The organism is Priestia sp. FW507-14D1A (assembly GCF_058781295.1).
The window spans coordinates 115,344-173,014 of sequence record NZ_JBYSWQ010000004.1 but is presented as its reverse complement, the minus strand read 5'-3'; the positions used below and the strand labels follow the sequence as shown (position 1 = coordinate 173,014).

Annotated in this window: 58 protein-coding genes (2 of these 58 cut by a window edge); 7 read left to right on the top strand and 51 right to left on the bottom strand. The window is 38.5% G+C overall.

The genetic code is table 11. The features are described from left to right. On the top strand, positions 1–901 hold the 3' portion of the coding sequence (floT, locus tag AC3WJG_RS16510) for a flotillin lipid rafts scaffold protein FloT (protein WP_013085445.1). It extends 629 nt beyond the left edge of the window; 901 of the gene's 1,530 nt are visible here — the last part of the coding sequence; its start codon lies beyond the left edge, outside the window; the stop codon is at positions 899–901. Between the two features lie 36 nt (positions 902–937). Here the strand turns inward: floT and AC3WJG_RS16505 are convergent, their stop codons facing one another. The 3 genes from AC3WJG_RS16505 to galU all read right to left on the bottom strand — a co-directional run bounded on the left by AC3WJG_RS16505 (position 938) and on the right by galU (position 4,125). Then, on the bottom strand, positions 938–1,645 hold the full coding sequence (locus AC3WJG_RS16505; protein ID WP_013059779.1) for a WecB/TagA/CpsF family glycosyltransferase: 708 nt from the start codon (positions 1,643–1,645) through the stop codon (positions 938–940). A 66-nt stretch (positions 1,646–1,711) separates the two neighbouring features. Then, positions 1,712–2,995 carry a nucleotide sugar dehydrogenase gene (locus AC3WJG_RS16500; RefSeq protein ID WP_102813948.1) on the bottom strand — a complete coding sequence of 428 codons (1,284 nt, stop codon included), beginning with the start codon at positions 2,993–2,995 and terminating at the stop codon, positions 1,712–1,714. A 245-nt stretch (positions 2,996–3,240) separates the two neighbouring features. Beyond that, the gene (gene galU / locus AC3WJG_RS16495; protein WP_050690865.1) at positions 3,241–4,125 is read right to left on the bottom strand and encodes a UTP--glucose-1-phosphate uridylyltransferase GalU; all 885 of its coding nucleotides are present in this window, start codon (positions 4,123–4,125) and stop codon (positions 3,241–3,243) included. A 241-nt stretch (positions 4,126–4,366) separates the two neighbouring features. Here galU and AC3WJG_RS16490 point away from each other — a divergent pair, with 241 nt between their 5' ends. From AC3WJG_RS16490 to AC3WJG_RS16480, 3 genes are all read left to right on the top strand, one after another. After that, positions 4,367–5,929, top strand: coding sequence for a replication initiation protein (locus tag AC3WJG_RS16490; protein WP_337134445.1), 1,563 nt, complete (start codon positions 4,367–4,369; stop codon positions 5,927–5,929). After that, a complete protein-coding gene (locus AC3WJG_RS16485) occupies positions 5,922–8,552 on the top strand; it encodes a DEAD/DEAH box helicase (protein ID WP_060745866.1) in 2,631 nt (876 codons plus the stop codon). The genes AC3WJG_RS16490 and AC3WJG_RS16485 overlap by 8 nt, the downstream gene beginning before the upstream one ends. A gap of 297 nt (positions 8,553–8,849) precedes the next feature. Continuing rightward, entirely contained in the window at positions 8,850–9,896 is a 1,047-nt protein-coding gene (locus AC3WJG_RS16480; RefSeq protein WP_028409690.1) for a C40 family peptidase, read from the top strand. 523 nt (positions 9,897–10,419) lie between these two features. Here the strand turns inward: AC3WJG_RS16480 and ssb are convergent. Continuing rightward, entirely contained in the window at positions 10,420–10,782 is a 363-nt protein-coding gene (ssb, locus tag AC3WJG_RS16475; protein WP_014457774.1) for a single-stranded DNA-binding protein, read from the bottom strand. A 96-nt stretch (positions 10,783–10,878) separates the two neighbouring features. Here ssb and AC3WJG_RS16470 point away from each other — a divergent pair, with 96 nt between their 5' ends. Together AC3WJG_RS16470 and AC3WJG_RS16465 are read left to right on the top strand one after the other, a co-directional pair. Further along, entirely contained in the window at positions 10,879–11,316 is a 438-nt protein-coding gene (locus AC3WJG_RS16470) for a YwpF-like family protein (protein WP_014457773.1), read from the top strand. Between the two features lie 524 nt (positions 11,317–11,840). Then, positions 11,841–12,263, top strand: coding sequence for a helix-turn-helix domain-containing protein (locus AC3WJG_RS16465; protein ID WP_028409692.1), 423 nt, complete (start codon positions 11,841–11,843; stop codon positions 12,261–12,263). Between the two features lie 28 nt (positions 12,264–12,291). Here AC3WJG_RS16465 and fabZ read toward each other — a convergent pair whose 3' ends face one another. The 41 genes from fabZ to AC3WJG_RS16260 form a co-directional block, all read right to left on the bottom strand. Next, positions 12,292–12,726 (bottom strand): 3-hydroxyacyl-ACP dehydratase FabZ, encoded by a 435-nt coding sequence (fabZ, locus tag AC3WJG_RS16460; RefSeq protein WP_013059788.1) that lies wholly within the window; start codon positions 12,724–12,726, stop codon positions 12,292–12,294. 83 nt (positions 12,727–12,809) lie between these two features. After that, the gene (locus tag AC3WJG_RS16455) at positions 12,810–13,631 is read right to left on the bottom strand and encodes a flagellar hook-basal body protein (RefSeq protein ID WP_028409693.1); all 822 of its coding nucleotides are present in this window, start codon (positions 13,629–13,631) and stop codon (positions 12,810–12,812) included. A 23-nt stretch (positions 13,632–13,654) separates the two neighbouring features. Continuing rightward, the gene (locus AC3WJG_RS16450; RefSeq protein ID WP_028409694.1) at positions 13,655–14,479 is read right to left on the bottom strand and encodes a flagellar hook-basal body protein; all 825 of its coding nucleotides are present in this window, start codon (positions 14,477–14,479) and stop codon (positions 13,655–13,657) included. A gap of 114 nt (positions 14,480–14,593) precedes the next feature. After that, the gene (locus tag AC3WJG_RS16445) at positions 14,594–15,595 is read right to left on the bottom strand and encodes a rod shape-determining protein (RefSeq protein WP_013059791.1); all 1,002 of its coding nucleotides are present in this window, start codon (positions 15,593–15,595) and stop codon (positions 14,594–14,596) included. 186 nt (positions 15,596–15,781) lie between these two features. After that, positions 15,782–16,045, bottom strand: a complete 264-nt coding sequence (gene spoIIID / locus AC3WJG_RS16440; RefSeq protein ID WP_013059792.1) for a sporulation transcriptional regulator SpoIIID — start codon at positions 16,043–16,045, stop codon at positions 15,782–15,784. A 275-nt stretch (positions 16,046–16,320) separates the two neighbouring features. Continuing rightward, positions 16,321–17,151, bottom strand: coding sequence for a stage II sporulation protein SpoIIQ (gene spoIIQ / locus AC3WJG_RS16435; protein WP_028409695.1), 831 nt, complete (start codon positions 17,149–17,151; stop codon positions 16,321–16,323). A gap of 162 nt (positions 17,152–17,313) precedes the next feature. After that, a complete protein-coding gene (gene spoIID / locus AC3WJG_RS16430; protein WP_028409696.1) occupies positions 17,314–18,336 on the bottom strand; it encodes a stage II sporulation protein D in 1,023 nt (340 codons plus the stop codon). Between the two features lie 162 nt (positions 18,337–18,498). Then, on the bottom strand, positions 18,499–19,803 hold the full coding sequence (gene murA / locus AC3WJG_RS16425; protein ID WP_013059795.1) for a UDP-N-acetylglucosamine 1-carboxyvinyltransferase: 1,305 nt from the start codon (positions 19,801–19,803) through the stop codon (positions 18,499–18,501). Between the two features lie 31 nt (positions 19,804–19,834). Beyond that, positions 19,835–20,575 (bottom strand): YwmB family TATA-box binding protein, encoded by a 741-nt coding sequence (locus tag AC3WJG_RS16420; RefSeq protein WP_028409697.1) that lies wholly within the window; start codon positions 20,573–20,575, stop codon positions 19,835–19,837. A gap of 160 nt (positions 20,576–20,735) precedes the next feature. Continuing rightward, a complete protein-coding gene (locus AC3WJG_RS16415) occupies positions 20,736–20,972 on the bottom strand; it encodes a DUF1146 family protein (protein WP_013059797.1) in 237 nt (78 codons plus the stop codon). A 274-nt stretch (positions 20,973–21,246) separates the two neighbouring features. Further along, complete coding sequence (locus tag AC3WJG_RS16410; RefSeq protein ID WP_013059798.1) at positions 21,247–21,651, bottom strand: F0F1 ATP synthase subunit epsilon; 405 nt, start codon at positions 21,649–21,651, stop codon at positions 21,247–21,249. Between the two features lie 26 nt (positions 21,652–21,677). Next, positions 21,678–23,099 (bottom strand): F0F1 ATP synthase subunit beta, encoded by a 1,422-nt coding sequence (gene atpD, locus AC3WJG_RS16405; RefSeq protein ID WP_013059799.1) that lies wholly within the window; start codon positions 23,097–23,099, stop codon positions 21,678–21,680. Positions 23,100–23,135: 36 nt separating this feature from the next. Further along, positions 23,136–23,993 (bottom strand): F0F1 ATP synthase subunit gamma, encoded by an 858-nt coding sequence (locus AC3WJG_RS16400; protein ID WP_013059800.1) that lies wholly within the window; start codon positions 23,991–23,993, stop codon positions 23,136–23,138. Between the two features lie 105 nt (positions 23,994–24,098). Further along, the gene (gene atpA, locus AC3WJG_RS16395) at positions 24,099–25,607 is read right to left on the bottom strand and encodes a F0F1 ATP synthase subunit alpha (RefSeq protein WP_013085461.1); all 1,509 of its coding nucleotides are present in this window, start codon (positions 25,605–25,607) and stop codon (positions 24,099–24,101) included. Between the two features lie 15 nt (positions 25,608–25,622). Beyond that, positions 25,623–26,168, bottom strand: coding sequence for a F0F1 ATP synthase subunit delta (locus tag AC3WJG_RS16390; RefSeq protein ID WP_013085462.1), 546 nt, complete (start codon positions 26,166–26,168; stop codon positions 25,623–25,625). Continuing rightward, positions 26,165–26,683 carry a F0F1 ATP synthase subunit B gene (locus tag AC3WJG_RS16385; RefSeq protein ID WP_013085463.1) on the bottom strand — a complete coding sequence of 173 codons (519 nt, stop codon included), beginning with the start codon at positions 26,681–26,683 and terminating at the stop codon, positions 26,165–26,167. The genes AC3WJG_RS16390 and AC3WJG_RS16385 overlap by 4 nt, the downstream gene beginning before the upstream one ends. Positions 26,684–26,785: 102 nt before the next feature. Continuing rightward, positions 26,786–26,998, bottom strand: a complete 213-nt coding sequence (gene atpE, locus AC3WJG_RS16380; RefSeq protein ID WP_013059804.1) for a F0F1 ATP synthase subunit C — start codon at positions 26,996–26,998, stop codon at positions 26,786–26,788. Between the two features lie 90 nt (positions 26,999–27,088). Next, positions 27,089–27,799, bottom strand: a complete 711-nt coding sequence (gene atpB / locus AC3WJG_RS16375; protein ID WP_013059805.1) for a F0F1 ATP synthase subunit A — start codon at positions 27,797–27,799, stop codon at positions 27,089–27,091. Between the two features lie 18 nt (positions 27,800–27,817). Continuing rightward, the gene (locus AC3WJG_RS16370; protein ID WP_013059806.1) at positions 27,818–28,189 is read right to left on the bottom strand and encodes an ATP synthase subunit I; all 372 of its coding nucleotides are present in this window, start codon (positions 28,187–28,189) and stop codon (positions 27,818–27,820) included. A 6-nt stretch (positions 28,190–28,195) separates the two neighbouring features. Next, on the bottom strand, positions 28,196–28,417 hold the full coding sequence (locus AC3WJG_RS16365) for an AtpZ/AtpI family protein (RefSeq protein WP_013085464.1): 222 nt from the start codon (positions 28,415–28,417) through the stop codon (positions 28,196–28,198). Positions 28,418–28,714: 297 nt separating this feature from the next. After that, complete coding sequence (locus AC3WJG_RS16360) at positions 28,715–30,907, bottom strand: S8 family serine peptidase (protein ID WP_136790291.1); 2,193 nt, start codon at positions 30,905–30,907, stop codon at positions 28,715–28,717. A gap of 67 nt (positions 30,908–30,974) precedes the next feature. Further along, positions 30,975–32,126, bottom strand: coding sequence for a non-hydrolyzing UDP-N-acetylglucosamine 2-epimerase (gene wecB, locus AC3WJG_RS16355; protein ID WP_016765923.1), 1,152 nt, complete (start codon positions 32,124–32,126; stop codon positions 30,975–30,977). A gap of 22 nt (positions 32,127–32,148) precedes the next feature. After that, a complete protein-coding gene (gene upp, locus AC3WJG_RS16350) occupies positions 32,149–32,778 on the bottom strand; it encodes a uracil phosphoribosyltransferase (RefSeq protein ID WP_013059810.1) in 630 nt (209 codons plus the stop codon). Between the two features lie 213 nt (positions 32,779–32,991). After that, positions 32,992–34,236 carry a serine hydroxymethyltransferase gene (glyA, locus tag AC3WJG_RS16345; RefSeq protein WP_013059811.1) on the bottom strand — a complete coding sequence of 415 codons (1,245 nt, stop codon included), beginning with the start codon at positions 34,234–34,236 and terminating at the stop codon, positions 32,992–32,994. Positions 34,237–34,353: 117 nt separating this feature from the next. Further along, complete coding sequence (locus AC3WJG_RS16340; RefSeq protein ID WP_028409699.1) at positions 34,354–34,905, bottom strand: TIGR01440 family protein; 552 nt, start codon at positions 34,903–34,905, stop codon at positions 34,354–34,356. Between the two features lie 35 nt (positions 34,906–34,940). After that, positions 34,941–35,402, bottom strand: coding sequence for a ribose 5-phosphate isomerase B (gene rpiB / locus AC3WJG_RS16335; protein ID WP_013085468.1), 462 nt, complete (start codon positions 35,400–35,402; stop codon positions 34,941–34,943). 80 nt (positions 35,403–35,482) lie between these two features. Then, positions 35,483–35,911, bottom strand: coding sequence for a low molecular weight protein arginine phosphatase (locus AC3WJG_RS16330; protein ID WP_028409700.1), 429 nt, complete (start codon positions 35,909–35,911; stop codon positions 35,483–35,485). A 50-nt stretch (positions 35,912–35,961) separates the two neighbouring features. Further along, positions 35,962–36,117: a hypothetical protein gene (locus AC3WJG_RS16325; protein WP_155660731.1), complete on the bottom strand. Its 156-nt coding sequence runs from the start codon at positions 36,115–36,117 to the stop codon at positions 35,962–35,964. Positions 36,118–36,139: 22 nt separating this feature from the next. Continuing rightward, entirely contained in the window at positions 36,140–36,700 is a 561-nt protein-coding gene (locus AC3WJG_RS16320) for a manganese efflux pump MntP (RefSeq protein WP_013059815.1), read from the bottom strand. A 67-nt stretch (positions 36,701–36,767) separates the two neighbouring features. Then, positions 36,768–37,808, bottom strand: a complete 1,041-nt coding sequence (locus tag AC3WJG_RS16315) for an L-threonylcarbamoyladenylate synthase (protein WP_028409701.1) — start codon at positions 37,806–37,808, stop codon at positions 36,768–36,770. 192 nt (positions 37,809–38,000) lie between these two features. Next, complete coding sequence (locus AC3WJG_RS16310; protein WP_013059817.1) at positions 38,001–38,447, bottom strand: GNAT family N-acetyltransferase; 447 nt, start codon at positions 38,445–38,447, stop codon at positions 38,001–38,003. A gap of 85 nt (positions 38,448–38,532) precedes the next feature. Then, positions 38,533–39,426, bottom strand: coding sequence for a stage II sporulation protein R (spoIIR, locus tag AC3WJG_RS16305; protein ID WP_337134441.1), 894 nt, complete (start codon positions 39,424–39,426; stop codon positions 38,533–38,535). A 121-nt stretch (positions 39,427–39,547) separates the two neighbouring features. Further along, positions 39,548–40,399 carry a peptide chain release factor N(5)-glutamine methyltransferase gene (gene prmC, locus AC3WJG_RS16300; protein WP_060745874.1) on the bottom strand — a complete coding sequence of 284 codons (852 nt, stop codon included), beginning with the start codon at positions 40,397–40,399 and terminating at the stop codon, positions 39,548–39,550. Beyond that, complete coding sequence (gene prfA / locus AC3WJG_RS16295; protein WP_013059820.1) at positions 40,399–41,466, bottom strand: peptide chain release factor 1; 1,068 nt, start codon at positions 41,464–41,466, stop codon at positions 40,399–40,401. The genes prmC and prfA overlap by 1 nt, the downstream gene beginning before the upstream one ends. Before the next feature lie 138 nt (positions 41,467–41,604). Next, positions 41,605–42,219 (bottom strand): thymidine kinase, encoded by a 615-nt coding sequence (locus AC3WJG_RS16290; RefSeq protein WP_226897604.1) that lies wholly within the window; start codon positions 42,217–42,219, stop codon positions 41,605–41,607. Positions 42,220–42,423: 204 nt separating this feature from the next. Beyond that, a complete protein-coding gene (gene rpmE, locus AC3WJG_RS16285) occupies positions 42,424–42,624 on the bottom strand; it encodes a 50S ribosomal protein L31 (protein WP_013085477.1) in 201 nt (66 codons plus the stop codon). Positions 42,625–42,778: 154 nt separating this feature from the next. Continuing rightward, the gene (gene rho / locus AC3WJG_RS16280; protein WP_013059823.1) at positions 42,779–44,053 is read right to left on the bottom strand and encodes a transcription termination factor Rho; all 1,275 of its coding nucleotides are present in this window, start codon (positions 44,051–44,053) and stop codon (positions 42,779–42,781) included. A 525-nt stretch (positions 44,054–44,578) separates the two neighbouring features. Beyond that, on the bottom strand, positions 44,579–45,865 hold the full coding sequence (gene murA / locus AC3WJG_RS16275) for a UDP-N-acetylglucosamine 1-carboxyvinyltransferase (RefSeq protein ID WP_013059824.1): 1,287 nt from the start codon (positions 45,863–45,865) through the stop codon (positions 44,579–44,581). Between the two features lie 207 nt (positions 45,866–46,072). Continuing rightward, positions 46,073–46,717: a fructose-6-phosphate aldolase gene (fsa, locus tag AC3WJG_RS16270; protein WP_028409704.1), complete on the bottom strand. Its 645-nt coding sequence runs from the start codon at positions 46,715–46,717 to the stop codon at positions 46,073–46,075. A 137-nt stretch (positions 46,718–46,854) separates the two neighbouring features. Beyond that, the gene (locus AC3WJG_RS16265) at positions 46,855–47,712 is read right to left on the bottom strand and encodes a class II fructose-bisphosphate aldolase (protein WP_013059826.1); all 858 of its coding nucleotides are present in this window, start codon (positions 47,710–47,712) and stop codon (positions 46,855–46,857) included. 224 nt (positions 47,713–47,936) lie between these two features. Continuing rightward, complete coding sequence (locus AC3WJG_RS16260; RefSeq protein ID WP_087944205.1) at positions 47,937–48,311, bottom strand: response regulator; 375 nt, start codon at positions 48,309–48,311, stop codon at positions 47,937–47,939. A gap of 237 nt (positions 48,312–48,548) precedes the next feature. Between AC3WJG_RS16260 and AC3WJG_RS16255 the strand changes: the two genes are divergently transcribed. Further along, positions 48,549–49,079 (top strand): DUF2529 family protein, encoded by a 531-nt coding sequence (locus tag AC3WJG_RS16255; protein ID WP_060745875.1) that lies wholly within the window; start codon positions 48,549–48,551, stop codon positions 49,077–49,079. A gap of 39 nt (positions 49,080–49,118) precedes the next feature. Here the strand turns inward: AC3WJG_RS16255 and pyrG are convergent, their stop codons facing one another. The 6 genes from pyrG to AC3WJG_RS16225 form a co-directional block, all read right to left on the bottom strand. Then, positions 49,119–50,726 (bottom strand): CTP synthase, encoded by a 1,608-nt coding sequence (gene pyrG, locus AC3WJG_RS16250; RefSeq protein ID WP_337134440.1) that lies wholly within the window; start codon positions 50,724–50,726, stop codon positions 49,119–49,121. A gap of 320 nt (positions 50,727–51,046) precedes the next feature. Beyond that, positions 51,047–51,583, bottom strand: a complete 537-nt coding sequence (gene rpoE, locus AC3WJG_RS16245; protein ID WP_028409707.1) for a DNA-directed RNA polymerase subunit delta — start codon at positions 51,581–51,583, stop codon at positions 51,047–51,049. Between the two features lie 350 nt (positions 51,584–51,933). Then, positions 51,934–55,176, bottom strand: a complete 3,243-nt coding sequence (icmF, locus tag AC3WJG_RS16240; RefSeq protein ID WP_028409708.1) for a fused isobutyryl-CoA mutase/GTPase IcmF — start codon at positions 55,174–55,176, stop codon at positions 51,934–51,936. Further along, a complete protein-coding gene (locus AC3WJG_RS16235; protein WP_014457745.1) occupies positions 55,173–55,817 on the bottom strand; it encodes a TetR/AcrR family transcriptional regulator in 645 nt (214 codons plus the stop codon). Before AC3WJG_RS16235 ends, icmF begins: the two co-directional genes overlap by 4 nt. Before the next feature lie 27 nt (positions 55,818–55,844). Next, positions 55,845–56,978, bottom strand: coding sequence for an acyl-CoA dehydrogenase (locus AC3WJG_RS16230; protein WP_337134438.1), 1,134 nt, complete (start codon positions 56,976–56,978; stop codon positions 55,845–55,847). An 11-nt stretch (positions 56,979–56,989) separates the two neighbouring features. Next, positions 56,990–57,671: the 3' portion of an acyl-CoA dehydrogenase gene (locus AC3WJG_RS16225; RefSeq protein WP_028409710.1), read on the bottom strand. It continues 446 nt past the right edge of the window; only the last 682 of its 1,128 coding nucleotides appear in the window; its start codon lies beyond the right edge, outside the window; it ends in the stop codon at positions 56,990–56,992.

The window sequence follows — 57,671 nt, the reverse complement described above, 5'->3', positions numbered from 1 at the left end:
AGATGCTGACATCGCAACAGCTGAAGCTGAAAAAGAAACACGAATCAAGCGTGCTGAGGCTCATAAAGATGCCCAAAAAGCGGAGCTTGAGCGAAATACAGAAATTGCGGAAGCTGAAAAGATGAATCAGTTAAAAACCGCTGAATATCGTCGCGAACAAGATATTGCCAAAGCTCGTGCTGACCAAGCATATGATCTAGAAACAGCTCGCGCGAAACAAGATGTAACAGAACAAGAAATGCAAATCCGCATCATTGAACGTCAGAAACAAATTGAATTAGAAGAAAAAGAAATTCTTCGTCGTGAGCGTCAATACGATTCTGAAGTAAAAAAGAAAGCAGATGCAGATCGTTACTCTGTTGAGCAATCCGCAGAAGCTGAAAAAGCAAAACAGCTTGCTGAAGCAGACGCCAATAAATATCGGATTGAAGCAATGGCTAAAGCTGAAGCTGAACGCGTTCGAATTGATGGTTTAGCAAAGGCTGAAGCTCAGCGTGCCCAAGGTGAATCCGAAGCTGAGATTATCCGCTTAAAAGGTTTAGCTGAAGCTGAAGCTAAACAAAAAGTAGCTGAAGCATTCGAGCAGTTCGGTCAAGCGGCTATTTTAGATATGATTATCAAGATGCTTCCTGAATATGCAAAACAAGTTGCAAGTCCTTTAGCAAATATCGACAAAATTACGGTTGTGGATACAGGAAGCAACGGTGAAAACAGCGGAGCTAATAAAGTGACTGGCTATGCAACGAACTTAATGTCTTCTCTTCAAGAATCGCTGAAAGCATCCTCAGGTATAGATGTGAAGGAATTGATTGAAAACTTTTCTGGAAAAGGAAATGTGCGACAAAGCTTGCACGAACTAACGGATGAAATCAAGCAGCAAAACAAGAAAGAAGATATCTAAAAATAAAAAGCATGCGGATTATATCCGCATGCTTTTTTAACCTCTTAACACTCGAAGAAGAAACCTAGGTAATTCTAACTGACGCTTCCATCTCCATGGTTCTTTTAACAGTCGATAAAGCCACTCTAAACCAAACTTTTGAAAAACAGCAGGTGCTCGGTTCAATCGTCCTGAAATAACATCGAACGAGCCCCCTACGCCTTGATAAACAGAAGGATTAAGTTTCTCTTTATGAGCAATAATCCAATTTTCTTGGGCTGGACTGCCTAAAGCCACAAAAACAATTTCTGCTCCTGAATCATTAATCGTACGTTCAATGACTTCTTCATTTTTTTCATAGCCATTTAATGTTCCAACAATTAAAATCCCTGGAAACATCTCTTCCAACTTAGCTTTGGCTTCATCTGCAATTCCAGGCTTGGCTCCGTATAAAAAAATTCTTTTACCGTTATTCGTTGCTTCTTTACACAGCTTCAGCATCATATCAATACCCGTTACACGCTCACGAATACGTCCCTTTTTGAGCTTTGAAGCTAAAATCACACCGATTCCATCTGGAATTTGATAAGTCGCTTGATTTAATAGTGACTTTAATTCCCTGTCTTCTTGTGCTTTCATAATTTTTTCAGGGTTGATTGCTACAATAAATGATTTTCGGCCTTTATCTATATCCTGAAGTAACTTTACCGCTAGCTCATCGTACGTGTCGCTACAAACGTCTATTCCTAAGATGTTTTCCTTCATTAAATCACCCGTATGTTGATTTTTTAGTTTTTTACAAACGAAAGACAGGCTGTTCAGCCCGTCTTTTTATAAAGTAGAAACTTTTGAATCACCAAGTAACACTACGTCAAAGCCTGCTGCTTTCCATTGATCACGCTGAATGCAGTTTTTCGTATCAAAAATAACTTTTGTACGCATGTGATTTTCAACAGCTGATGGAAGAAGCTCTTTGAACTCATTATGATCTGTTAAAATAAGAATCACATCCGCATGTGCAACAGCTTCATCCAAACTTTGCGTCTGACGCTCGATCTTATTCTCTTTGATATGAGGATCAAATGCTGTGTAATCAACGCCCAGCTTTTCTAAATGATGAAGTACATCTGTTGATGGACTTTCACGCATATCGTCAATATTTCCTTTAAAAGCTAAACCTAAAACAGCTACACGTCCATGTTGAATGCCCTTTTCATCTAGTAGGCTTTTCGTTTTCAATGCTGTATATTCAGGCATTGAATCATTTGTATGACGAGAAAGAGAAATAATTTTTGCCAGTTCTGGCTGAAGCTCCGTTAAGAACCAAGGGTCAACAGCAATACAGTGGCCGCCTACACCAGGACCTGGTAAATGAATGTTTACACGCGGATGATAGTTCGCTAACTTAATCGCTTCCCACGCATTTACACCAATTTTTTCACTGATTTTTGCCAGCTCATTTGCAAACGCAATGTTCACATCACGATATGTGTTTTCGATTACTTTCACCATTTCAGCTGTTGTAGCATCCGTTACGTGAATATTTCCTTTTACAAATGTTTTATAAAGCTCAACAGTCAAATGACTAGACTCTTCGTTAATACCACCGACAATACGGTCATTATTTACTAATTCCTCAAATACTTTTCCTGGAATAACGCGTTCAGGTGAATGAGAAACAAATAACTCACTGCCTAATTCTAAACCAGTTTCTTTTAGCACAGGTAGCATAACGTCTTCTACTGTACGCGGAGGAACTGTGGATTCTAAAATTACTAAATTTCCTTTACGAACGTAAGGAACAATCGATTTTGTCGCTTCTCGAACATAGTTCAAGTTTGCCGTTTTATCTTCATTAATTGGTGATGGTACAGCAATAATAAAAATATCCGCCTCTTCAGCCGTTGTGCCTACCGTGAAGTGTCCGTTGTCAACTGCTGATTCTAAACGTTCTTGTAAGCCGTTTTCTTCTATATGAAGTTGCTTATTTTTAATTAATTCTACTGCTTTTTCATTTACGTCGACACCATGTACATATAAGCCGTGATTGGCAAACATAACAGCTGTCGGTAAACCTATATATCCTAAACCAACTACACACAATTTCTTTGTCATTGCAGAAAATCTCCTTTATATGACATGCTTAATAAATAAAACCTATCTGATATTATATCGAAAAATGTCATTTCATGATAGCATTTATATAAAAACATGAAATAATTTCTTTTACTTATTATTATGTAACATTTTATGAGAATTCATCAATAAACGATATAACCATCTTTTGTACAACGGGCCCTAACCCAAAAGAACTATTGAAAATCCCCTTGATTCCCAATAGTTCCCTTAGTAAATATATTTTACATATGCCCTTGTTTTTCGACAATTTCTCTAAAATAGCTCACTAACTCTTCTCGCAGTGGTTCTCTTTGCAGAGCTAAATCAATTGTTGCTTTAATGAATCCAAATTTATCTCCAACATCATAACGTTTTCCTTCGAAATAATAAGCAAGAACACGTTGGAATTCATTCAGACGTAAAATAGCATCTGTTAATTGAATTTCTCCTCCTGCGCCAATCTCTTCTCTGCTTAAGATATCAAAAATTTCCGGTGTTAAAATATAGCGCCCCATAATTGCATAGCCTGAAGGAGCCTCTTCTGGATTCGGTTTTTCAACGAGCGTTTCTACGTCTAGTAATCCTTTTTCAAGAGGCTCTCCTTTAGGGCCTACAATTCCGTACTTTGAAGTTTCTTTCCTAGGAACCTCCTGTACACCAACTACAGCGCATTCATATTTTTCGTATACGTCCATTAACTGCTTCAAACAAGGGGTTTCTGATTGAACTACATCATCGCCTAGCATAACAGCAAAAGGCTCATCTCCGATAAAACTTCTTGCACAGTGAATGGCATGACCTAATCCTTTAGGTTCCTTTTGACGAATGTAGTGAACATTAGCCAAATTTGAAATCCCCTGCACTTCTTCGAGCATGTCCCACTTTTCCTTTGCGGCTAATGTTTCTTCTAACTCATATGATTTATCAAAATGGTCTTCGATTGCTCGTTTTCCGCGACCGCTTACAATTAAAATATCTTCAATACCTGATGCTACTGCTTCTTCCACAATGTATTGAATCGTTGGTTTATCTACAATTGGCAGCATTTCTTTAGGCTGTGCTTTTGTAGCTGGCAAAAAGCGTGTCCCTAATCCAGCTGCTGGAATAATAGCTTTACGAATTTTCACTTACTTTTCCTCCTGTCAATGTCAATCGTGCTTATTGGTTATAGTATAGTAAGTCTGCGATTGAGTATGTACACAAAGTCATGTGGAATCCATTTCTTTTTATAAAGAGTCATGTTGGATTCTGCTTTATCATAACAAAAGATTTTGTATAATTCTATTTTTATCATTTATAATGAAAAGAAAATTAATCACTTATAAATATAATTTTATGCTCCACTTATGTATAGAAAGGAATGGGATTATGAGTTCGTTTTCAGATCACTTACAGCACCAATTTATACATCATTTCCCGTACAGTGATGCACGCTATCGCACGAATGCCCAAGCAGGACTAGACCTTTACCGTACCCATTCATTCTTCATTTTGCACAATGACGAACAGATATTAAACATTAAAATCGATTCGTTTTATGTGGAACTAAACAAGCAGCTGCTCCCTGAAAGTACCTGTTCTTGTCAGCATAACGGATTTTGTGAACACTGCTTTGCAGCGTTTTTTTATATGTATTCATTAATAGAACCGCTTGCGCCCCTATTCAAAGAATGGCGAAACCATGAAAAAGCAGCTTTGACTATGCTATCTGCCAAACAAGTGTTAAAAAAGCCGAAGGCAACTTTTCAAAAGTGGAGACAAACTTTTGAGAAGCAGTATACGCTTTTTATGCAGGGGCGGAACGAAAATGACCGTTCCATTTATCATGAATATTATCAGTACTATTACCGTGCTTTAGTGAAAAAGGCTCCTGAGCACCCATTGCTTTATGCTTTATTTTGTATGTATGGAGCGGTTCATACATTCTATAAACTATCAGCTCAATTACAGGCACATCAGCTTTCTACTAACATCGAGGAATCATTCGTATATAGTCACGTCTACAAAATAACAAATGAAATTTATGCTACCGCTGATTCATTAAAGCAAATGAAATACGATGGAGATGCATTATCTATTATAGAGGACAGCATTCCATACATCCGAGAATTATTGCATAAAGATATGCCTTTACAATATGAACGTATGGAGATTTATCGCGTTATTTGGCAAAAAATTTTCACGTTAGAAAAGTGGCGAAAAACTGAGGAAAGCAAATTAAAAGCTAAGTACGGTTCTTTTATAAACAATACAGCTCTTTCCTATCTTTTATTCCTTCAAGAAAAAGATGGGGAAGCAAAAGAACGTTTGAGCGATGAAACCCTACAAACAATTCCCTATCTTATTCCTTGGTTAAATGATTTATTGCATGAAAAAGAAACTGACCGCTTTGCTCAGTGGGGCTCTTATATAATGACCTATATAGGAGATTACGTACGCACCGTTCCGACTACTTATCAAGGAAGCCGAAACATGGTCTCCATGATTGTAAATTTATTTCAGCACTATAAAGACTTAACGAACGATCAAACTTTGTATACTGAAGCATTGCAAACGTTACTTCCCTATAGTTTTATTGAATACAGTGATTTTCTATATGCTTCTGACCAATTGAAAAAGTGGGTTGAATTACAGGTGCTTCTTCAATATGACAGTATCAAATATGACGAGCAAACGATAGAAGCCTTAAAACAAAAAGATGAAAAGCTGGTTATTCCTCTTTATCATCAAATGATCTCAAAGCTGATTTATGAAAAAAAGAAAAGCAGTTATCAAGAAGCCTATATCTACTTACAAGAATTAAAGAGACTTTATCTACAAATGAATCGCTCTCTACTATGGGAACATTATATGGAAGAATTAGCGATAAAAACGAAGAAACAGCGCGCGTTTCAACAACTATTAGAAAAAGGAGATTTACTGAATGTTTGATTTGTTTCATTTAACACTTGAAGTCGAACCTGTACACGGTGACTTTTTTCTCTACTGTGTATCACCTAGCGGCCAAATTTTGCTCCCTGATACATGGAAAGATGCGCTGTTTCTATGGCATGAACAGACCTATTACGGAAGCGAAGCCACACAGGTTGAGATTAATGGAAAAAAAGGAATTCTTCTTTCTGCATGGCAAATGTTCACTTTCATACAATCACCTATTCAACAGCATGTGTTGAAACCGGCTTTGTCCGCTTCAGCGGAAGCTTATCAGCAAATTGCAGTCGATATGACAAAGAGGATTATCCAAGGAAAATTTCATTCTCTTCCTCTAAAAAAACAAATGACTGGATCGCTTTCACAAGCTGATGAGCAAGAGTGGCGAGCACAAATTAAAGAGAGCCTACTAAAAAAAGAAGGAAAGGACTTTTTAATAAGCATAGAAGGCGAGAGCTATAATCCTCCCTTTGACCTTTCGTTGCGTATTGTAGAACCAGCGACCGATGGAGATGTATGGACGGCTGAAACATTCGTGATTCCCCACGATGAAGCCAAAGAACCTTTTATACTGGGAAGAACGCTTCCTAAAGAGTGGAATCACTACGAATCATATATCGCTTACGAACACGAACGATGGAAAGCATTGGCTCCTACTTTATACCAAAAAGGAGCGTTTATTCAGTCTGTTCTAACAGATGAGGAAGTATGGGAATTTCTAACTCAAGATAGTGCAGCATTGATTAAACAAGGTGTCTCTATCCATTTGCCAAGCTGGTGGGAATCATTAAAAAAAGCCACCATCAAAGTATCTGGCGCTATAGAAAATACTTCATCTGCGTTGTTTGGTAAACAAGCTATCAGCAGCTTCCGCTGGTCATTTTCTATTGGCGATCAAACTTTCTCAGAAGAAGAGTTTCGGAAATTAGTCGAACAAAAACGCCGATTATTATCTATTAACGGACAGTGGATTCGACTGGATTCTAGATTAATTAAACAAGCGCAGAAAATTGTTAAAGAAGCTAGTAAAAAAGGCGTCTCAATTCATGAAATTTTAAAAACGAAGCTAACCTACATGGCAGACAGTAAAACCGATGAAGAAGAGGTAAAAGTTGAGTTCCAACTCCCCGCTTCCTTTCAATCATTTATTACATCCTTAACGGATTTAGAACGGCTGCCGGAAGTGCTGCCTTCCTCTGAATTCAAAGGTGCATTAAGACCTTATCAGCAGCAAGGTTTGAATTGGCTCATGTTTTTGAGAAAGTTTAACTTAGGAGGATGTCTAGCAGATGACATGGGGCTAGGTAAAACCATTCAATTAATTAGTTATTTAACAAATATTCATCAGTTACATAGCTCTCCTTCTCTTATCATTTGCCCAACGTCTTTAATTGGAAACTGGGAAAAAGAATTACAGAAATTTGCCCCTTCTCTTCGTGTTCATGTTCATTACGGGCCGAAAAGAACCAGCGGATACGCATTTGAGAAGATATGTGAAAGTACTGACGTTGTGATCACGACTTATCAAGTTGCTCTTTTGGATGTCGAATTGTTGAAAGGGTTTATATGGAACAGCATTTCCTTAGACGAAGCCCAACATGTTAAAAACCCGCAGACTAAACAGGCGAGAGCCATCCGTCAGCTGCAAGGAAGACACAAAATTGCGCTTACTGGAACTCCAATTGAAAACCGTCTGCTGGAACTATGGTCATTATTTGAATTCATCAATCCTGGTTACTTAGGAACAATCAATTCATTTAAAAACCGATTTGTAGCAGGCATTGAAAAAGGCGAGAAACCTGAACGAACTGTTGAGCTTAAAGCACTCATTCAGCCTTTCTTATTGAGAAGAACAAAACAAGATAAAAACATCGCCCGCTCACTGCCTGATAAACAAGAACAAAAAGAATATATTCCGCTGACAGCGGAACAAGCTTCACTTTACCAGGAGCTAGTTCAAGGAATGCTTCAAGAAACAGAGGAAAAAACAGGATTTGAACGAAAAGGCATGATTTTGCAAACACTAAATAAGCTAAAATTATTATGCAATCATCCAGCTTTGTACTTAAAGGAAAGTGCAGCTAAACAAACGGTACGGCGATCTCATAAAAGTGAAAAAATTATTGAACTCGTAGAGAGCATTCGCACACAGCAAGAAAGCTGTTTAATTTTTACTCAGTATATTGAAACAGGACTCATGCTGCAAAGAACCTTAGAAAAAGAAATCAACGAGCCGGTTTTATTCCTTCACGGAAGTTTGTCGAAAGAACAAAGAGATGAAATGGTTGCTCAATTTCAAGCAAGGAAAAAAGCCATCTTTATCCTTTCTCTTCGCGCAGGTGGAACTGGATTGAATTTAACAGCTGCAAATCACGTTATTCATTTTGACCGATGGTGGAACCCAGCCGTTGAAAACCAAGCAACCGATCGTGCCCATCGAATTGGGCAGAATAAATTTGTTCATGTTCATAAGTTTATTACAAGAGGAACGATTGAAGAAAAAATTGATGAAGTGATCAATCAGAAACAACATCTAAACAATGAACTCATCCAAGGAGATCAATGGGTAACAGAACTTTCTAATAACGAACTACAAGAGCTTCTTGCATACAGAAATGAATAAGAAAAATTATAAAATGTGTTACAACGTTACTAAAAAGAGGACTTTTTTACTTGTCCTCTTTTTTTATTAGATCATTCGACACAAAAAAATAAGTGTAAATCATTATCCAGCTACTGATAAAGATACAAAAAGCGCAATAAATAGCGTTTTTTGAATAAAAAGGTATTTTTATAGCGAAAAAGACCCTTTACTTTCTCTTTAAATTCCAGCATATTTATACATATAATATTTTTGTAATTTAATAGACATATTGGAAAAATAAACACGAAACATTTACATAATTAGGGGGATTTATTAATGAAAAAAAGGCAGCTCGCTTTATCTCTAGGCGCCATTGTTGGCGGGACATTTTTATATCAAGCTTCAGCTGAAGCATCTGCTTCAACTGTTCAAGTGAAAGCTGGAGATACACTTTGGTCATTATCTACCAAATACCATACAACGGTAGACGTTTTAAAAAGCGTAAATAAGTTATCTTCAAATACAATTCACATAGGACAAACGTTATCGATTCCTTCTGCTTCAACCTCTCAACCATCTAATAAGGAAGAAAAGCCTTCAGCTCCTGCTACTGGTTCGACCTATAAAGTTCAAAGCGGCGATACCCTTTGGAAAGTTGCTACTCGTTTTAATATGAGCGTAGAAGAATTAAAACGTTTGAACGCTCTTTCTTCTAACATTATTTATATTAACCAAACGTTAAAAGTAAATGGAAGCAATAGCGCATCGACTCCAACTACGAGTAAACCAGCAGAAACTCCTTCTAAGGATGCAAACGGAACTTACAAAGTTCAGCGTGGAGATAGCTTATCTAAAATAGCTTCGACATTTCACATGAGCGTCAGTGAGCTAAAACAAATAAACGGATTAACGTCTAATACGATTTATGTAAATCAACAATTAAAGGTATCAAAAAGCAGCCAAACAACTACGCCAACAACAAAACCAAGTACATCCACACCTTCAACTTCTAACGGAACATTAAATGTATCGCAAATGATTTCAGATGCAAAACGTTATATAGGTGTTCCTTACAAATGGGGTGGCACGACTCCTTCTGGTTTTGACTGCAGCGGATTCATTTATTACGTAACGAAACAACAAATTTCTACAACGCGCTATACGACGGCTGGTTATTGGAGTGTATCAACACCTGTCAGTAATCCACAGCCTGGAGACTTAGTGTTTTTTAATACATATTCTAGCGGTCCTACACATATGGGCATTTACCTTGGTAATCGTCAATTTATTCATGCTGGATCTTCTACGGGTGTAACCATTGCAAGCCTAGATAACAGCTACTGGAGCAAGCGCTACTTAGGTGCAAAAAGATTTTCTAAATAATTGATAGAAGCTGAAACAAAATTATGTTAGTTAAAGGAAGATCCGAACGAGTTTGATTCTTGATGAAGAATCAAACTCGTTCGGATCTTTTCATTGGTAGGGTGGACGTAGGTTTTCTAGCTGTTGAGCGGAGGGCAAAGCGAAGACTCCTGCAAGAAAAGCAGAATAGATGAGACCGTACGCAAGTGACGAGGAGGCTCATCGGCCGTCTTCGAAAAGCGAAGTCTTGCACGGAAATCAACAGTCGTGTAACAAGTGACCTATACTAGCTCATCCCATTTGTTTGTCTTTAGATTGCATTAATTCAGTCACGTCTCAATCTCTTATATACAGAAAAAAACCGTTAAATGATTTAACGGCTGAAATAGAGGAATAGTTCGGGGATAGTAAATACTTTAATTTTCTCTCTTGAGAATATAGAAAGAGCCTTGTTGCTCTTAAAGAGGATCTATCTTCTATTATGATAGATAAGAGGACTTAGAACCTTAGCTGAACTAATCACCCCCTTTCATGCTAGATAACTTCATTCTTCTTGCTGATTTGAATCAAATGAAGAAGAACCGGATGGCTTTCCACTTAAAAACTTAACAGCATCAGCCACAACGTCGGTCATATATACTCGTTGCTGAAGATTATTTTCAAATGTGCGCGTTTGTACACGCCCTACCACACCTACAACCGCTCCTTTATCACAGTAAGCAGCCGTATTTTCTGCATTTTTTCTCCACAGAGTAATATTGACAAAATCAGCATCATATTCACCTTCAACATTTCGAAACGTTCGATTAATTGCTAAAGTAATAGTAGATACTGCAATCCCTTCATGGGTATATCGAAGCTCAGGTTTTTTTGTCAGTCTTCCTACAAGAACAATATGGTTAATCATAGTCTACCACTCCAACTGATTGAATAATGGGAATCTTTAAGCTCATTCATGTTATAATATGGATAACCTACTATTTACGCAAAGGAGGAAACATCAATGAAAACATTTAAACTTGTGTCATTTCAATTGGTTGATGATCAAGAAAAACGTCAGTCTGTCTCACTAACTAATGGCCTTATTATTAATAAAGAAGACGGCGAAAATAACTGGATTTTAGAAGCAGTTATCGATAAGAAATGGTACGATGAATTTCATGTTTTGTTGAAAGATAAACAAAAAATGACGGTAGAAGCTAAAATTACGAAAGAAACAAATGATCCGGCTACCTTTATAGCTACCGTGGCTTCCATTACTTCAATTGGTGAAAATCGTATTAGTTTGTTGATGAAAGGTGTTTTAAAAGAACGGAGACTTCATTATGCTGAAATGCTCTTAGAGGATTTAATTAACCAAGGATTATCAGGTCAAGATTTACTTCAACAGTTCAAACTGCAGCTTCGGAACAGACCGATAAAAAGTACATCTAAAAAATAAGTCAAGTCATCTTAAGGTGTCTGGATTTAAAAGAGAGGATTATTGTTTGCGGTCTTTTTCGTTGGTCCATGAGAAGGATAAAGAAAAGAGAACTCACTGGGGAGGTACCTTTCTTTTTTTCCTAAAAATAAATGATCACAACTAGAACGTTTGAAGCGATTATCTCTTGCGCGAGCGCCTTGCCTTTTCAAATAAAAATTTGTCATTTTTTCACTCCTTTTTCTTTGTAATTCGTATATTAATGCATTTTTCCCCGTTATTCAACCATTTTTTTCAATATACCGAACAAAAAATAGGATTTTTTTACTATAAAAACCTCTATTTTTGTTCTTTTTTTTATATATATGCAGAAAAATGAATCTTTTTAGAGAAAAAAAAAGAAATAAAAACAGGTTTTATTCCCTTTATTGCAGAAGGTAAAGTGTATATGTTTCATATTGTGTAAATTCAGCATGTTACAAAGAACATGAACTACATTCGAACAATAAGACATATACTTATCTTTACGAAATCAGGTGATGCATATGAAAGGTTTGGGAGAAAGAATTAAACATTTTAGACTAAAAGGAGGGTTTTCACAAGAAGAATTAGCAAATCAGTTGAATGTTTCTCGTACAACTATTTCAAAATGGGAATGTTCGAAACAAACGCCTTCCATTTTTGATTTTCTATCTCTATGTAATTGTTTTCAAATTACGCTGGACCAACTTATTGATCCTTCCTCTTATAAACAAGATTATTTACATGACTTCCAACTTCTTTACTTAACAAGAAAACGTGAATCAGATTCACAAGACGATACCATTTTAACCCTCATAGATAAACAGCCCTTATTGAAACATGTGCTCTTACAATTTTCATCTCTGTCACCAACTCTTCAAAAAGAGTTGCTAACGGATATTATACCTTTATTAAAGAAACTTTTTTCTGCTTTGCAGCGCCAATAAAAAAAGCTGCATCAGCAGCTCTTATGTACTATTCTTTTTTATCGCCTAAAGCAAACATAATATCTGTTTCGCAGACTAACTCTCCATCTACAGTTGCGATACCTTTTCCTTTGCCAATAGATCCACGTGCACGTACAATTTCAACCTCTAAACGTAGTTGATCACCAGGTCTTACTTGCTTTTTAAAACGGCAGTTGTCAATGCCTGCAAAAAATGCTAAACGTCCTTGGTTTTCTTCTTTTTTTAGCATAGCTACTGCTCCTACCTGAGCCAAAGCTTCTACAATTAAAACCCCTGGCATCACAGGATAGTCAGGGAAATGCCCGTTGAAAAATTCTTCATTGGCAGATACGTTTTTTAAACCAACTGCTTTTTTTCCCTCTTCCACTTCTAAAATACGATCGACCAATAAAAATGGATATCGGTGTGGAATAATTTCTTTAATTTGTTCAATATCAAGCATAAATAAGTCTCCTTTCAAACCGCATGTAACATACGATACTATTATCAATATACAGAATGCTCAATTGAGAAGCAACTACTTGCTTAAGCTCTGATTCCATTAACCAAGCCCATCATTTGATCTGCAATTGAAATAGAGCGGGAATTAAATTGATACGCACGTTGAGCAATGGACATATCAGTGAGTTCTTTGCTCAAATCTACATTTGACTGTTCCAGTTTTCCTTGCTCTACGCCTGCTGTTTCTCGAGGTTTTCCAGTCAAATCTGTAAACATATTCGGTTGGTTCATCCCTGCTGGAAAGGCAAATAGATTTTCTCCTTTAGCTTCTAGCACCTGCGGCTTTTGGACATTTGTTAACCCAAGGGTAAACTGGTCAACGCCCGTATTCGTAGTAACCGTTACCGTTCCACTTCCATCAATTTGTATATCTTTGAACGCGTTACTGAAAATAATAGCTTGACCATTTTCCCCCAGCACATCCTGACCAGAACCGTTTACTAATTTAACATTGTTCGGGCCTTCGGGGCTAAGATGGAAAGAACCATCTCGCGTATATTGTACAGGCTGTTGGGAATCTTTTACGGCAACTTGAAAATAAACGTTTGGATTAGATGCAGCTACATCTAATAGTTTATCTGTATTCTGAAAAGCACCCTGCGTCATATTCAAGCTCGTTTGATCTAAATAAGCGCCTGTGCCTTGCCGAATTCCGGCTGGCGTAAGCCGCTTTTCTGTTCCCTTGTCTTCTTGATTGTTTACTTGTTGATACAGCATATCATTAAATGAAGCATCTCTCGCTTTATATCCTGTCGTATTTGTATTAGATAGATTATGACCAATGACATCAAGTTGCTGCTGCAGCTGTCCCATCGTATTGGCCGCTGTTATCATTGTACGGTTCATCCTTCTCATCTCCCCTGTTGCTTTTAGCGCACACGCCCAATTTCATTTGCCGCTTTATCCATGCTCCTATCGTAAGCTTGCATTATTTTTTGATTTGCCTCAAAAGCTCTGTAAGCCGTTAGTAAATCAGTCATACTTTGAGCAGCATCTACATTGGAACGTTCAACAAATCCTTGCTTTAACTGATAAGAAATGCCTGGGTTATTCCTTGCTGAAGGCAAGGACTGATTGTTCAGCGTTTCATACAATCCATTCCCTGTCTTTTTAATCGTTTGTAAATCACTAGCATAAGCAATATCGATTTGTGCAACCTGCTGATTATTTTCTGTTACGTTACCTTGTGAATCAACTGTAAAGTTTTCACTTTTTAGTTGGATTGGTTGATTATTTGTATTTAATACATAAGCTCCGGTAGACGTAGTTAAAAAACCTTCCTGATCTAATGTAAAATTACTGTTTCTTGTATATTGAGGCGTATTATCAGGGCTTTGTACCACAAAAAATAGTCCGCCCTCTTTTGTAGGCATATTTTGCTCCATCAATGCAATATCAGTTGATTGAGATGTTTGCTGAAGATCACCTTGTGTAAAATTTGGAACTGTTTCTTGCATATACACGCCTGTATTAATCGCACCTATGTCTTTTTTGTTCTGAACAGAGATGCTACGTTCAGTAGGTAAATCTTCAGATTCCATTCGCTGCAGCAACATATCAGGAAATGCCTTTAACGTACCTTGATCTGCTTTAAATCCTGGCGTATTAGCATTTGCTATGTTATTCGTTAATAAGTCAGTTTGACGCTGTTGAGACAGCATACCGGCTGCTGCCGTGTAAAACCCTTTAAACATACTTCATCCTCCTTACAAGTAAACGTTGTTCGTTAGAGCTAGCTCACAGAGTATACTAGATAAAAGAAGAGACTCCTCTGTATGAAACGAGCCAATAGAGGAGTCTTCATTTATTTAAACAATATTGCGACGAGATAGTTTATCAATATTATCGAGCATAATACCTGTTCCAACAGCTACACAACCCATTGGATTTTCTGCAATTAGCACAGGCACCTTTAATTCTTCCGCTAACAGCTGATCCATACCGTGAAGCAATGCTCCACCGCCAGTTAAAATAACGCCTCTGTCTATAATATCGGCAGAAAGTTCGGGAGGTGTACGCTCTAATACACTTTTCGAAGCTTGTACAATGACGCTGACAGACTCTCTAAGTGCCTCCTCTACTTCTTCAGAATAAACAGTAACCGTACGTGGTAGGCCTGAAACCATGTCTCGCCCTCGAATGTCCAGCTCTTCATTACGAGCTTTAGGAAACACCGTACCAATTTTCACTTTAATTTCTTCTGCTGTACGCTCTCCAATTAAGAGCTTATATTTTTGCTTAATGTACTGCAAAATTTCGGCATCAAAACGATCACCAGCCATCTTAATAGAAGCTGCTGTTACGATATCGCCCATTGAAAGGACGGCCACATCGGTTGTACCTCCACCAATATCTACGACCATATTTCCGCTCGGCTGAAAGATATCCATTCCAGCGCCAATAGCCGCGACTTTTGGTTCTTCTTCCAAATAAATGGTTTTCCCACCGCTCTTTTCAGCAGCTTCGCGAATTGCTTTTTGTTCAACAGAAGTAATATTTGTTGGACAACAAATTAAAATGCGAGGCTTGGATAAAAAACCTTTTACATTTAATTTGTTAATAAAGTGTTTGAGCATAGACTCTGTAATTTCGAAGTCAGCGATAACACCATCTTTTAAGGGACGAATGGCAATAATATTACTGGGCGTTCTTCCTACCATACGTCTCGCTTCTTCCCCTACTGCTAGCACTCTATTTGTATTTTTATCAATCGCCACAACAGACGGTTCATTTAACACAATTCCTTTGCCTTTAACGTGAATTAAGACGTTAGCTGTACCTAAATCGATACCAATGTCTTTTGCTAACATACCTTAAATCCTCCTTCTATTTACATATCTTTGCATGATAACCATTCTTTTTTCCTAATTTACTATTTTATCACAATTTGTATATGTATGTTGTTATTAGCAAAAATATTTATTATATACCTATTTTATCCAAAAAATAAAATGCCCTATACTACCTCTATAAAAAAGGCAATATTGGGCATTTTTTCATTTTACAGTTTCTTCTTCCTTTTTGTACTTTAATTTTGTTGCTTCTCCTCCACGCAAATGCCGAATAGATTTATGATAATCAAGAATTTCTTTTACTTCATTTGCTAACTCAGGATTTATTTCTGGTAGACGCTCTGTTAAATCTTTATGGACAGTACTTTTCGAAACGCCAAATTCTTTCGCAATTACACGAACTGTTTTCTTTGTTTCTACAATATACTTTCCAATCTTGATAGTTCTCTCTTTGATGTAATCGTGCACACTACTCGCCCTCCCCAAATTGGATATGAGAAGTATCCAAGGGAATGTATATATTATCCCTTTTCTAACATTCTCTTTATAGGTTTGTAACAGTTTATTAGCTTGTGTGCAGATATATGCTAGAAAAGTCAGTAAGGACAAGTGATTTCTTATATTTTTTTGAAAATTTAGTGTTTTTTATTTACTTTTTTAACATAATTCATCTCATTTTAGAAAAATTCATAAAAAAAGAAGCTCGATTTTATCCAGCTTCTTTTCGTATTTATGGTCTTGCCTTATGCATTTGGTTTAGACGTATCTGTTGAAGGTTGTTTTGAATCTTTATCTTCTTTAGTCTTTTCATCAGATGATTTTTCGCTATCCTTTGATTCTTCAGAAGAAGAGTCGTCTTTTGGTTCTGTCACTTCAGCTGCTTTGACTTCTTTGATAGAACTAACAGATTTTCCAAAATAACTGCTTGGATTAATTGCTACACCATCTTTACGAACTTCAAAATGCACATGTGTTTTTGCTTCTTGATTATATAAGCTTTTTCCAGCTTTTGCGATCGTTTGGCCTTGTTTAACAATATCTCCTACTTCTACATCAGCTTTCTCAAGAGATTGATACTGTGTGACTAAACCATCTTTGTGATCAATTTCTACTACATAACCTAGTAAAGGATCTTTTGTTGCTTTTGTTACTGTACCGCTAGCTGCTGCTACAACATCAAATGATTTATCTCCCTTAACAGCTAAGTCAACACCTGTGTTTGGATGATACGTATTGTTGTAGAAAACTAGTGCTTCTTCTTGCTGTTTTTCAGATGCTTGATCGTCGTAGAAAGGCTTTTTCACGATTGCTGATGCTTCACTAGCGACTGGCATTTTTAAATTTTCAAGTGAAGCATTTACCTCTACAGCGTCGTCTCGATAAGCCGTACCGTCTTGGCTATAGCCGCTTTTGTCTTCTTTGCTAATATCGTTTCCATTAGCTTGAAACCAAAGGACTGCTGTAAGAATAATTGCTGCACTCGCTAAATAGATAGCCGGGAACACCCAACGCTTTCTAACTAATTTTTGAACTTTCGATTTTGGAGAAGTACGTTTCTTTTCTTCCTCTCTCATATATCATCACCTCAGCAATCAGTCTGAACACAATTGAATGAATATATACACAGTGATAAAAAATTTTTTTCGATTATTTTTCAACAGATGAATCTAAAATATACATTTTATTTAAAAAAAGTGAAAACCATAAAAAAAGACCCTGATATAAGGGTCTTTGAATTAGCGTTTAGCTGTCAATTGTGCAACAAACTGATCGTTAGGGGTAATCGCAACACCTGTATAATAATGAGTAACAATATCTTTATACGTTTTTCCTTCCAGTGCCATACCATTTGCTCCGTACTGACTCATCCCAATACCATGTCCATATCCTTTTGTGTTGATGATAATTTCATTACCTTTTTTTGTCCAATGAAAGTCGGCTGACGATAAACCCAATTTTTCCCGAACATCTTTTCCCGACAGTTCTTTACCGTTTATCTTTACGTAATCTACGCGCTGCCCCGGCGTTCTAGAGACGATTTCACCTACTGATCCACTGTTTGTTAATTTCACTCCAAGCCTCTGTTCAAAGCTAGCAACAGACATTACTTTCTGATTTGTAAATTCTGGGGACTTTTTATCCCATGGACTAGCTACACTTTTTAGATAAGGAATGGAATTCTTCCAATACGCCTCTGAATTTTCAGTGTAACCATTGCTTGTAGAAAAGAACGTAGCATTAATTGGCTTATTTTTATACGTAAGAATTTGACCTTGGGTGTCTTTCACTGCTTCTTGAATTTTTTTGATTTTCCAATCATAGTCTTTGTTCCATCTGCTTCTTAGCTCATCTTTATTTAAATATACTTGGTACTCTACGGTATCAGTCACATCCGCTCCTTGGGGAAGATGACTATTTCCATTCATCATAGTTTGTACAATATAGGTTCTGGCTGCCAAACTTTGAGCCTTAAGTGCTTCAAGCTCAAAAGTAGCAGGCATTTCAGCTGCTACTACCCCTACAAGATAGTCTTCGAGCGGCAGTTTTTCTACTTTTTTCGTTTCCGTACGATAAACACTGACGTCAAGAGGAGACGCTGTCACTTTTTGTAGTTTTTCGGTTTGTGGGGTCTGTTTGACATTTTCATGTAGCTTTCCATCTGTCTTTTCAGTAAAAGGAACAACGAGAAGTGTTGGGATGAGTAACACAACGAAAAAAAAGATGACTCCTAGTACGACGATTGGCTTTGCTTGTTTCATGAACGCCTAGCCTCCATATCTATTATTTTGACAAGGAACACCTATATCCCTATATTCCATATGTATGGAGGTGGACAACCTTTTATGACAGCAAACCGGCCATAAGGGTCGTCCAACGACAAAAAAAGCATCTCACTATGAGATGCTTTTTTTATGACATATTTATTTCACGTCTGAAGCCTGTTGAGTTTGTTCTACTTGCTTTGTTTCGTCATTTACACGTTCAATATCAGCGCCTAAAGCGGCTAATTTATTGTGGAAATTTACATAACCACGATCAAGGTGTTTTAATTCCGTTACACGCGTATAGCCGTCTGCTACAAGTCCTGCTAATGTTAACGCTGCTGCTGCACGAAGATCTGTTGCTGCTACTTCAGCGCCTTGTAGTTGAGAAGGTCCGTTAATAATAACAGAGCGCCCTTCAATTTTAATATCAGCGTTCATGCGGCGAAACTCTTCTACGTGCATAAAGCGGTTTTCAAAAACTGTTTCTGTAATCATACTTGTGCCTTCTGCTGCTAATAATAATGCCATCATTTGAGATTGCATATCCGTAGGGAAACCTGGATGAGGCATTGTTTTAATATCTACTGATTTTAGCTTTTCAGGTCCTACAACGCGTAAGCCGTCGCCTTCTTCAGTAATTTCAACACCCATTTCTTCCATTTTAGCAACAAGTGAACTGATGTGCTCTGCTACTGCACCGCGTACAAGTACGTTTCCACCTGTAATAGCTGCTGCTACCATGAATGTTCCAGCTTCGATGCGATCTGGAATAATTGCATGTTCTGCACCATATAATTTATTAACACCTTCAATACGGATCGTACCAGTTCCTGCACCGCGAACTTTAGCGCCCATTGCGTTTAAGAAGTTTGCTAAGTCGACAATCTCAGGTTCTTTTGCTACGTTTTCCATAATTGTAGTGCCTTCCGCTAATGCTGCTGCCATCATAATATTTTCTGTGGCACCTACACTTGGGAAGTCTAAATAAATTTTAGCACCTTTTAGTCTTCCTTCAACTTTTGCATCAATAAAACCATTTCCTACTTGAACTTTAGCACCCATTGCTTCAAAGCCTTTAAGATGCTGGTCAATCGGTCTTGATCCAATCGCACATCCGCCAGGTAAAGCTACACGAGCCTCACCTGTACGCGCCAATAAAGGACCCATTACAAGTACTGAAGCGCGCATTTTTCTTACATATTCAAAAGGTGCATCTGTTTTTAACTCTCTTGATGCATCTACAACTACACGATTTGTTTCAAAATCTACTTCTGCATTCAGATGTCTTAAAACTTCGCCAATCGTAAATACATCGGAGAGAGCTGGTACATCATTTAGAATTGTTTTTCCTTCACTAGCTAATAAGGTTGCAGTGATAATAGGTAAAACGGCGTTTTTTGCTCCTTCAACTTTAACTGTACCGCTTAATCTATTTCCACCGCGGACGATGATTTTTTCCAAGGTATTCCCCTCCGCGTCCATTTTCTCTATATTAATATTCAGACGTAATGATAGGTGTGCCAACAACTATGGTTGTTTGACCGCCCATTCTTGTCTTGCGTAATGCAATTTGTAAGTTCATTTCCTGCTTTTTCGTTTGAAGAGCTTCTTTCCACAGTCCAGTATATGCTGAAACAGAGGTAAATGACTCTTCCACTAGAGATTCCACTGGTTTAGCATTGAAAGCTCGTAATAGGTCTTGAATTTCAACAGACAAAACACTTTCCATCTTATCATTGATTTCCCCTGTTGCACAAGAGAAAATTATGGGTTCTGATAGGAAAATTTTTTCATAATTTGTCTGAAATACATTTTGAAAATGGGTCATATTTTTTTCTTTTAAACCTTGTCCCGTTACATGATACGATATGTACGCATTGCTGTGTTCATCGATCGCATAAGTTAACAGAATGACTTCGTTCACATCTTCACTTTTGCGTGTACCTATTGCTTTCCATAGGTCTCTTTCCCTCTTCACTTCCCATTTAAAACCTCTAAAATTACTTTTAATAATTTTAGCTTGCGAATAAAAGGTTTTTTGGTCAGTAACAGCTTTTACTTCTTCTCTTGCATACAACGATACTTCAGTTAACGAAACATGCTGCTTATTTAAGGTGTGAACAATCTTCTCAATAGTAGTTTCATTGTTTTGGGCATTGCTCACATAACTTCCATGATATACGAATAAGCCAGTAATGAAAATAGCCAAAAAGACACTAATTTTTTTAAACATTTCGCCACTCCCTCTCCGTACTCACCAGTCTTTCCAGAAGGCGATGATACATACATGAAAAGGGTCGTCATATTTAGACATAGCGACATACATTAGCGTATAAATTCGTATATCTTCAATGAATGAACGTCTATTTTATCATAGACTCATAGCTTGCCAATCATTGAAAAAATGAGGGAATGCGCTGTGACCAAAATAAATAATCCAAAAAGAAATTACTTACTGTTGATGAAATCGTAATGGTCAATAAAATAAGCATTAATTTTGCTTGAAACACATGATTAGGTTTCATCAGCTTTTCAATTTGAAAGCCTTGCAAAGCATACCAAGTAATCACAATAAAAATCAAATGTGAAATCATGGTTAGTAACGTTTGCTGTTCAATTCCTCCAAACAATAAAAGCACTCCTTTTAAACACCATATGAAAAGAAGAGACGATCATCGTCTCTTCTTTTCATATTAAAGCACACTTATGCAAATTCGTAAACGGTAACATGAAAAACATTTATTTTATTCCCTATTTTAAGATCCTTTTCCATTATTGAGCAAAATAAAGAAGATGGATGCGCTTAGTTGAATGGAATATATAATCATAGATGAATGCTATTTGCTCTTCCCCTTTTGTATAATAGAGCAAAAAAGCCCTCTCATTCGTTTGAGAGGGCTTTTTTTAGAACTTACGTTGACTAATATCTAAACGATTGACTGCCCGTTTTAAGGCAATTTCAGCACGCTTAACATCAACGTCGTCTTGTTTGCTATCAAGGCGCATTTCAGCGCGCTTTTTCGCTTCTTCTGCACGAGCTACGTCAATCTCTTCAGCTGTTTCAGCAGCCTGTGCAAGAATTGTTACTTTGTCAGGTCTTACTTCAAGAAATCCTCCGCTAACAGCCACAAGTTCTGTACTGCTTGCTTTCTTCAAGCGGACGGCTCCAATTTGTAAAGGAGCAACCATCGGAATATGGCCATGTAAAATACCAAGCTCACCGCTCTGTGCTCGGGTACTTACCATTTCCACTTCTGATTCGTAAACTGGGCCATCAGGAGTCACTACACTGACATGGATTGTCTTCATTTAAAAAACCTCCTATGTCCCTTAAATTAAACTTCTACTCCCATACGTTTCGCATTTTCAATAACTTCTTCAATGCGACCAACTAAACGGAACGCATCTTCAGGTAAATGATCGTATTTACCTTCCAAGATCTCTTTAAATCCTTTAACAGTTTCTTTTACAGGAACATAAGAACCTTTTTGACCTGTAAATTGTTCTGCTACGTGGAAGTTTTGAGACAAGAAGAATTGAACGCGACGAGCACGTTGTACAACAAGTTTATCTTCATCAGATAACTCATCCATACCTAGGATTGCAATGATATCTTGTAACTCTTTATAACGCTGTAACGTTTGTTGAACTTGACGCGCAATTGCATAGTGCTCTTCTCCAACAATTTCAGGAGATAAAGCGCGAGATGTAGATGCTAATGGATCTACCGCAGGGTAAATACCCATCTCTGATAATTTACGCTCTAAGTTTGTTGTTGCATCTAAGTGAGCAAATGTTGTCGCTGGAGCTGGATCCGTATAGTCATCGGCTGGTACGTAAATCGCTTGAATCGATGTTACAGAACCTACGCTTGTTGACGTGATACGCTCTTGAAGCTGACCCATTTCTGTCGCTAATGTTGGCTGATAACCTACTGCTGATGGCATACGGCCAAGTAATGCTGATACTTCTGAACCCGCTTGTGTGAAACGGAAGATATTATCAATAAAGAATAATACGTCTTGACCTTGTTCGTCACGGAAGTATTCTGCCATTGTTAATCCTGTTAATGCAACACGTTGACGTGCACCAGGTGGCTCATTCATTTGTCCAAATACCATAGCCGTCTTCTTAATAACACCAGAATCTGTCATTTCATGGTATAAGTCATTACCTTCACGCGTACGCTCACCTACACCAGCGAATACTGAAATACCGCCGTGCTCTTGAGCAATGTTATTGATTAATTCTTGAATTAATACTGTTTTACCTACACCGGCACCACCGAATAGACCGATTTTTCCACCTTTAATGTAAGGAGCTAATAAGTCTACTACTTTAATACCTGTTTCAAGAATTTCAGCTTGTGTAGATAGATTTTCGAACTTTGGTGCTTGACGGTGGATTGGATCACGACGTGCACCTGCATCGATTGGGGCGTCTAAGTCGATTTTTTCACCTAATACGTTAAATACACGACCTAACGTAACGTCACCAACTGGTACTGAGATTGCTGCACCTGTATCTTCTACTTCTAATCCACGAACTAAGCCGTCAGTGGATGACATTGCTACTGTACGAACCGTGTTATCACCTAAGTGAATCGCAACTTCTAATGTTAATTCGATTGCAACTTCACTTGCACTGCTCGGTTTATGTGAAATTTTAAGGGCGTTATAAATTGCCGGAAGGTGTCCGTTGTCAAACTTTACGTCTACAACTGGACCCATGATTTGAGTAACGCGTCCTTTTGTCATCGTGTTCCCTCCTAACTTGCTTTTCCATTAAACTTTCTATTCTAACGCTGCCGCTCCGCCAACAATTTCCGTAATTTCCTGGGTAATTGCCGCTTGACGTGCACGGTTATATGACAATGTAAGATTATTGATAAGATCTTTTGCGTTGTCTGTTGCACTTTTCATTGCTGTCATACGAGCAGCATGCTCACTTGCTTTTCCATCAAGCAGGCCGCCGTAAATTAAACTCTCTGCATACTGAGGAAGTAATACTTCTAAAATCTCTTCTTGTGATGGTTCAAATTCATAACCAACAAGTTTACCAGAAGGTTGAAGATCTGTTAGAGGCAATAGCTTCTTCTCCGTCACTTCTTGTGAAATCGTATTGATAAAGTGATTGTAGTATAAGTAAAGTTCATCAAACGTACCGTCTGCAAACATTTGAACTGTTTGTGAAGCGATTCCTTGAATGTCAGCAAAAGCTGGCTGATCTGCTAAGCCTGTGATTTCAAGCAAAACCGGAATACCGCGTTTTACGAAGAAATCTCTCCCTACTCGTCCAATTGCAATCACACCGTATTCATCAGGTGATTGATGGCGTTCTTCAATAGCTTGAGATACTTTTCGCAAAATATTACTGTTATATGCTCCTGCTAGACCGCGATCTGAAGTGATTACGATGTAACCAGTCTTCTTCACACTGCGCGCAGTTAGCATTGGATGTGAAGCGCCTCTGCTGCCTAGGGCTACGCTTGAGACTACTTCTTGAATTTTTTCCATGTATGGAACAAACGATTTTGCATTTTGTTCCGCTCTATTCAGCTTTGCAGCTGAAACCATTTCCATTGCTTTCGTAATCTGGCTCGTTTTTTTCGTCGATGTGATTCGAGTTTGTATATCACGTAATGATGCCAAAGGTTTCACCACCTTGTTTTAGAAGATCACGTGGTATGAAAGGTGAACAAATGTTCACCTTCACCTTATTGAAAGATTGTCTTAACATACCATGCTGACAATATATTATTCAGATGCAATAAATGTTTTCTTGAATTCTTCAAGTGCTGATTCGAATACGCCAGCTTCAGGAAGACCACCAGTTGTACGGATTGATTCAAGTACTTCTTTACGGTTTGACTCTAACCATGTTAAGTACTCGTCTTCAAAGCGCGTAATATCTGATACTGGAACATCATCTAAGAAGCCTTTTGTTAATGCGTAAAGCACAGCTACTTGTTTTTCTACGCGAAGCGGTTTGTGTAAACCTTGTTTTAAGATTTCAACTGTACGCGCTCCTCGATTTAATTTTGCTTGAGTTGCTTGGTCAAGATCAGAACCGAACTGAGCAAACGATTCAAGCTCACGATAAGATGCAAGGTCTAGACGCAGTGTACCTGCTACCTTTTTCATCGCTTTAATTTGTGCAGATCCCCCTACACGTGATACAGAAAGACCAGCATTAATCGCAGGACGTACGCCTGAGAAGAATAGATCTGACTGTAAGAAAATTTGTCCGTCTGTAATCGAAATTACGTTCGTTGGGATATAAGCAGATACGTCTCCTGCTTGCGTTTCAATAAATGGAAGAGCTGTTAATGAACCTCCACCTTTTGCGTCCGATAACTTTGCCGCACGCTCTAATAAACGAGAGTGCAGGTAGAATACATCCCCTGGATACGCTTCACGACCTGGAGGACGGCGTAATAGTAATGAAAGTTCACGATAAGCTGATGCTTGTTTTGTTAAGTCATCGTAAATAACAAGTACGTGCTTACCGTTATACATAAACTCTTCACCCATTGTTACCCCAGCGTATGGCGCTAAGAATAATAGTGGAGCTGGTTGTGAAGCTGATGCTGTTACAACGATTGTGTAATCTAGAGCACCGTGTTTACGTAATGTCTCTACTACGTTACGAACTGTTGATTCTTTTTGGCCAATCGCTACATAGATACATACCATATCTTGATCTTTTTGGTTTAAGATTGTATCGATTGCTACCGATGTTTTACCCGTTTGACGGTCACCGATAATTAACTCACGCTGTCCACGACCGATCGGCACAAGTGCGTCAATCGCCTTGATACCTGTTTGAAGCGGCTCATGTACTGATTTACGATCCATAACGCCAGGTGCAGCACCTTCAATTGGACGTGTTTTTGTTGTTTCTACTGGGCCTAAGCCGTCTACTGGCTGACCTAATGAGTTAACAACACGACCGATTAACTGCTCCCCTACTGGAACTTCCATGATGCGTCCTGTACGGCGAACTTCGTCACCTTCACGAATTTCCGTATATGGTCCTAAAATAATGATACCTACATTGTTTTCTTCTAAGTTTTGTGCCATTCCCATGACACCATTTGAAAATTCAACCAGTTCTCCAGCCATGACATTGTCGAGGCCATGAGCACGTGCGATACCGTCCCCAACTTGGATAACAGTACCTACATCACTCACTTTAATCTCAGACTGATAGTTTTCAATTTGCTGCTTGATCAGCGCACTAATTTCTTCAGCTTTGATGCTCATGAATTTCACCCCTATCTACGATCTGTGTGCAAGAAGTCCTCTGTGGATCGTTTCTAATTTGCTGCTAATGCTGCCATCATAGATACGATTACCAATGCGAAGCTTCACGCCGCCGATTAGGCTTTTATCTACTATATTTGAAATATTTAACGTATGTTTTCCAACTTTAGAAGCAAATGATTGCGAGATTGCTCTTTTCTCATCTGCACTTAAAGGTTTGACAGAATAAACAGTTGCATCTGCCACGCCACGTACTTCGTTCGCTAGGAAACGATACTCTTGTACCATTTGGCTAACAATTTGAATGCGGTGACGCTCTAATAATAGAAGAACCGTATGTTGAACAGTTGGTGAAAGTTCAGCAAATGCCTCACTTACAAACTGTTTTTTTCGCTCAATTGTAATTTTCGGATGAGTTAATACATCCATTAATTCAGGTGTTTTAGCAAACACCTCTTCAACGATTTGTAGCTGGTCTTGCATTTCATCGATCATCTGTTTTTCTGTTGCTAATTGAAAAAGAGCTAGTGCATAGCGTTTGGCTACAGCTGGTTGACTCATCGTACATCCCCTACTTCTTGGATATATTCATGAATTAACTTCTCTTGATCTTGTTCAGAAAGTTCTTTTTCAATAACTTTCGACGCAATTAAAACAGATAATGAAGCAACTTGCTCACGTAACGCAGCAACTGCTTGATCTTTTTGCTGTTCGATTTCTTGTTTTGCTGCAGCTTTTAGACGCTCAGACTCTTCGCGTGCTGCCGCAATGATTTCTTCTTTTTTATCTTCTGCAGACTTTCTAGCGTTTTCCATCATTACTTGCACTTCTTGACGAGATTGCTTTAAGATTTCACGCTGCTCTTCAACAAGCTTCTTCGCTTCCTCATTTTGCTTTTCTGCTTCATCAATCTCACCGGCAATATGCTCTTCACGTTTTTTCATGATTCCCATTACAGGACCAAACGCGAATTTTTGAAGTAACGCAAGTAGGATAAGGAACATCACTAATTGGAAAAGAATATCTCCACCATTAATGCCTGCTGCTCCTAACACAAACATGTTCGACACGGCCATGTTCACTCCCTTCAGAGACTCCACATATATAATTTACTTATTAAAGACATAAAGTAATGGCGAAGGTTCTTTTGAATGATCTTCGCCACATGTAACACATTATTATTTACCTTGTACCATGAATGCAATAACTACGGCGATAATTGGAAGCGCCTCAACTAAGGCAACCCCAACGAACATCATTGAAGTTAATGTACCACGTGCTTCTGGTTGGCGAGCTGTGCCTTCAATCGTCTTAGAAACGATAAGACCGTTACCAATACCAGCACCTAGTGCCGCTAAACCAATCGCAATTGCAGATGCTATTAAACCCATTTTATAAAGTCCTCCCTTAATATATATGATTTTGTTTAACAAAGTTTTGTTTTGTCCAAATTGGGTATTACTTGAACAAAGCTTTATAAATTAATGGTCGCTACTCACTTTGTGAGATAAATAAACCATCGTTAACATTGTGAAAATGAAGGCCTGAATTGCGCCTACAAAAATACTAAATCCTTGCCATAAAAGCATTGGAATAGCAGCTCCAATTGTACCTAAGAAGCCTGTTGTTGCTAAACCAGCTAGCAAGCTTAACAAAATTTCCCCAGCATAAATATTACCGTAAAGACGAAGGCCAAGCGTTAACGTATTGGCAAACTCCTCGATAATCTTAAGCGGGAATAAAAATGCCATTGGCTTGAAGTAATCTTTCGTGTATGCAGAGAAACCTCGCATTTTAATACCATAATAATGTGATAGTACAACTACCATAACGGCTAACGTCAGCGTAATTGCTGGATCAGCGGTTGGCGATTTCCACCATAAGTTATGGTCAATCACGATGGCAAATGGAAGACCCAACATATTTGACACAAAAATGTACATAAGTAAAGTTACACCTAGCGTCAAAAAGCGGCCACCTGTTTTCCAATCCATATTGCTATTAACGAGTCCTTTAACAAAATCTAAGACCCATTCAATAAAGTTTTGTGCACCGCTTGGCTTCATAGCAAGAGTACGAGTACATAAAACTGCAATTAAGAATACAATAACAGAAGCTACGGTAACCATAAGCAAGTTACTTTGACTAAAAGTAAGGCCTAGAAACTCTATAGTTGGTGATTCATGACCCAACTGTGTTCACCTCTCTTTCTATCTTCTACGCATATTTTGAACAACTAAATCTATGATAATGACAACATAATACGTCATTAATCCCACAACTACACTAATAATATGAAAGGTTTTTGGATAAGAGATGGTAATCACAACTGCGAGAGCAGCTGTTGCAAATCTTACAACAGTCCCAATTGAACGGGGCTTTTTCCCCTCATCCAACGCCTGTCCAAACTGCTCAAACTTTCTTACCAAGTTCCACAAATTATACAAACTCAGGGCGGTTCCTAAAATTAAACCTGCAAAAACAGCCTTATAACTTGTAAATCCCCAGCCGAGAACGTATAATGCTAACAAATACAATATGTATGAACGAAGTCTTGGAAAAACGTGCTGCAAATCCTGCATGAATTATTAATCTCCTGAAAAAAAATGGTGGACTGTCCGCAGCATCATAAAAACACCTGCTGCTAGCCCTGAAAGAAGGCCTAAAATCAAAAATAGTGGTTCGGTATCAAGCCATTGATCAGCCCATCTCCCAGAGAATAAGCCAATTAAGACTGAACCTGCTAACTGTGATAGAATGATTGACACTAATGCCATCGCTTGCAAAGGATGACGGTTGCGATCTTTCATAAGCTCATACCCCTTTTGCAAAATTTTCTTTTTTCCGAATTCTCTATCGTTTTTATAGCTCAATATATGATAGAAAGGCAAAAAAAATTGCTAAAAAAGGTAAAAACAGCTAATAAAATACGCAGAAATATCAACGGTTTTCACAGGTTGAAAACCTTATCATTTATATTCCCTGTAAGCATACAATAGCGTATATTTAATGTCAATGTGTTTAAGCTAAAAACTTCACAATCTCTTCTTATTGTTCACATTTCTGCCACACATAAAACCTCTTCAAATGAAAACATTTAAAGAGGTTCATTCAATCGTTATTGTACTGTGTACAACCTGCTCTTGTCTATGCTTTTTCACAAATGCAAATATTTGGTACGACCCCGGTACAAGCGATTCATCGATCGTTATTTTTCGTTTTCTCATGCCTCTTTCTACATCAACGTCAACATCTAAATACGATATAAACTGTAAAGACTGCTTATCAAAAAGAGCAACGCCTAACTCATCTGCTCCTTCAGGCAAAAACAGTTCATAGCTATACGTATTTTTCTCTTTTTCCGCTGCTACTTGCAATCCCATGACACGAGGATAATCTGGAATGCTAACCATGTACATATAAGGAAGCGAAAATGTTTCACGTGAATCATTTATTTCCAAATATCCGTCATATATACCTTTATTTTTAAAACGGGGCTGCACCGATAAAGTGACAGCTATTTCTTTTGTCTGATGTGGCTGCACCGTGACGGGTAATGGAACATCCCAGTTCACTCCTTCATCCCTTTTCGGAACGTTTAAGCGATACGTTTTTGCTTTATCAGACTGGTTATCAATTTTAAATGATAAGACTTTCTTTGATGGGCGCGTAAAAATACCGAAAGATAAAGAAGATGGATAAAATAAAGAGTCTGCTGTGACAGCTTTTGCTATTTGAATTCTCCCGGCTCCTTGTTCATATACGCGATACGTTTGACCGTTTAGCTGCTGCATTACTTTACTTGTGTTCATCAATGAAGCTTTGACTTGTTCAGGAGACCAGTTCGGGTGAGCTTGTAAAATAAGAGCACACGCTCCAGCTACATGGGGCGCAGCCATACTTGTGCCATGCATGCGTTCATATCCCCCGGGAACTGTACTATTAATGAAGTAACCAGGTGCGACGACGTCCGGCTTGATTCCCCAAGTAGTCGTTACAGGCCCTCTTGAACTGAAAGATGTAAGCAAGTCTTGAACCACTTGCTTGCCAGTGCGTAAGTATGGCTGTTGAGACTGAATGTGTTGATTAATGGTATCACCGCTTTTTTTACTTACCCATATCACTGGAATATTTACTGACTCTTTTAGTTTACCGATTATGCTTTTTTCAGTCGGACTATATAAAATAACGGCTTTTGCTCCTGCCTGTTCAGCTTGTTTAATCTTTTTTTCAACCGCATTTCCTTCTGCTTTTAGCAAAATGACGTTGCCCAACGCATGCTTTTGCTCTTTGGAGTATTGTTCATTTATTACACGCAGCGTTTGATTAAACGTCCATGGACGAGACCCTTCTACTGGCGCCATCATAATTTTTTCTTTGTTAAATCCAATTGTTAGAAATTGAACTATCGTCGGGGAAACAGAAGCGCCAACGGAAATAGCTTTTCCCGCTGTACCCGGAGAGCCCACCGTCCATAAACCTGGACCTGAATTGCCGCTGGATGTAACCGTTACAATTCCTTTTTCAACAGCTCGATCTAACGCTAAGCTTGTTGGTAAATCCGGACCATTCACATCATTTCCTAATGATAAATTAATAATATCTACATCATCTTGAATTGCTTTTTCGATAGCTAGAATAACACTTTCAGACGTTCCAGCTCCTCCTGGTCCAAGAGCTCGGTATGCGTAGATCTCCGATTGAGGTGCTACACCTTTAATATTTCCATTTGCTGCAATAATACCGGCTACATGAGTGCCATGCAGAGTAGGCTCTCCTTGCTCCCGAGTGGTTTCCATCGGCTCATAATCTTTATCTATTACATCATACCCTCCCCTGTAGGTTTGTTTTAAATCGGGATGAGAATAATCAACACCCGTATCGATGACGCCTACTTTGATCCCTTTTCCTGTTAAGCGCTGATTATGAGTATCAAATAAGCCTCTTACCTGTTCTGAGCCAATGAAGGTTACGCTATTTTCTTCTGCAACCTGGTAGTTTTTAATAGAATGTGAACCAATAATAGAAGGATTATGAGATAGTTTTTCCAAATCCGAGATGGAGCCATTTAATGAAAGTCCTGTAAATACCGTGTGAAATTCGCTCTTAATCTTTATATTAGGATAATTTTTTTGTAGCTGACTTTTAAATTCCGCGAATTTTTCTTTTTCAACCATGACAATTATTGATTTTTCCTGATGATTCATTTCTTGTTTTATAGAAGGAAATGTCGGATTGAGCGACATTTGCCCTCCCCCGCTCCCTAATATAAAGCTAAGCATTAACCATTTAATCCACATAAAAAAACACCTCTCACACTATCGTGTCTCAAAGAGACACTTTTCATGTGAAAGGTGTTTAGAAATCTTACGAAAGCGGATTAAAAGCTTCCGGTCTGTTTTCCCGGCGGTTGAAATAGTAGCTAATAGCATCACAAATACGTTTAGAAGCTAAGCCATCTCCGTAAGGATTCGATGCTTGTGACATTTGCTTATATACGTCTTCATCTATTAACAGCTCTTTTGCTAGCGTATAAATTGTTTCTTCTTCCGTTCCTGCTAGTTTGAGCGTTCCTGCTTCAATTCCTTCCGGTCGCTCTGTTGTATCACGAAGTACCAATACAGGTACGCCTAATGAAGGAGCTTCTTCTTGAACACCGCCCGAATCTGTCAAAATAATATGAGCGCGCTCAGCGAAGTTATGGAAGTCAATTACATCTAACGGTTCAATTAAATGAATGCGTGGGTCATTTCCTAAGATATCGTTTGCTGTTTCTCTAACTACCGGATTCAAATGAACAGGATACACAACTTGCACATCTTCATGTTCATCCACAATACGTTTAACAGCACGGAACATGTTTTTCATTGGTTCGCCTAAATTTTCGCGGCGATGCGCCGTTAATAAAATGAGACGATCATCTCCCAATTTCGTTAACACTTCATGCTCATATGTCTCTTTTACTGTCGTTTTTAACGCATCGATAGCTGTGTTTCCAGTCACAAAGATCCGCTCTTCTTTTTTATTCTCTGCTTGCAAATTAGCTGCAGACTTATCGGTTGGAGCAAAGTGCAAATCAGCGAGAACGCCTGTAAGCTGACGGTTCATTTCTTCCGGATATGGAGAATATTTATTCCATGTGCGCAAACCTGCTTCAACATGTCCCACCTGAATTTGATTATAAAAAGCTGCTAGTCCGGCAATAAACGTCGTAGTTGTATCGCCGTGTACAAGCACGATGTCCGGCTTTACTTTTTTCATTACGTCGTCCAAACCTTCTAATCCTCTGGTCGTTACGTCCATAAGAGTTTGGCGATCTTTCATAATGTTAAGGTCATAGTCAGGCTGAATGTCAAAAATGCTCAATACTTGGTCTAACATTTCACGGTGCTGAGCCGTTACCGTAACAATCGCTTCGAACTCCTCCGGTCGCTTTTTAAGCTCTAGAACTAGAGGGGCCATTTTAATTGCTTCTGGTCTTGTCCCGAATATCGTCATTACTTTAATTGGCTGCTTCATGTTCATCACCCGAATCTACAAATTATTTTGTACCGAATAAACGATCCCCTGCATCACCTAAACCTGGAACAATATATCCATGGTCATTTAATTTTTCATCTAATGCCGCAATGTAAATATCTACGTCAGGGTGTGCTTCTTTTACGATTTCCACACCTTCAGGAGCAGCAATTAAACACATAAATTTAATGTTTTTAGCGCCTCTTTTTTTAAGAGAGTTGATTGCTTCTACAGCTGACCCTCCTGTTGCAAGCATAGGATCTACTACAATAAAGTCACGCTCTTCTACATCATTAGGCAGCTTTACATAATATTCAACAGGCTGTAATGTTTCTGGATCACGATATAAGCCAACGTGTCCAACTTTAGCAGCTGGCATTAGTTTTAAAAATCCATCTACCATGCCGATACCAGCACGAAGAATTGGAACGATACCAAGCTTTTTCCCTGCAATAACTTTTGACTTTGTTTTGCAAACCGGTGTTTCAATTTCAACGTCTTCTAGCGGTAAATCACGTGTCGCTTCAAAAGCCATTAAGCTCGCCACTTCATCAACTAATTCACGAAACTCTTTCGTTCCCGTTTTTACATCGCGTATGTAAGTTAATTTGTGTTGAATAAGCGGGTGATCAAATACGTATACTTTGCCCATTGATATCTCTCCTTATATATAAAGATGTACACATTAAAATACCATTCAACGAATTGAATGGTACGTACTAGTAAAAACATATCTCTTGCTAATTAAATTTATACATTGCATTCATTTTACAGAAAAAAGTTTTTGAGTTCAAGCATTATTCAAAAAATGATTGAATTGCTACCACTTTCTCCATAAAAAAACAGGCACAAAGGCCTGTCTCTCTTAAAGTGATTTATACATTTCAAACTTACTTGTTAAAGCTTCAACGCGTGTTTTAGCTTCAGCTAGCTTTTCTTCATCTTCAATATTTTTAAGCGTTAATCCGATGATAGAAGCAATTTCATCCATCTCTTCTAAGCCAAATCCGCGAGTTGTAACTGCAGCTGTACCAATACGGATACCGCTTGTTACAAATGGGCTTTGCTCATCGTAAGGAATTGTATTTTTGTTTGTTGTAATACCTACATCATCAAGTGCTTTTTCAGCTACTTTGCCTGTCAAATTCATTGAACTTACGTCGATTAACACAAGGTGATTGTCTGTTCCTTCAGATACAAGAGCAAATCCTTCTTTCTTTAATCCTTCTGCTAAACGATTAGCATTGTCGATGATATTTTGAGCATAGTGCTTAAATTCATCTTGTAGTGCTTCACCAAATGCTACTGCTTTTGCAGCGATAACGTGCATCAATGGGCCACCTTGAATACCAGGGAAGATTGACTTATCAATCTTTTTCGCAAATTCTTCTTTACATAAAATCATACCGCCGCGTGGTCCGCGCAGTGTTTTATGTGTTGTAGTTGTAACGAAATGAGCATGTGGCACAGGATTTTGATGAAGTCCTGCAGCTACTAGACCAGCAATATGAGCCATGTCTACCATTAAATAAGCGCCTACTTCATCAGCGATTTCACGGAAACGCTTGAAGTCGATTGCGCGTGGATATGCGCTTGCACCAGCCACAATTAATTTTGGCTTATGTGTACGCGCTTTTTCTAATACATCATCGTAGTTAATACGATGTGTTTCACGATCTACGCCATATTCGATGAAATTGTACTGAACACCACTAAAGTTAACAGGACTTCCGTGCGTTAAGTGACCGCCGTGCGATAAATTCATACCAAGTACTGTGTCTCCAGCCTCTAAAACAGTGAAGTATACAGCCATGTTTGCTTGTGCACCTGAGTGAGGTTGAACATTCACATGCTCTGCTCCGAAAATTTCTTTTGCACGATCACGAGCTAAGTCTTCTACTACGTCTACGTGTTCACAGCCGCCGTAGTAACGTTTAGCTGGATAGCCTTCAGCATATTTATTTGTTAAAACTGAACCTTGTGCTTCCATTACCGCTGTTGTTACAAAGTTTTCTGAAGCAATTAGCTCAATCTTAGTACGTTGTCTTTGTAATTCATCCTTAATCGCATTATAAACTGCTGGATCTTGTTGCATTAGTTGTTTCTCCATCAAAATCCTCTCCTCATTTCGTATTCGCAATGTTCGTTATTTGTTGATTCAACTACATTGTAACATGATTTATTTAGAATAAAAAAGAAAAAATGTGTATTATTTTAATATATTTAATTACGAAAGTTCGTAAAACGCTCTCATTCCACCAATTAGTTTTGGACGCGTCTTTGCTACAGTAACATGAGCGTGTCCAACTGCGTTTAACGTACAACGAACGGGTACTGCGACATGCTTTAAATGCATACCAATGAATGTATCTCCAATATCAATACCGGCATCAGCTTTAATAAACTCTACCAAAACGGGATCTTTAAGCTGGCCATAGGCCTGTGTAGCCATCGCTCCGCCTGCTTTATGAATAGGCACAACACTAACCATTTCTAAACGCTCTTTGCGAGCTAATTCTCTTTCTACTACCAGTGCTCGATTGAGATGTTCGCAGCATTGAAATGCTAAGTGAACACCCGTTTTTTTTCGAAAATCTGATAGCGCATCAAAAATCATTTCTGCGACTTCCATTGCGCCTGCAGTTCCTATTTTTTCACCAATTACCTCGCTTGTACTGCATCCAATGACAAGTGTATGTTCTGAAGACAACTGCACTTGTGCTAAAAAATCAGATAAAACTGTTTCCAACTGCTCTTTCCATTTCGTAAGTTCAGACACGTTTTTCTTCCTTTCTTTCATTGAATACGTTCACATTATACAGTTAATGTTGCATCACTTTGCTGCTCATACTGTTTAATTTTATTCACGCGATTTTCATGTCGGCCGCCTTCAAATTCTGTCATTAACCAAATTTTCGCAATTTCACGTGCAAGTCCCGGCCCAATGACACGTTCACCCATTGCCAAAATGTTGCTATCATTATGTTCTCTTGTCGCTTTTGCACTGAACGTATCATGCACTAGAGCGCAGCGAATTCCTTTTACTTTATTAGCTGCTATACTCATACCGATGCCTGTTCCACAAATAAGAATGCCTCGACTTACTTCTTGGCTTGCCACTTTTTGAGCAACGGGAAGTGCATAATCCGGATAGTCTACGGACGCTGTGCATTCACACCCTAAATCCACATATTCAATATTTAATTCTTCCATTAAAGAGATAATTTCCTGTCGCAAATTTATACCGCCGTGGTCAGATGCAATAGCTACTTTCATCTTTTTTTCCTCCTCATACGTACCTTCGTCTTATATTAAATTTCTGTTCATTTTAAGTCAGCAAAAATTTATGGGACCTTTTATAATTTGTCGACTATTTTGCTAATCATACGCTCTAACTCTTCTAAAGTCTGTTCGTACGTCTGTAATGATCCGCCAAAAGGATCAGACACTTCACCTTGCTCGTCGGCAAATTCTTTTAGCGTAAATAATTTATCACTTACGTATGGAGCTTGGTTCAAAATCAGCATTTTATGCTGCTCCGTCATCGTAAAAATATAAGTAGCCCACATCAATTGTTCTTCCGTTAATGCTGCCGAAGCATGAGAACAAGCTATGCCTTTCTGGTGAAGGGCAACTTGTGCATGAACAGAAGCTTCACTTCCATTTGAAGCGAATACGCCTGCAGACTTCACGTTTATTCCATCTATCTCTTTAGCTTTGAGCAACGCTTCTGCCATAGGGCTGCGGCACGTGTTTCCTGTACATACAAATAAGATGTTTTTCAAGATACATCCTCCCTTGCTTTCACTATGTTCGACTATGTTGATATTCCACCCTATTGTATCTCTATTGCCTGCATAAATCCAGTTAGCTTTTCCGGGTATTTTTTATCCATTACCGCTTCATCCATCTCGAAAAAACGACTTCGCTTTCCTTCTTTTATCGCTGCAATCCAAAAGAAGCAAAAAAAGACCATAACCTGAATGGTCATGATCCTTTACCTATTTATATAGTTAAAAAGGTAGTAACAATTTGATTCCAAAAGCTAATAAAATGCTTCCGCCCAGTGCCTCACTATATGAACCAAGCCAGCCTTGTACTCTTCTGCCTAGCAGCAGTCCTAACCAAGTTAATAGCATACTTACTACGCCAAAAACAATAATGGTCAAAAACGTTCTTGCTCCAAAAATACCTAAGCTAAGTCCAACAGAAAAACTATCTAGACTCACGCTGAGCGCAAAAAATAACAGTCCAAAGCCAACTGGTTTGATAAATGGCGTATCGTCATGCTTAAAGGAGGAATAAATCATCTGCGCCCCAAGAATCAGCAATAAAATTCCACCGCCATAGGTAGCAAACATTCCAAGTTTATCAGACAAAAGTCGTCCAATAAACATGCCTAACAGCGGCATCCAAATATGAAATACACCGATAACAACACCAATGTAGAAAATTTGGCGAAAGCGTAAACGAATTAATCCCATTCCCAAACCAACTGAGAAAGCATCCATTCCTAAGGCAAACGCCATAATGACTAACGTGATCATTTCACTAATTAACTGAGATACATTCATCTTTACCCTCCTCGGACGTGCTCCTATTTCAAAATATGCACATTCGAAAAGGTTTAGAAGATGAATTTTATTGCTTAATCACGTGATGTCCTGCAGCTTTCATTAATCGGTTCATAACGGCATGACCGACTCCTTCTTCAGAAAAACTTTCACTAACGATAACATCTACGTCGCACTCATTAAATGAACGAAGCGACTCGTATAAGTGGCTAGCAACCGTCTCTAAATTTGAACGAGATCCACATGTGATAACCGCATCGGCTTTATACGCATCTTCATGTTCAGATGTCGTTAATACCCCCACTCGCTTACCCTGATCTTTATAGCGATTGATAATAGACTGAAAAAAATCCGAACTGCCGTCAACGATGACAAGCGGTGCATCAGGTGCGTAATGCGTATATTTCATACCTGGAGATTTTGGCGCTTCTTTATCACTTAATAACGCTCGATCTACTTTTACGGGACCAATTACATTTTCCAACTCTTTCTGAGTAATGCCGCCCGGCCGTAAAATAATAGGAATCTCTTCGGTACAGTCAAGGACCGTTGACTCTACTCCTACCCCTGTTGCTCCTCCATCCACAACTCCACTAATACGCCCTTCTAAATCATTCATCACATGATGAGCTAGAGTGGGACTTGGCTTGCCGGAAAGGTTTGCACTAGGAGCCGCGATAGGCAAAGCCACTTTTTTTAATAATGCGAGGGCTACTGGATGTGAGGGCATTCTCACTGCAATGCTGTTTAAACCAGCCGTAACCTTATCTGAAACTCGATCTTTTTTGGGTAATATGACTGTAAGAGGACCCGGCCAAAAAGCATCGATCACTTTCTCTGCTTTTGAAGGAATCGACTCTACAAATGTATGAAGCTGCTCTTTATCTCCAATATGAACAATAAGAGGGTTATCACTAGGACGTCCTTTCGCTGCAAAAATTTTATCCACAGCTTTATCCGATGTTGCGTCTCCTCCTAATCCATACACCGTCTCTGTAGGAAAAGCAACTACTTCGTGATTGCGCAGCAAATCTGCTGCTTCTTCTATCTGTGGATAAATATCTTTTTCGTGCGTAAAATTATCCACAACCCATAACTTAGTTTCCATCTTCTTCAACTCCTTTTTCTTTCTATATCTAGGTTTTTTTTACTTTAAAAGTACAATATGTATCAAATATAGTAAAATACATGCATTCATTATATCAACAAACAAGCTTTATCCACAAAATGTGGATAAAGCTTATGTTTTTGTGAATAACATTGTGGATACCCCATTAAAATGATTTATCCACATTTTCTTTTAACTAGCTGCATAAAACATCACATAGACATCCTGAGGGTTTGGTAACTTTTTTAAATAAGAATGTTCTTTTAACAACTCAGGCAGTGCACTGTAAGATGTTTGCTGAAAATTCATCATTTGAAAAAAATGTAGAGAAGATGCCTTATTTGTTAGTAAATATAGTTGCTTTACGCCATGCTTTTGAGCCAGCTGGACGATGCTTTTAAATAGCAGCAGAATATCAGATTGCATTAAAGAAGGAGACACGACAAGGGAGCGGAGAATTCCATCCACACCTTCTTTTTCAAACCCAACTGTTGCTAGCAGCTCGCCTTCTTCATTTTCCATTATGACAAATTGATGAATATGCTCTTCCACACCAGCTGTACTGATGCCCGCTTTTTGCAAGAACTGCTGAATTCGAATATAATCATTTTCACTGGCAATTTTTAATTGTTCTCTCATTTTAATCACCTCAACTTGTTTTCTAGTAACAAATCTATGAGATGATTAAAAGAAGTAGAACTGAATTTTATTTTTAATGATTCTATTAATTAAATACTGACGATACCCATTCTACTACAAAAAACTTAACTTCTACAGAATCTTCTTTTGATTTAGAATCAGCTTTTTTCTTAGATGAAACAGACTTTTCAGCTTCTTTACTTTCCTTTTTTTCAGCCTTAGCACTTGTCTCTTCCTTTACTGTGCTGCTTGTATCTTTTGCAATTACTTCTTTAGAAGATACTGTTGATTGAGAAGATTCCACAGCTTTCTGCTCAATAGAATCCGATGTAATAGTTGCAGATTGAATTTCTGTTTTCACTGCAGGCTCTTTACTTTCAGCCGATTTGTCATCTGTTTTGTCTGCAGATTTTGATTCAGAAGCTGCTGGTTTCTCTTTTTCTTCCGTTGGCTCTTCTTCAGATGGCTCCGGCGCTTTTACCGCTTCACCGTTTGAGAAATCTAAGAAGCATAAAGGAGGAAATAGTACACACCACCAGTTTGCTCCCTCTCCTTTGCCAAGAGTAATAAGCACGGCTTCATACTCCCCTGCTGGATATAAGAACTGACCGTACAACTTAGTAGGAAACTCTACTTTTCCGAATTTAACATGAACAGATTCATTTACGCCTTCTTCTTTTAACACTTCTTTCGCAATTGTTTCAAGCGCCGGCAAATTTTCTTTAATCGTTTTTCGAGCTACAGTTACAGATGTTAAATCTTTTACCCATTCTGTAATTTGTTCGTTCACCCGGTCACGAATCAGACGTTTTACGTACTGGTCTTTTTCACCATCGCTGTTTGCTAAAATGCGCAGTCGAATCGCCTCGTCTGGAATGACGGCAGGCTGATCTGCCTGCACTTGGTTATGTGTATATATAAGTTGAGCATTTGCTCCAATAATTAATAAAATAAAATAAATGATAGCATATTTCTTCATTTCGGCCACCGTCCTTTCATAGGAACAGTATGGCCGAAAGCAAGATATCTTAAACTAGTAATTTAGTAAAAAAATGCATGATTTTCAAAAACCAAAGGGAAAATCATTCCCTCTGATTTTTTTAGTTCTCGCGAAGTTTTGCAAAAACCATTCGATCTTTTCCATTAATATCATATACACATTCTACAAAAGCTGTCGGAAACGTTTTTTGCAGCATCTCAGCTACATCTTTTGTCTGTCCGGCCCCGACTTCAAATCCAATAATACTATTTGACTTCGTCACATATGGCAGCTCTTCCATGAAACGCCGATAAAAATCCAGGCCATCTTTTCCACCAAAAAGAGCTCGGTTTGGCTCGTGATCTTTTACCACTGTGGACAACACATCATCTGCTGGAATATAAGGCGGATTAGACACAATCACATCAAATTTCTGATTTGATAATAGAAATGGTTGTAATAGATCTCCCTGTATAAACGTGACAGCAGCGTCCAGGTTTTGAGCATTTTCTTTGGCTACGCTTAAAGATTCTATAGCTATATCGGTTGCTGTAACTTCCACTCTGTCAAGTTCCAAAGCTAAAGTGATAGCAATTGCCCCACTTCCCGTTCCAATATCTACAAGCTCAATAGGCTGGTGTTGAAATTCTTTTTTTATTCGAGAAATCATTCCGTATACCAGCTCTTCCGTTTCGGGTCTTGGAATTAATACATGTTCGTTTACAATAAATGAACGCCCGTAAAATTCTTCTGTCCCGATTAGATATTGTACAGGCATACCTGCTTTATGAGCATGGACATCTTGTTCAAACCTTTTTAGACTTTCTTCTTCTAGTTCTTCCTGCAGAGCACCTAGCAAATGAGTTCTCGTCATCTGCAAGTGATGGCGAAGCAAGAGTTCTCCCGCGTTTTCATCTCGCTTTGCCTCTTTCAAAAAAGAAGAAGCCCACTTAAGGGCTTCAAATACTTTCATTAGTTCGAATCTTCCATTCGGCGCGCTTGGTCTTCCATGACTAATGCATCGATAATTTCATCAAGCTTGCCTTCTAAGATTTGATCTAGCTTTTGAATCGTCAGACCAATACGGTGGTCCGTTACGCGATTTTGCGGGAAGTTATACGTACGGATACGCTCGGAGCGATCTCCTGATCCAACTGCTTGTTTGCGCGTTGCATCGTACTCTGCTTGTGCTTCTCGCTGAAACTTATCGTACACGCGAGCACGCAATACTTTCATTGCTTTTTCTTTATTTTTAATCTGAGACTTTTCATCTTGACATGATACCACTGTATTTGTTGGTAAATGCGTTAAACGAACGGCTGACATCGTCGTATTAACACTTTGGCCACCAGGTCCACTTGAAGCAAATGTATCTACACGGATGTCTTTTTCATGAATGTCCACTTCGACTTCTTCTGCTTCAGGAAGACATGCTACCGTTGCTGTAGATGTATGAATACGACCGCCTGATTCTGTTTCAGGAACTCGTTGAACACGGTGTGCGCCGTTTTCAAATTTCATCTTTGAGTACGCACCTTTACCGTTAATCATAAAGATAATTTCTTTATAACCGCCTACTCCAGTAGTCGTTGCTTCCATTACTTCTGTTTTCCAGCCTTGTGATTCAGCAAAGCGCGAATACATGCGGTACAAATTAGCTGCAAATAATGCTGCTTCATCTCCGCCAGCAGCTCCACGAACTTCCATAATTACGTTTTTATCATCGTTTGGATCTTTTGGAATTAATAAAATACGTAGCTTTTCAACTAGCTCTTCTTGCTGCGTTTCTAACTCGGCAATTTCTTCTTTTACCATGTCACGCATATCTGCATCAAGCTTATCTTCAAGCATCGTTTTCGCTTCTGATAACTGCTCTTTTACATCTTTGTATTCTTGATAAGCAGCTACCGTTTGTTGTATATCTGATTGTTCCTTCGAATATTCTCTCAACTTAGAGGGGTTGTTTACGATCTCAGGGTCACTCAGAAGTTCGTTTAACTTCTCATAGCGCGCCTCTACCGCTTCTAAACGATCAAACACGTCATTCACCTCATTCTTTATCCATAACATTGTAATTATAGTATAGCTTTAAAATAGAGTCAAAACCTTGTTAATACACGTATATGAACAAAAAAACAGAACTGCGCGTTCTGTTTTTATCATCATAAAATTCTTGCTTTATTTTTCGACCATTTCGCTTGAGTCCACAGACACAGCTTGTCCTTTAGACTTTTGCACAACGTGGCAATGACGACATCTTGGTTCGTAAGATTCAGACGCACCGACTAAAATAATAGGGTCGTCATAAGAAGCAGGCTCACCGTTAATTAAACGCTGCGTACGGCTCGCAGGAGAGCCACATGAAGCGCACACAGCCTGTAGCTTTGTTACTGACTCTGCAATAGCCATTAACTGCGGCATTTGTCCAAAAGGTTCACCTTTGAAGTCTTGATCTAACCCCGCTACAATCACACGAAAGCCTTGATCCGCTAAAGATTGAACAATTTCTAAAATATCTGTGTCAAAAAACTGTACTTCATCTATCGCTACTACGTCTGTCTCTTCATCTACTCGCTTTAAAATATCGCGCGATGCCGAGATTGAATAAGCCATAACAGATGTACCATTATGTGAAACGACCGCTTCTTCGCTATATCGATTATCGATTGCAGGCTTGAACACTTGTGCTTTTTGTTTAGCAAACTGCGTACGGCGCACACGTCGAATTAACTCTTCTGATTTCCCTGAAAACATACTGCCACAAATTACTTCTATCCAACCGCTTTGTTTCATTACGTACACCACTGCGGGACTCTCCCTTCTTCTCGTTCCGTTTCTGAGCGAACCGCTACTAACTTAATCTACGTCTTCTATGTAGATCTTATTCCTATGATAAAGTACCCACTTTTTTATCAAGCAGACACTGTTTTTCTACTTTTATAAGCAAAAAAACAGGCAAGAAGTTAAGCTACTTGCCTGTTTGTTTCGACAATGTGATTATTTAAGACCGTATTTTTTGTTGAAGCGATCAACACGGCCACCAGCTTCAGCGAATTTTTGACGACCAGTGTAGAATGGGTGACATTCAGAACAAGTCTCAACGCGGATCTCTTCTTTTACAGAACCACTTTCAAATTCGTTTCCGCAAGTACATTTAACCATAACTGTTTTATAGTTTGGATGAATTCCTGTTTTCATTCGTTTCATCTCCTTCCGCCCTGAATCATTCTGAAACAGAGTTTATTGATAAAGATAGTGATGAAATAGTAACTATTTCACTGTGTACTTTATCAACACACATGATGAAATTATAACAAGGGTTGTATGCTTTTGCAACCACATGTTTTATAACTTATCGTTTATTTGCTAGAAGCGTTTTTTTCTCTTCCGTTAACATCGAGAAGAACTCTTCATTTGTCTTTGTTTGACGTAAACGTTTTAAGAATTTTTCTGCAAAATCAGGAGCATCTGCCATTGATTTACGAATTGCCCATAAGTGGTCTAAATGCTCTTTTGGAATTAACAGCTCTTCTTTACGTGTGCCTGAGCGACGAATGTCAATCGCAGGGAAGATACGTTTTTCAGCTAGTGAACGATCTAGATGCAGTTCCATGTTACCTGTACCTTTAAATTCTTCATAAATAACATCATCCATACGAGAGCCTGTATCAATTAAGGCTGTTGCTAGAATGGTTAAGCTGCCTCCATCTTCAATGTTACGAGCAGCTCCAAAGAATCGTTTTGGACGGTGAAAAGCAGCCGGGTCAATACCCCCTGATAGTGTACGACCGCTCGGTGGAATAACTAAGTTATAAGCACGAGCAAGTCTTGTGATGCTATCCATCAAAATGACAACATCTTTCTTATGTTCGACTAATCTCATCGCACGTTCAAGGACAAGCTCCGCTACTTTAATGTGGTTTTCTGGCACTTCGTCAAATGTAGAACTGACAACATCACCGTCAACCGAACGCTCAATGTCCGTCACTTCCTCAGGACGCTCATCAATAAGAAGGACAATCAATTCTGCATCAGGATGATTTGTTGTAATGCTATTGGCAATTTCTTTTAACAGCATCGTTTTACCTGCTTTTGGCGGCGCGACAATTAGTCCCCTTTGCCCAAATCCAATTGGTGAGATCAAGTCAATAATACGCGTAGAGAAACTTCTTGGCTGAGTTTCTAGCAGCATTTGCTCATTTGGATAAATCGGCGTTAGCGCTGGAAAATGCACGCGATCTTTTGACGTTTCCGGATCTTCTCCGTTTACTGCTTCTACATGTAATAATCCGTAGTAGCGCTCATTTTCTTTTGGAGGACGAACTTTCCCCGATACCTTGTCTCCATTACGCAGATCGAAGCGACGAATTTGTGAAGCTGAGATATAAATATCTTCTGAACTCGGTGAATAGTTAATTGGTCGTAAGAAACCGAATCCTTCTGACTGAATAATTTCAAGAACGCCTTCCATAAATAAAAGCCCATCTTGTTCAGCTTGAGCCTTTAAAATAGCAAAGACAAGTTCTTTTTTCGTTAATTTACTATAGTACGAAACTTTATACTCACGAGCATGTTCATATAGCTCTTTTAATTTCATATTTTCTAAACTGGATAATGTTAAGTTCATTAGGACACCACGCTTTATAATGAATAATTTTTAACCGTTCCTCCCATATTAAATTCAAATATAAAATTGAGAGATGATATGGATGGAATAAATCTGTGAAAATGGAGAATATAACCTTTGAAGTATAATAAGTAGAATCAATTGATTAACTATACACTTTTAGAAGAATAATTCCGACATAAAACCATTTATATTATCTTGATAAATTTAACGTAGCAATTTATATTCTAACCTTTTTCTATCTTTTTAATCAATCTTTTTTTACTTTAGAAGATGAATAAAAAAAAGGAAATTTAATAGCTTACGAGAAGCGAGGAAAACCTTTTCATAATTTCACATTAAAGGAAATAAACTGGACGTTAAAATAAGAAATGAAATTTATCTTTTAGCTTCCCTTTTTATCTATTTACCCTATTCATAAATATATAAGCTACACAGACATAGAAGAACGCTCCTACGCCTGTGTAGCTTATTAAAAAGCTCATTTCTAAACTTTGCTTTCATGACTGTGGCACCGATTTGCCTTTATGAATTTTGAAATTGCTCAATTTCCTCTTGAGTCATCTCTTCACGCCAAATCATTGCCCCTAAATCCGATAACTTGTCTACTAAATGACTGTAACCACGGTCAATGTGCTCTAAACCCGTTACCTCTGTAATCCCTTTGGCCATTAAGCCAGCGGTTACGAGAGCTGCTCCTGCTCGTAAGTCCGACGCTTTCACACGCGCACCTTGTAAGTGAATAGGACCATTAATAATAGCAGAACGTCCTTCTACCTTAACAGATGCATTCATTCGTCTCAGCTCATCAATATGCTTAAACCTTGCACCGTAAATTGTATCCGTCACAACGCTTGTACCAGACGCTCTTGTTAGAAGCGTCGTAAATGGCTGCTGTAAATCAGTTGGGAAACCTGGATATACTAGCGTCTTAATATCTACAGGCTTCAATAGCTGACGAGTCGCTACAAGAATCTGATCTGAGCTTGTTTCGATATGAATACCCATCTCACGCATTTTAGCCGTTAATGACTCCAAATGCTGAGGGATAACGTTGTCAACAACAACTTCTTTTCCCATACTCGCTCCCATGATCATATACGTGCCTGCTTCAATTCGGTCTGGAATGATAGAATGACGGCATCCTTTTAATTGATCTACTCCATCAATTCGAATAACATCCGTACCTGCACCTTTAATACGGGCACCCATACTTGTCAGTAACGTAGCTACATCAATAATTTCAGGCTCTTTAGCAGCATTCTCAATAACGGTACGCCCTTTTGCTCTTACAGCAGCGAGCATAATATTGATTGTTGCTCCTACGCTAACAACGTCTAAATAAATTCGAGCACCAATTAATTCCTCAGCTCGAATGTAAATAGCTCCTTGCTCATTTGTTACTTTAGCGCCAAGAGCTTCAAAGCCTTTAATGTGCTGATCGATTGGTCTAGGACCAAGGTAACAGCCTCCTGGAAGCCCAACTACCGCTTTTTTAAAGCGTCCCAACATCGCCCCCATTAAATAATAAGAAGCGCGTAATTTTTTTACTTTTCCGTTCGGTAAAGGCATTGCAACCATTCCGGATGGATCTACTGTTAATTCGTCGTTATCAATGGTTACTTTCCCACCAATTTCTTCAACTAAATCCCCTAATAACTGCACGTCTGAAATATCGGGCAGACCTTCAATTGTAACAGGTGACTCGGCTAAAATTGTTGCTGGAATAAGCGCAACGGCACTATTTTTAGCACCACTGACGCGGACGGATCCACTTAAGGTAAAGCCACCTTGTATTTTTAACTTTTCCATTTATAGCTCCCTTCTAGTGAAAGAAAGTTTCTCACCTAGTAATTGAGGAAAATTTTGGTACAAAGAATACCTAAAAGAATGGTTATTTTTCCTATTACCTACTAGTGTACACGAAAATGAAAAAATCATGTATAGTTTCGACAAGATAAAAGAAAAATATGGCATTCACCTGTCAGGATGGTAAACGCCACACAAATTTATACATGTTTAGACATTTCGTTTTTCCCAATCCGCCAAAAATTGGTCAATTCCTGCGTTTGTTAACGGATGTTTGAACAATTGCATTAAAACTTTGTAAGGAATTGTCGCAATATGTGCTCCATTTTTTGCAGCTTCTGTTACGTGCATCGGATGACGAATAGATGCTGCAATAATTTCTGATGGAATGTCATGAATCACAAAAATATCTGCGATATCTGAGATTAAATCGAGACCATTAAAACCAATATCGTCTAATCTTCCTAAGAAAGGCGATACGTAAGTAGCACCTGCTCTTGCTGCCATTAACGCTTGGTTAGCTGAGAAAATAAGCGTAACGTTTGTCTTAATACCTAAACTAGTAAATTCTTTTACTGCTTTTAAGCCATCTGGAGTCATCGGTACCTTGATTGTAATATTCGGCGCAATCGCGGCAAGCTCTTTTCCTTCGCGAATCATGCCTTCTGCATCAAGCGCAATCACTTCTGCACTTACAGACCCTTCAACAAACTCTGTAATTTCACGAAGACGATCTTCAAACGTGATGTTCTCTTTGGCTACTAAACTAGGATTTGTTGTAACCCCCGCTAACAAACCTAATGAATGCGCTTCCTTAATTTCGTCTAAGTTAGCCGTATCAATAAAAAACTTCATGAATGCCATCCCCCTGTGTTATGTATTCAGAATGATAAGAAAATTATAGTAAAAATAAAACCGCCTTACAATAAAAATAAGACGGTTTTATTTTTCAGACTCAACTAATTGCAAACAGGCAATCCGAAGATTTCAAATTATGCTTTGTTAGAAGAACCGAATTCACGCATTTTACCTTGAACCGTTTCTTTGATTGCTTCGCGAGCAGGTCCTAAGTATTTACGTGGATCATATTGTTCAGGTTGCGCAGCTAATACTTCACGAACAGCTTTAGCTGAAGCAATTTGGTTTTCAGTGTTTACGTTGATTTTAGCAGTACCTAAAGAAACTGATTTTTGGATATCTTTTGTTGGAATACCAGTTCCACCGTGTAAAACTAATGGTAAACCTGTACGATCTCCGATTTCTTTCATTTCAGCAAAACCTAGGTTTGGTTCACCTTTGTATGGTCCGTGAACTGATCCTAATGCTGGAGCTAAGCAATCGATACCTGTACGGTTAACAAGTTCTTCACACTCGTTAGCATCTGCATAGATAACGCCCTCAGCAATAACGTCGTCTTCTTGTCCACCAACAGTTCCTAGTTCTGCTTCTACAGATACTCCGTGGAAGTGAGCTAGTTCAACTACTTTAGAAGTAATTGCAATGTTTTCTTCAAATGGGTGGTGAGAAGCATCGATCATTACAGAAGTAAATCCAGCATGGATTGCTTTTGCACATGATTCAAAGCTTGAACCGTGGTCTAAGTGAATTGCAACTGGTACTTGAACGTCGTAATCTTCGATTAGAGCTTCAACCATTGCTACAACAGTTTTGAAACCGCCCATGTAGCGTGCTGCACCTTCAGATACACCAAGAATAACTGGAGAGTTTTCTTCTTTTGCTGCTTGAAGAATAGCTTGAGTAAACTCTAAGTTATTTAAGTTAAATTGACCTACTGCATAGCCTTGTTCTTTTGCTGTAATAAGCATTTCTTTCATTGATACTAAAGGCATATTGAAATCCTCCTTAAAATCAACCTTAGATTAGATGCTAACCAAAAGGCACACTCAAATAGTATGCTCTTGAATTGAGTGTTTCATGTAGAAACAACGCGCATCTTTACATAATAGATTGTCGAATTATGAATACAGTAATTAGGATACCAACTAACAATGAAAACAGCAACATTTTTAGGCTGATATTCAAAATTTGTTAGGATGAAAACCCTACCAAAACCTTAATTCGACTTTACTGGTATATATTCCCTAACAACTTTTCGGATTTCATCAATATCAAACGGTTTTGCAAAGTGTGTTAATGCTCCTAGATCTTTTGCTTCTTGAATCATATCCAATTCACCATAAGCGGTCATAATGATGACTTTAATCGTTTCATCGTGCTGCTTTAACCTTTTTAAAATTTCAATTCCATCCATTCCTGGAATTTTCATATCTAATAAGACAAGATCCGGTGCTTGCTCTTTTGTAATATCAATCGCCTGGAAGCCGTTCGCCGCTTGAAATGTTGTATAGCCTTCTTTTTGCAGCACTTCCGTTAATAAAATACGTATACCATACTGATCATCAACAATTAAAATTTTCTCTGCCAATATAATCCCACCTTTTATATTCCTCTTCTACAGACAAAACTAACATATGTATTTCGCCTTTAAAACAAAAATCCCTGCTAATTAGAGAAATTGTTACAAAACATAGCTTTTTTTGTCATCCATCCAATTTCATTGCACTTTACTTTCATTGTAGCTCATTTCAAGATAGAATACAGATAGCTTTTTTCGTTATAATGTGTAGATAGACGGCTTTAGCCGCTTAAATCGAAGGGAGATTCTATGCTTAAAATTTTCACAACTCAACTTTCAGGTTTTTTTAAACGAATTGAAGAACAAGAAGAATTCCAATTTGAAGATGCCGCGCGTATTTTAGCACAAGCCTCTGTCGGAGAAGGATTTATTTATATTTATGGCGTAGAAGAAATGCACGCCATTACGCTTGAAGCACTAAGCAGTGCAGAACCTTTAAGTCAGGCAAAAGCTTTGCCTTTACATGAATTAGATCAGCTGACTAGCGTTGATCGCGTACTGCTTGTCTCTCGATTTTCAACAGATAATAAAGCAGTGGAAATAGCTGAACGTTTAAAGAAACACGATATTCCATTTGTTAGCATTGCTGCTGCTCCTAAAGAGATAACCGAACCTTCTTTAACAGCACTCGCAGATGCGCATATTGATACAAAATTGTTAAAGCCGCTTATTCCTGGAGAAGACGGCTCAAGATTTGGTTTTCCAGCAATGATGGTCGCTTTATACGCGTACTACGGTTTAACTTTCACATTAAAAGAAATCGTAGAAGAATATGAATAAAAAACACGCTGTCTAAAGACAGCGTGTTTTTTATTTCACTTATTTGTTTTGACTTGATCCCATTGATGCGCGAATAAATTCTTTGAACAATGGTTGCGGTCTAGTTGGACGAGAAGTAAACTCTGGGTGGAATTGTGAAGCCAAGAACCATGGGTGGTCTTTTAGCTCTACAATTTCAATTAAACGGCCGTCTGGGCTTGTACCAGAGAAGATAAAGCCTTTCTCTTCCATTTGTTGACGGTATTCGTTATTGAATTCATAACGGTGACGATGACGCTCATATACCACTTCATCTTGATATGCTTTATATGCAAGCGTATCTTCAGACAATTTACAAGGGTATAATCCTAAGCGCAGTGTACCACCTAGGTCTTCTACGTCTTTTTGTTCTGGTAATAAGTCGATAATTGGATAGTTTGTTTCAGGTGCAATTTCTGCTGAATGTGCGCCTTCTAAGCCTAATACATTACGCGCAAACTCAACTGATGCCAGCTGCATACCTAAGCAAATACCTAAGAATGGAACTTTTTGCTCACGTGCATATTGTGTTGCTACAATTTTACCTTCAATTCCACGATCACCAAATCCACCTGGAACTAAAATACCGTCTACATCACCAAGTAAATCTTGAACATTTTCTTTTGTTACAAATTCCGAGTTTACCCACTTGATGTTTACATCTGCATCGAATGCATATCCAGCATGTTTCATTGCTTCTACGACAGAAATATAAGCATCTTGAAGCTCTACATACTTACCAACCAATGCAATTTTTGTTGTATTTGAAAGTCCTTTTACTTTCTCAACCAGTGCTTTCCACTCAGTCATTTCTGCTTCTTTGCAATCTAATTTCAAGTGATCGCATGTGATTTGATCTAGGTGCTGCTCTTGTAGAGATAGTGGAATTTCATATAATGTTTCAGCGTCTGCACACTCAATAACCGCTTTTGGATCAATGTCGCAGAATAAAGCTAGCTTGTCTTTCATATCTTCAGAAATTGGCATTTCTGTACGAACAACGATAACATTTGGCTGAATACCTAAGCTACGTAATTCTTTTACACTATGCTGTGTTGGTTTTGTTTTCATTTCACCAGCAGCTTTTAAATATGGCACAAGTGTACAGTGGATGTACATAACATTGTCACGGCCAATATCACTTTTAATTTGACGAATAGCTTCTAGGAAAGGAAGTGATTCAATATCTCCTACCGTTCCGCCGATTTCAGTAATAACAACGTCCGCATTTGTTTCTTTACCTGCACGGAAAACGCGTTCTTTAATTTCATTTGTGATGTGCGGAATAACCTGAACTGTTCCGCCTAAATAATCACCGCGACGCTCTTTTTTCAATACTGTTGAATATACTTTACCTGTTGTTACGTTGCTGTAGCGATTTAAGTTGATATCGATAAAACGCTCATAGTGACCTAAGTCTAAGTCTGTTTCCGCGCCATCATCCGTTACGAATACCTCACCGTGTTGGTATGGACTCATTGTTCCCGGGTCTACGTTAATGTATGGATCAAACTTTTGAATCGTTACGTTCAACCCACGGTTTTTTAATAAACGGCCTAAAGAAGCTGCTGTAATCCCTTTTCCTAGAGATGATACAACACCGCCTGTTACGAAAATATACTTTGTCATCTATACTTCCCCCTCTAAATAATTTGAACTGTACAATATTAAAAGTTTTCACATAAACAATCACAATTCATTCATTGTGCATGCGAAATTATAAGAAACCTTATGAATGTGAAACGTTCAAGAACCAAAAGAAAGTTTCTATCAAGGATTTATAAGAACATATCGGGGTGTAAAACATGGATAGATAAAATAAAAAAATTGCTCCCAATACCAAAACTGGATTGGGAGCAATAGTCTATTTTAAATAAAAACTTTTTAAATGCTTGTTTAAAGAGCCCAAAAAAGATTCTACCTACTTCGCTTGAAAAAGTCAAGAAGGATTATTTTTCTTTGTCGTCCTCATAATCTTCTTCTTCATCTTCATCATCATCTTCTAGATCATCTTCTAAATCGTCAAAATCGTCTTCTGCAAGATCATCTTCATCTTCTTCTAGCTCGTCAATGTCTTCAAAATCTTCTTCTTCCTCTAGATCATCAACATCTTCATAATCCAAATCTTCTTCTAAATCATCAAAATCTTCAACTTCTTCAACAACAGCTTTTTTCGCTTTTTTCTTTTTAGGTTTTGCAACCGGAATAACTTCTTCTTCAGCTTGGTCAAAAGGATACCATCCACGAAGACCCCAGTGGTTGTCCCCTACTGTTAAAAAGCGACCATCAATATTAATATCTGTATAAAACTGAGCTAATCTCGTTTTTAATTCTTGATCTGACATTTCAGCTGCTGCTTTAATTTCAGCAATAATTTCTTGGAATGACATTGCTTGACGATCTGTTTTTTCTTCTAGAAGCGCATAAGCAATCTCAATCATCGACATTTCTTTTAAATCCGTTTTTGAGTACTGTGCTAAACTCAAATCTGGCACATCCTTTCTATGGCTATGTATATCGAAAATCTATTAAATCAATTCATCATATGTGTAAATGATGGAAACGAATAAATACATACCATTCATTATAAACAAATTCAATACATTTATGCTAGCCTCGTTTCTAAAATTCTCGAGAATTTCGCATAAAACAACGAAAAAATAGACATTTTTTCACTATAATACATTCTACTTAATACGCCAACAACATCCTTTAATCAAAAGGAATTCACCATCCGTTATTCTGACTCCGCTAAGGTTAAGTCTATAAAAGCCGAGATGACCCACAAACAGTCATCTCGGCTTTTAATATATCACTATATACTAACGATACATTATTACATATTTCGGCGATATTGCCCACCGCATTCATATAAAGCTCGCGTAATTTCTCCTAAGCTGGCTACTTTAACGGTCTCCATTAACTCTTTGAAAATGTTCTCTCCTTCTGTTGCAGCTTTCTTTAACCTTTTCAGCGCATCTTCTCTTTTTTCTTCATGCTGCTGTTGAAACTTCTGAAGCTGATTAATTTGATGATTTTTTTCTTCTTTTGATGCGCGGGCTAACTGCATGTCATCAACTGAGGAATTTTCCTCTTCATTTGGATTAATATACGTATTTACTCCTATAATAGGTAAATCTCCCGTATGTTTTTGCATCTCATATTCCATCGATTCATCTTGAATCTTACCTCGCTGATACTGCATTTCCATCGCACCTAAAACGCCGCCTCGATCATTTAAGCGTTGGAACTCAGCCAATACCGCTTCTTCTACCAAGTCTGTTAGTTCATCAATAATAAAAGAGCCCTGTAGTGGATTTTCATTTTTAGTTAATCCATGCTCTTTTGTAATGATTAATTGAATGGCCATCGCTCTTCGTACAGATTCCTCTGTCGGCGTTGTAATTGCTTCATCATACGCATTGGTATGAAGAGAGTTGCAATTGTCATGAAGAGCCATTAAGGCTTGCAACGTCGTACGTATATCATTAAAATTAATTTCCTGTGCATGAAGCGATCGGCCGGATGTTTGAATATGATACTTAAGCTTTTGACTGCGTTCATTCGCGCCGTATTTATCACGCATCACAATTGCCCAGATTCTTCTCGCTACACGTCCAATAACCGTGTATTCAGGGTCAAGTCCATTACTAAAGAAAAACGATAAATTAGGAGCAAAATCATCAATGTGCATGCCTCGACTCAAGTAATATTCCACGTACGTAAAACCGTTGGCCAATGTAAAAGCTAGCTGAGAAATCGGGTTAGCCCCTGCTTCAGCTATATGATAGCCTGAAATAGAAACAGAATAATAGTTGCGCACTTTCTCGTCAATAAAGTACTGTTGAATATCTCCCATCATTTTTAATGCAAATTCTGTGGAAAAAATACACGTATTTTGCCCTTGGTCTTCTTTTAAAATATCCGCTTGAACAGTTCCTCTCACTTGTTTCAACGTACCCGATTTTACTTCCTCGTATTCCTCTTCCGTTAAAGGACGCTTCAGCTCCTCTTCCTTCTTTTCCACCTGCTGACTGATAGCTGTATTCATAAACATAGCTAGTAATATTGGAGCCGGCCCATTGATGGTCATCGAAACGGAAGTCGACGGATGGCAAAGATCAAATCCTTTATACAGGAGTTTCATATCATCAAGGGTACAGACATTTACGCCGCTTTCGCCAATTTTCCCGAAGATATCTGGCCTTGGATCTGGATTTTCTCCATAAAGCGTTACAGAATCAAATGCTGTACTTAAACGCTTAGCCTCATCATCTTTTGACAAATAGTGAAAGCGGCGATTTGTTCGTTCTGGTGTTCCTTCGCCTGCAAATTGACGCTTAGGATCTTCACCTTTTCGTTTGAACGGAAAAACACCTGCTGTATAAGGAAACGCACCTGGCACATTTTCTTTATAAAGAAAACGAAGAACTTCCCCATATTCTTTAACTTTTGGAAGAGCCACGCGCGGAATACGCAGTCCTGATAGGGTATCAACTTGCAGAGAGGTTTTAATTTCTTTATTTCTTATCTTTGTAATAAGTTCTTCTTTCCCGTACTGACTTTTTAATTTAGGCCAGTTTTCCAGCTTTTCAATCGATTCAGCCGTTAGCTGTTTTTGATATTTCTCCTTTAGCTGAGTGAGCTCTTGCTTGGCCGTTTCTGTTTCCACTTCTTCCAGAGCACCCTCTAGCTGATAAAATTTACGCGCTATTTGTACTTGAACATCCGTATTGCGGTGATAAGAGCGAACGCTGTTTACAATCTCCTGTAAATATTGCTGTTGATCATTAGGAATGATGGTATATTTCTTTTCACTTACGCGCTCTGATGATTTTTCTACGTGCCAAGACGTACGGCATGTTTGATGCAGATGATTTACAAGATCTTCAAATAAAATATTTGTTCCCCCGTCGTTGAACTGGCTCGCAATTGTGCCGTAAATTGGCATCGTAGAGAGATTATTTTCAAACAGCTGATGATTACGCTGATATTGACGCTGCACTTGTTTTTTTGCGTCTTCAGAACCTTTTTTTTCAAATTTATTGATTACAATAAAGTCTGCGTAATCAATCATTTCAATCTTTTCTAACTGCGACGGCGCGCCAAATTCGCTTGTCATTACATACAGAGAGACGTTTGCAATATCTTTGACTTGAGCATCAGCTTGCCCGATGCCGCTTGTTTCGACAATGATAATGTCGAAACCCGCTTTTTTCACGACAGCAATTCCATCTCGAATGGCCGCCGATAGCTCATGTCCAGATGAACGCGTGGCCAAACTTCTCATATACACACGAGGAGACGCTGCGATGTTCATGCGAATTCGATCCCCAAGAAGCGCTCCTCCGGTTTTTTGTTTAGTTGGATCGACGGATAAAACAGCTACATGAATATCTGGAATATGTTCAATAAACCTTCTTACTAATTCATCCGTAAGCGAACTTTTCCCCGCTCCTCCTGTTCCTGTGATTCCAATAACCGGTATTTTTTGATCCGTCTCGCTTTCGATTACACTTTCTCGGATTTCTTCAAGAGCAGCTGCGTGCTCTTTTGTGTATTCATAGGCTTCATTTTCAGCGCATGTAATAAGCTGGGCAATTAAACGGTCATTAGCCGGCGTTAAGGTTCGATCCTTCGGCAGTGCAGGGGGATTTGTGTAATAACAATCATCGATCATAAATTGAATCATGCCTTCTAACCCCATTTTTCGTCCATCTTCCGGAGAAAAGATTTTAGAAATGCCGTAATCATGAAGCTCTTGAATCTCACTCGGAATAATGACCCCTCCTCCTCCGCCATAAATTTTAATATGAGAAGCCTGTTGTTCTTGGAGTAAATCGTACATATACTTAAAATATTCTACATGGCCGCCTTGATAAGAAGAAATGGCAATCCCCTGAACATCCTCTTGTATGGAAGCGTTAACAATTTCTTCGACAGATCGGTTATGCCCCAGGTGAATGACTTCTACCCCCTTGGCTTGAAGAATTCGTCTCATAATATTAATGGACGCGTCGTGGCCGTCAAACAGGCTAGAAGCGGTTAAAAAACGAAGCGGTCTTTTGCTTGTATTCAAACTGTCTCCCCCTCACACAGTTGTTGAAATGAAAAATTTTTAAGTAAAAAATCTAACTGCATATTTGTATATTCTTCTAATGAATAATGCTTTTGCAGCCACCATCTGCGAAATGCCCACATCTGACCTTGAACAAATAAATGATGAGCAAACAGCGAAATTTCTTTATCCGTAAGTGCAAATTGATTGTTTTCTACGCAGCCTTCGATAATAACCTTAAACATCTCAACCATATCCAGCTCTTTTTTTAATACATATGGAAGCGCATCTTTAGACAGTGATTTCGCTTCTTGGTACATGACTAATACTTCATCTTGAAGCTCATCCACAACTTTAAAATAGTGCTGAATCGCTTGTTGAAGCTCAGCGATTGTATAACGATCCACCACCATCTCTTCTAATCGCTCTCTCACTTCATCGTAAATATTGTCACATACAAGATATAAAACATCTTCTTTAGATTGAATATATTCGTAAAGTGTACCGATACTGAACCCAGCGGCTTTGGCAATTTCCCTTGTTGTTGTTCGGTGAAAACCTTTTTCCTTAAATAGCGTGACGGCTCCTTTAATCATTTGATTACGACGCTCTACAATCAGCTTTTCATCTTTAATGGATGTGAGAACTTCTCTCTTTTTCATTTTTTCACCTCTCCTACAACAAGTGTTTTATTTAGCAAGATACCTAGAAATGACGAGACGCTGAATCTCTTGTGTGCCTTCATAAATTTGCGTGATTTTTGCATCTCTCATAAAACGTTCTACTGGATAATCTTTTGTATAACCGTATCCTCCAAATACTTGAACAGCTTCTGTCGTTACTTTCATTGCTGTATCCCCAGCATATAATTTTGACATGGCTGATTCTTTGCCATATGGCAGCCCTTGGGACTCTAACCAAGCAGCTTGATAGGTTAACAGTCTTGCAGCTTCTATACTCGTGGCCATGTCGGCTAACTTAAACGCAATTCCTTGCTGAGAAATAATTGGCTTACCAAATTGCTGACGTTCCTTGGCATAAGCTACGGCCGCATCTAACGCCCCTTGGGCAATTCCTACAGCCTGCGCTGCAATGCCATTTCGGCCGCCATCTAGTGTCATCATCGCAACTTTAAATCCTTCTCCTTCATTTCCTAGCAAATTTTCTTTTGGAACACGGCAGTCCTCGAAAATAATTTCTGAGGTAGGTGAAGAGCGAATGCCCAGTTTCTTTTCTTTTTTACCAACTGAAAATCCCGGCATATCTTTTTCAATAATAAAAGCGCTCGTGCGTTTTTCATTGGGGTCGATGCGAGCAAATACGACGTAAATATCCGCTTCGCCGCCGTTTGTAATAAAGATTTTAGAACCATTTAAAATATAATTTTCTCCGTCTTTTACAGCGAGCGTTCTCATTCCTCCTGCATCTGATCCAGCACTCGGTTCGGTTAACCCATAAGCACCTATTTTCTCACCCGTTGCCATAGGTTTCAGGTATTTTTGTTTTTGTTCTTCTGTTCCGAATGTATAGATTGGCCAGCCGGCAAGAGAAGTATGAGCCGACAAAGTAACGCCTGTTGATGCACATACTCTAGACAGTTCTTCAACAGCAATGCAATAAGCTAGATAGTCACTGCCAATTCCTCCGTATTGCTCCGGCCATGGAATACCTGTTAATCCTAGATCAGCCATTTGCGTAAAGATTCCTCTGTCAAAACGCTCTTCTTCATCTCGTTGTGCAGCTGTCGGAGCCACTTCGTTTTTGGCAAAGTCCCGCACCATTTTTCGAATCATTTCGTGTTCTTCTGAAAGTTTAAAAAACATGATTATTCCCCCTATAATTGACTGCTAATGACGATGCGCTGAATTTCGCTTGTACCTTCGTAGATTTCGCATACTTTGGCGTCACGAAAATACCTCTCTACTGGATAATCTTTCATATAACCATAGCCTCCCAAAACTTGAATCGCATCGATTGCTACATTCATGGCCGTTTGGGAAGCAAATAATTTCGCCATTGAGGCTTCTTTTTTACAAGGAAGTTTTTGATCATATAAAAAAGCGGCTCTATACATTAAAAGCTTCGCTGATTCAACAGCCGTTTCCATATCAGCCAGCTTAAAGGCAATACCCTGCTGAGATAAAATCGGTTTTCCGAATTGATATCGTTCATTTGCATAGTTTTTAGCTGCCGTTAACGCACCTTCAGCAATTCCTACCGCTTGAGCAGCAATACCAATTCTTCCGGCATTTAAATTAGCCATCGCAATTCGAAAGCCTTCACCTTCTTCTCCGAGACGATTTTCTACAGGCACCTGTATATTTTCAAAGTGAAGTTGAACCGTTCGAGAACCATGAAGGCCCATCTTATGTTCATCTTTTCCTACTGAAAATCCCTCCATCGTCTTTTCAACGATAAAAGCGCTCATCCCTCTCGACCCGCGTTCGGGATTCGTTTTAGCAAATACAATATACGTATCTGCTTCGCCGCCGTTTGTAATGAAAAGCTTTGAACCA

Excerpts from the sequence above, each read along its gene's own strand:
- AC3WJG_RS16450 (WP_028409694.1), bottom strand. The coding sequence starts at position 14,479 with ATGTTTAAAGGGTTTTACACGGCAGCAGCCGGTATGCTGTCTCAACAG.
- atpD (WP_013059799.1), bottom strand. The coding sequence starts at position 23,099 with ATGACAAAAGGACGCGTTACTCAAATCATGGGTCCAGTTGTAGACGTA.
- AC3WJG_RS16490 (WP_337134445.1), top strand. The coding sequence starts at position 4,367 with ATGAGTTCGTTTTCAGATCACTTACAGCACCAATTTATACATCATTTC.
- AC3WJG_RS16410 (WP_013059798.1), bottom strand. The coding sequence starts at position 21,651 with ATGAAGACAATCCATGTCAGTGTAGTGACTCCTGATGGCCCAGTTTAC.
- prmC (WP_060745874.1), bottom strand. The coding sequence starts at position 40,399 with ATGAAAGTATTTGAAGCCCTTAAGTGGGCTTCTTCTTTTTTGAAAGAG.
- AC3WJG_RS16290 (WP_226897604.1), bottom strand. The coding sequence starts at position 42,219 with ATGAAACAAAGCGGTTGGATAGAAGTAATTTGTGGCAGTATGTTTTCA.
- AC3WJG_RS16420 (WP_028409697.1), bottom strand. The coding sequence starts at position 20,575 with ATGTTTAAAAAAATTAGTGTCTTTTTGGCTATTTTCATTACTGGCTTA.
- AC3WJG_RS16235 (WP_014457745.1), bottom strand. The coding sequence starts at position 55,817 with ATGAAAAAGAGAGAAGTTCTCACATCCATTAAAGATGAAAAGCTGATT.
- AC3WJG_RS16390 (WP_013085462.1), bottom strand. The coding sequence starts at position 26,168 with ATGAGTCAACCAGCTGTAGCCAAACGCTATGCACTAGCTCTTTTTCAA.
- rho (WP_013059823.1), bottom strand. The coding sequence starts at position 44,053 with ATGAACTTAACATTATCCAGTTTAGAAAATATGAAATTAAAAGAGCTA.
- AC3WJG_RS16255 (WP_060745875.1), top strand. The coding sequence starts at position 48,549 with ATGCTTAAAATTTTCACAACTCAACTTTCAGGTTTTTTTAAACGAATT.
- AC3WJG_RS16470 (WP_014457773.1), top strand. The coding sequence starts at position 10,879 with ATGAAAACATTTAAACTTGTGTCATTTCAATTGGTTGATGATCAAGAA.
- AC3WJG_RS16505 (WP_013059779.1), bottom strand. The coding sequence starts at position 1,645 with ATGAAGGAAAACATCTTAGGAATAGACGTTTGTAGCGACACGTACGAT.
- rpmE (WP_013085477.1), bottom strand. The coding sequence starts at position 42,624 with ATGAAAACAGGAATTCATCCAAACTATAAAACAGTTATGGTTAAATGT.
- wecB (WP_016765923.1), bottom strand. The coding sequence starts at position 32,126 with ATGAAGCAGCCAATTAAAGTAATGACGATATTCGGGACAAGACCAGAA.
- atpE (WP_013059804.1), bottom strand. The coding sequence starts at position 26,998 with ATGGGTTTAATAGCATCTGCAATTGCGATTGGTTTAGCGGCACTAGGT.
- murA (WP_013059824.1), bottom strand. The coding sequence starts at position 45,865 with ATGGAAAAGTTAAAAATACAAGGTGGCTTTACCTTAAGTGGATCCGTC.
- AC3WJG_RS16370 (WP_013059806.1), bottom strand. The coding sequence starts at position 28,189 with ATGCAGGATTTGCAGCACGTTTTTCCAAGACTTCGTTCATACATATTG.
- AC3WJG_RS16325 (WP_155660731.1), bottom strand. The coding sequence starts at position 36,117 with ATGACCATTCAGGTTATGGTCTTTTTTTGCTTCTTTTGGATTGCAGCG.
- AC3WJG_RS16310 (WP_013059817.1), bottom strand. The coding sequence starts at position 38,447 with ATGAGAGAACAATTAAAAATTGCCAGTGAAAATGATTATATTCGAATT.
- spoIIR (WP_337134441.1), bottom strand. The coding sequence starts at position 39,426 with ATGAAGAAATATGCTATCATTTATTTTATTTTATTAATTATTGGAGCA.
- AC3WJG_RS16265 (WP_013059826.1), bottom strand. The coding sequence starts at position 47,712 with ATGCCTTTAGTATCAATGAAAGAAATGCTTATTACAGCAAAAGAACAA.
- AC3WJG_RS16465 (WP_028409692.1), top strand. The coding sequence starts at position 11,841 with ATGAAAGGTTTGGGAGAAAGAATTAAACATTTTAGACTAAAAGGAGGG.
- AC3WJG_RS16360 (WP_136790291.1), bottom strand. The coding sequence starts at position 30,907 with ATGTGGATTAAATGGTTAATGCTTAGCTTTATATTAGGGAGCGGGGGA.
- AC3WJG_RS16320 (WP_013059815.1), bottom strand. The coding sequence starts at position 36,700 with ATGAATGTATCTCAGTTAATTAGTGAAATGATCACGTTAGTCATTATG.
- AC3WJG_RS16385 (WP_013085463.1), bottom strand. The coding sequence starts at position 26,683 with ATGGCCGTGTCGAACATGTTTGTGTTAGGAGCAGCAGGCATTAATGGT.
- AC3WJG_RS16480 (WP_028409690.1), top strand. The coding sequence starts at position 8,850 with ATGAAAAAAAGGCAGCTCGCTTTATCTCTAGGCGCCATTGTTGGCGGG.
- fsa (WP_028409704.1), bottom strand. The coding sequence starts at position 46,717 with ATGAAGTTTTTTATTGATACGGCTAACTTAGACGAAATTAAGGAAGCG.
- AC3WJG_RS16455 (WP_028409693.1), bottom strand. The coding sequence starts at position 13,631 with ATGAACCGTACAATGATAACAGCGGCCAATACGATGGGACAGCTGCAG.
- AC3WJG_RS16445 (WP_013059791.1), bottom strand. The coding sequence starts at position 15,595 with ATGTTAGCAAAAGACATTGGTATCGATTTAGGTACAGCTAACGTCTTA.
- rpiB (WP_013085468.1), bottom strand. The coding sequence starts at position 35,402 with ATGAAAGTAGCTATTGCATCTGACCACGGCGGTATAAATTTGCGACAG.
- glyA (WP_013059811.1), bottom strand. The coding sequence starts at position 34,236 with ATGGAGAAACAACTAATGCAACAAGATCCAGCAGTTTATAATGCGATT.
- ssb (WP_014457774.1), bottom strand. The coding sequence starts at position 10,782 with ATGATTAACCATATTGTTCTTGTAGGAAGACTGACAAAAAAACCTGAG.
- spoIIQ (WP_028409695.1), bottom strand. The coding sequence starts at position 17,151 with ATGAGAGAGGAAGAAAAGAAACGTACTTCTCCAAAATCGAAAGTTCAA.
- atpA (WP_013085461.1), bottom strand. The coding sequence starts at position 25,607 with ATGAGCATCAAAGCTGAAGAAATTAGTGCGCTGATCAAGCAGCAAATT.
- spoIID (WP_028409696.1), bottom strand. The coding sequence starts at position 18,336 with ATGAAACAAGCAAAGCCAATCGTCGTACTAGGAGTCATCTTTTTTTTC.
- upp (WP_013059810.1), bottom strand. The coding sequence starts at position 32,778 with ATGGGCAAAGTATACGTATTTGATCACCCGCTTATTCAACACAAATTA.
- pyrG (WP_337134440.1), bottom strand. The coding sequence starts at position 50,726 with ATGACAAAGTATATTTTCGTAACAGGCGGTGTTGTATCATCTCTAGGA.
- AC3WJG_RS16230 (WP_337134438.1), bottom strand. The coding sequence starts at position 56,978 with ATGTTTTTTAAACTTTCAGAAGAACACGAAATGATTCGAAAAATGGTG.
- AC3WJG_RS16315 (WP_028409701.1), bottom strand. The coding sequence starts at position 37,808 with ATGGAAACTAAGTTATGGGTTGTGGATAATTTTACGCACGAAAAAGAT.
- AC3WJG_RS16500 (WP_102813948.1), bottom strand. The coding sequence starts at position 2,995 with ATGACAAAGAAATTGTGTGTAGTTGGTTTAGGATATATAGGTTTACCG.
- fabZ (WP_013059788.1), bottom strand. The coding sequence starts at position 12,726 with ATGCTTGATATTGAACAAATTAAAGAAATTATTCCACACCGATATCCA.
- AC3WJG_RS16485 (WP_060745866.1), top strand. The coding sequence starts at position 5,922 with ATGTTTGATTTGTTTCATTTAACACTTGAAGTCGAACCTGTACACGGT.
- AC3WJG_RS16365 (WP_013085464.1), bottom strand. The coding sequence starts at position 28,417 with ATGAAAGATCGCAACCGTCATCCTTTGCAAGCGATGGCATTAGTGTCA.